Raw genomic sequence first — 57,671 nt, forward strand, 5'->3', positions numbered from 1 at the left:
ACTAGCATTATTGTATTAAATATTTAGCTAATACGTAATAAGTGATTAACGATCGCTTGTTTTTGACCAGACCTCACAAAATCGCATTGCTCCCTTCTCGGTTTGGCAGGGCAACAGTTGATGGATGCTGTAACTGTTTTGTTGGCATTTGAAGCGGGAATCAATTACTTTTTCTTTTACAATTTGGAATCTGAAAACTTTTTGGGTGGCTTAAAATCTCTATTGGTAACAAAGCGTGAGCAAGTCTTGGTGGCAACGGGAAGTGAAAATCGGGATATACAATCTTTACGCCTTTACCTCGACTCTGTGCGCCATTGTTTAAATATCGATCGGGTGGATGTATTTTTTATTGAATATGTTTCGCCTGTTGACGACATGGCCCAGATTCAGGTGTTGCTTGATGAACTTCGCTCGTGGAAGGATTCTGGACTTGTGCGTTATATGGGAGTTACCACACACAACCGAGCTATTGCTTTAGAAATGATAGAGCGTCATCAGTGTGATGTGTTGATGCACCGCTACAATATGGCACATCGCAAAGCTGAAAATGACGTTCTGCCCAGCGCTTTTGAGGCAGGCGTTCCGGTAGTAGCGTTTACCTGTACTCGTTGGGAAACCTTACTCAAAGGTCATCCTCATTGGGAAGATAAACCACCACTAGCAGCAGACTGTTATCGCTATGCGCTAAGTAATTCAGCAGTACATTTGGCACTTACTGCCCCAAAAACTAGGCAGCAATTACAAGAAAACCTTTCTGTCTTACACTCACCCCAACTTTCCAAGCAAGAAGTAGCCCATTGGCAGGAGTATGGTAACTTGATTTACGGTCATGGGCAAGACGCATTTGATACTCAATGGGTTTAACTGGTAATGAACCAGACACAACCACAGCAACAAGAAAAAAGCGTGACCATCTATGACCGAGCAATTTTAGATGTTAGATTTTGGATTAAAATAAAAATCTGAAATCTGAAAGGTGAGAAAATCCCAGATAGCCGTTGTTTGGATATGAGATCCAAACCGATCTGCGATATCCATGACGAGTTCAAAGGCGTAGACAGAATCGAGTCCAAAACTGGCAAAAGCTTGGCTGGGATATTAAATTTTTCTGCAATCCAATCAATCAACCAATCTTGAATGGCGATTGAGCTATAAGAAGCGATCGCATAAATGGGAGTTGCCCAATCGATTTGAGAGTATATTGCCAACTCTAGCGGTTCGTTCGTCATCAATGGGTCGTTCTGCAATTTCGGGAATCAGAAATTTAGGTGCAGAAAATAATACCAATTCGCAATGGGCTTCGCCCCGCTACGCTAACGCAATTCGCAATTAAGAAACTTAGATGCAGCAAGACTTTCCTGATTTACATCTGTTGCCTCATTTTGGAGAATTGGTATAAGAGTTTGAGAAATAAAATCTGGGAATTTCATACTCATATTCAGCAAGCCTGAGTTTTTGATTGAATTAGGTCGAGTTTAAAACTTAGTTCGGTATACAGTAGAACCGAAAAAATGCAACCTTATTTCAAAACTTTAACCATTGTGTTTGTGGTTGTGTTTTGTAATTCTTAAACTAGAGACAAAATTAGGATGGCAATTGGCAGAAATCACTCATTAATCACACTTGTCCTTAATTTTTACACACTAGCAAAATCTAGTTAAGCACACTTTTCCCACTATTAATTCAGCTACTAGGGAGAAAACACTAACCGCAAAATTAAGTAACATATCCAACGACAAATTCAAAGGAAAGACACATGAATTTGCAAAATAAAGTTGTTATTATCACTGGAGCTAGTGGTGGGATCGGCGAGGCAGTGGCCAAGGAGTTAGACGCAGCAGGTATGAGTCTAATACTCACAGCGCGATCGCAAGATAAACTCGAACGGCTGGCCTCTAAACTACAAAACGCCAAAGTAGTTCCTGGTGAGATTACAAATTCTGAATTGCCACAGAAATTGATAGATTTTGCTATCCAAACTTTTGGTCAACTTGACGTAGTTTTCAACAACGCAGGCGTGATGACTGTAGGCCCAATTGAAAGTGTTGATATCGAAGCAATTTGCCAGATGGTTCGAGTCAATGTTGAATCTGCTTATAGAATAGCTTACACAGCATTGAGACACTTTAAGCAATCCGGCAGTGGATTTTTAATCAATACTTCAAGTATTGCTGGGCTAAAAACAACCCCACAATTAGGCGCTTACTGCGGTACTAAATTTGCCATTGAGGCCTTTACGGATTCCCTGCGTGTAGAACTTGCAGGAACTGACATTCGTGTATCAAGCATTGCTCCAGGTACTGTAGATACTGGCTTATATGAGAAGTGGGATGAGGAGCAAAAGAGTTTTGTCTATTCCGGAGGTGTACTGCAATCAGCAGACATTGCTCGTTGTGTTCGTTTCATCTTAGAACAGCCAGGTAACGTTCTGATTCCCAGGCTCTTGGTAGTTCCAGCTGCTGAACCAGTATAAAGCTATGTGAGTAAGTTTTAATTTACACTCTCGAAAAATATACAAAGGATACAATCATGAGTACAGAAAAAAGAGTTGCAGTGATTACAGGAAGCTACAAAGGTCTTGGTTTTGAGATTGCTAAAAAATTGGCAAAGTTTGACAATATTCAAGTAATTATAACTGGTCGCGATAAAGCAAAAGGATTGGAAGCCAAAGAAAAATTAGCTTCACAAGGTCAGGAAGTAGACTATCTACCTCTTGATGTCACTGATGATAAAAGTGTTGAAGACTTTGCAGCTGCATTACGCAAACAGTATGGGCGAGTAGACATATTAGTCAATAATGCAGGAGTAAACCCTGCAAAAGAACCGGAGGAAAGCAGTCTTCTTACTGCCAAATTGGATACAGTTATCTCGACATTTACAGTCAATACGGTTGGTCCTTTGCGTGTGTCTCAAGCACTAATTCCCCTAATGAAAGAGCGTAATTATGGGCGCATTGTTAATGTATCTACTGAAATGGCAACCTTGAATTTTATCAGTAATGATTTTTATCCTCTGGCTCCCTCATATCGCCTGTCAAAAATTGCTTTAAATGGACTGGCTTCTCTATTAGCAAAGGAATTGAAGGGCACTAATATTTTAGTCAATAACTATTCTCCTGGATGGATGAAAACTGATATTGGAGGAGCAGATGCGCCCTTGACCGCAGAAGAAGGCGCAGAAACAGCTGTTTATTTAGCTACACTGCCAGATGGTGGTTCTCAAGGTGGCTTTTTTGCAGAGATGAGAAAGTTTGGCGGGCCATTTCCTTTGCCTTGGTAACAATTATTATCAGGATAATATGAGTTAATGGAGATAATATCAAGTCTGAATGAACACTTATAATTGAGACTAATGTCAAAAGTGTTGATGATAAGCAATCAACCAGACATGATACCAAATTTTAGAATTGCTCTAGCATCCTTACGTTTGGATATATGTAAACAAAGCCTGCCAAAAGTAGGCTTTGTTTACATTATGAATATTTCACAAAAAACTTGATAAAAATTTATTCGATCGCCAAAATCTGAATGTATCTAAACGATCGGTTTACAACCCCCTAGACAAAATATTAGTTAATAATTCAAATAGTTTAGAAATCGCTCTTATTTATGATGTGATTTGCGTAGACAGGGGGCAACAAGTAACGGGAAATAAAGCTTATTAGTCGTACTGAGCTTTTTCAGAAATAAAATATGATTCCTATATTTATTTATCTAGTCGAATAGGGCTAATTTAAAATTAAATTTAAAAATATAAAATGTATAACTTACAAAATAATAATTGTTCGAAAAATGAACCCTCAGTTATACAATGATTAAAGATTCAATTACTTCAAAAACATCTGCACAAAATTTATATACTCTAACCTGGGATAAATCTTCATCAGAAATAAACTCTTTAGAGTGGGAATCACAAATTGCAAGTTTGGTTGGCTTGGAAGAAGAATCTCCTATCATTGAAGTCCCGGCTTTAATAGATTCTACTGCTTTAGATCAGTCAGTTTCGCAACCACAAGAATTTGAGACTAAACAACTTCTCTCATTTAACCCGTTTGCCAAGTTAGGCTTCGTGGGGACTACTACCTTAGCTATAGTTTTGTTCGTGGCTGGGTTTTTATCCCAGCTGAAAAACACCAGCAGTGAAAAGCCAAAAAATAATATTGTTGTCTCACAAGTGCGATCGCAACTAACTACTGCATCCAGTTATCAAGGGCTAAAAGAAGAAATAGAAATTCTAAAAACGAAATTAGCCCTGACTGAACAAACAGAATCGATCAAAGCTACACAACAAAACCTTGAAAGTAAAAAATTAAAGCCTCGTCAGCTTGTAGTAACTTTAAATGTAGAACCGTCAGGTGATAAAAATAAACAGCCAATTCAACCGCAAAGAACACCAACACCTATAGTTTCTCGGTATAGGATAGCCACAGTTAAACGAGTAACTCAACCTTTACAGTTGTCATCTGTAAAGCCAGACACGCAATCAGTGGTTAATTTTACTCCACCACCCGCACCAAACCCAATCACAACATGGACAAGGTTAGCAAAAATAGGTAGCTATGGTCAGGTAAATTTTACTAGTAAACCAAATAGTAGAATTAATAATTATGCAAATAAACAAAATATACAGGTGGCGCGACAGATACCAAATTCTAATGCTAACCGAATCCAATCACGGACAACTTATATGGTGAGCCAAGTACAATCACCAAACTCAAAATTGGTAGCAGTGGGAACTACAGCTAAAGCTGTATTAGCAACAGCTGTATTTGGGGAAACTACTAAAGCAAAAAGTAACAAAAATCAAGACGGAAACAAAAACGTATTTGTTGTGCGTTTAAAACAACCATTAAAATCTGTCGATGGTGCGATCGCTTTACCTGCTAACACCGAGTTATTAACTGAAGTTAGTTCTATTTCCCAACAGGGTTTACTAAAGCTGGATGTAGTAAAAGTCATTGTGCAAAATAATCGCACCCTCACAGAAAAAAGCTTACCGCAAAATGCTATGACTATTCGCGCTCCCCAAGGTAAACCTTTAATAGCAAACCAATTTCCTAATCAAGGATCATCCATTACTGGGATGGATGTAGGATTATTTTTCTTAGGTGCTGCTGGTAAAGCAGGAGAGTTATATAATCGTACTGATTCCCAAATTACTATAACCAGCAACAGCACAGAATATACCAGTAATAACTCTAGAGGCAACATCTTAGCAGGTTTGGTAGAAGGCGGCATAAACACTATAGTTCCCAAAATTTCCCAGCGAAATCAACAGGCTATCTCTCAAATAAGGATGCAAGGTACTAATATTTGGTTTTTGCACGCAGGCAAAGATATTGAAATATATATCAATCAAGCTATGCGGTTTTAGATTTTAGTATCAGAATTTTTGTCTTATACAGCGACAACTCAAAAGCTCCTTTCAGATATTAACTGTTTAATCAATAGACTTGTCTTGAAATTGAAGAATTCAGCAGTCAGAATCAAGACACTCTCTACTAGACGCTACGCATAGCTTGCTTCATAGACTTGTCTTGAAATTGAAGAATTCAGCAGTCAGAATCAAGACACTCTCTACTAGACGCTACGCATAGCTTGCTTCTCCGTAGCCCGGATTTCTCACAAAGATTTATTTAAACACTAACCCAAAACGTTTATGCCACTTAGACTTGAGATAAAATACCCCGTTCAGATACTGTTGTAATTCGTGCAGTATCTAAAACAGTCCAAATCTAAGCTCAATAAAGGTTTGGGTAATAGCGATGCCTACGGCGGCAAGCTACGCACCGCTTGTGAGAAATGAAGGGGTAGGAGTACAGGAGTACGCGGACACGGTTTAGCTGCGCTATCTGCCAGTCGTACAAAATTACTTCTGAATTCTGTTTTAATAAGGCAGGTATAGTATTTAGGCGATGCAAGTAGAAATCAATAAATTTGAGATTCAAGCACAGTCTGCTTATTACCCAGAAAGCATGGCAACAATCTCTTTACGCCCATTTTTTTTGGCAATATCTAAAGGAGTGTTTCCGTTCTTACCTTTGATATCTAAGCGAGCACCTGCGTTTACCAAGAGCCTGACTCCTTCAATATTGTCCTGCCAAACTGCATCGTGTAGTGCAGTATATCCGTTATAAGGGCCTTGGGCATCTATATTAATCCCATATTCAATCAGAATTTTCATAACCTCTGGATGTCTCAAATAGGCAGAGGCGTGAAGTGCAGTGGCCTTCATATTGGAGTCAACCGCGTGAATATCAGCACCAGCGTCAAGGAGTAGTTTTACCATTTCTGATTGACCGTTAGCAGAACTGATGATCAGGAGGCTATTTCCACTGCTGTCTGTTTGGTCAACGTTTACGCCAGTTTCTATGAATTTTTTAGCATCTTTAAGGTTGTTATTAATTACCGCAGCAATTAAATTAGGATTCATATTTGTAGGATTAAAAACTTAAAGGGTGTTTTGCTGGTTAAGAGTTGACTGTTGACTGCTAATTGCTCTTAAGCTTTGATTAGTTAGGGACTCCATCTAACGATCGATAGACTTATTGCAGAACTTGAGGAAAGAAGCGAGATTAAAGATTATAGGGAAATTCAGTCTCTTTAACCGTTTTTTATTCTCCTGTTCCTAACTTTTGTAAAAGTAATTTTGCCAGAGGTCTAATAAGCCAATATAACATTGATGAATTCAAATATTAAATTCAAAATCTCAAAATTTTAACCTGTTTCATTTGCGTCTTTGCAAAAAAACTAAATTTATACTCGAAAATCAGCTATTTTGCTACAAAAATGCACAAAAACATATAGATTAGTTTTGTTCAAATTCAAAAGCATAAATCATTTTTGGATAATGATAATGTTTAATTACAAATCTCCCAAACTTAAATAAAAGTCAAAAATGATTTCAACACGATTCGCAAGTTGAAACTAAGGTTATGTGTATCAAACCATTGTCTATTTTTGCAACCGAACCATTTTCGCTTTTTAACATAAGTACTTCATTAGCAACAGTACTCTTATTAAAAATCGCAGCAATCTCTTGGATACAGGCTTGCAACCGTTGAGCTTCTGCAAAAGTTACAGTTGTGGGTTCTTGGTTGATTAATTCACTTGAGCTTGCCTCTTGCGGGACTCTTTGCCAACATGGGATGCTCTTACTCCGATGCGACCTTCGCCATGTTTGCGGGGTTGTCTTGTGGAGCCGGAGGAATTGGCGACCGAAATGGCGTCTATCTAGATAACCCACAGCTTCAGCAATCTGCTCTACCGATTGGTCTGTTTCTATAAGCAGACGGCGTGCCTCTACCATACGACGCTCAACAATCCAACAGAGTACGGTTTTTCCAGTCTCTCGCCGTACAAGGTCGGTGAGGTAGGCAGGGGATCGACTGACCGCCTCAGCCACCTCTCTAAGACTAATTGAATTATGATAATTTGTCTCAATAAATCGAAAAACCTGGCTTAACAAAGGTTGGGACTGAAACAAGAACTTTTCAAAACTTGTCAGTATCGCCGTATTAATAGCGATGTTAACATTATGAGAGTCGATGCCATTTAATAAATAATTGTAGTCCATCACTTTAGCCTCATTCATTGTATTAAATACACTTGGATGTTATCTCAACTTATCTGAACTACAGGCGAATCTAAATATTTTTCATTTCATATAAAGTCTCAGTTAACCCCAGAAAATAATTCACTGAATTTTATAAGTTTTATTCATTCATTCATTCATTCATTCATTCATTTATAAATTTACACTGATAACTAATTTAGTCAACGCCTGATCCAATACAGCAATTCATCAGAGGCATAAACGTCACGATAAAAACTAAGTTGCTCGCATTTTAAGTAGCACGCACCTCGATGTCCACGTCGAAGCAAAGTTTCGTTTCCCTTGGCGATGACTTCGTTCGTTTCATCATCGAAACAATTCCATTCAGAATAGATAACTTCACTATTGAACATAATAATTGGCCAAGCTATTGTTACGCTTGGTTGAGCAAGAATTGCCCACCTGCTTACTTCTCTATCTGTCGCTGCGGTTCTGCCATAAAAAGGTCCATCAGCACAGAAATATACAAGATTATTGGCATACTCATCTGCTAAAATATCTCCTCGTCCTTGTCGTAGCGCTTCACAGTGGGTTGGCCACCAATGTTTATTTTCCTGTTCTACTTGCTCTAAACTGTATTCTAGAGTTATTTCAGGTAAAGTATCATTACGTAGAGAAAGATATGTCTCTGAATCTCTAAGTAGTTTTATTGCTAGTTCATTAGAAACTAGCTCCGGCTTGGAGTAATCTACTAACAGATCGTTGTAGTAGTTGGTTCGCTTCGTCATTTCAAGCCTCTACAATCTTTTAGCAGCTAGCAAAATTAGAGGAGAAAGCCCCATGTATCAATCGGGGGATATAACTGAGTAAGTTAGTGGTAAAAGATATTGAGAGTGAGTATTTTTCCCAATATCTTTGCGTATAATTATCTATTTCAACATTTGTTTTAGCTAGTTAAGATAGAAAACTTAAGCGGAAAAGTTTGTGTTTTTCAAGTTAATTTTAGGCAAAGCTCCAACTGAAGAGGTTTTTAGCCAACGCTAAATGGAAATAACAGGTTTTGCTAACTTTGCTAAAATTTGCATCTTGTACCATTCTTAAGCAGTCGGTTATTTCAGTAAGCACACAGTTTTTGTACATCAACCAAAATAGGTCATTTCAGGCATTTATCAATCATCCTTCGATAAATAGCGTAGGCGTAGCCCGCCCTTCGGCTCCTTTCGACTTCTCTACGAGACGCTACGCGAACGCTCAAGGCAAGTCGCTCAGTGGCCACCGCAGGGCAGGCATCGCCTAAAAAGTGTCAAAAATCAAGGTTAAATGGCTAAAACTTCTACCATTATTTGGGTTTCCTGTCAATGCATAAGTCCTAGCACAGTCTTACCAAATTTAATTCGCTAAGAACTTATGCAAAGCTGCACTAAGATGTTATCTTTTGCCAAAGCAGTTTTTACAGATGTAGGTTTTTGTACGTTTTTGAAAAATAAAATCGCGCTATTGCTCGCGTATCAAGCTTTTTAGGCGAAATAGTACATTTGTCTGTGCAACTTTAAATTTGAAGGGGAGAATGTCACAGGAAAAAAAGAACTTATCTTTATCTTAAGTTTCTTATCTTGAGTTGCAAAAGTTTTGTAAAGTTAGCAAACTTAACTGCAACAGGCATCAGTCAACCAACCACATAAATGAAGGTGCGTAAGATGAGTATTAGCAATGCTGCGAAACTTTAGATTCGTATACATTGCCTCTGGATAAACTCCTTCGGTTGCAGATTGAGTCTGCTACCGAACGGTTTTGACTACCAGCAAGGCACTTTGGCAGGATACGAGATGCAGGAGTATTTACTTCTAATTCTCTCGCCACTAAGTGGAATACCTCTATGACGGAGGTTTGCAATAGGGAAGACAGATGACAATGCTCATGCTTTGCTTCTTTAACCAGCACTGCAACTAAAGGGCAGTTTGGACTTTGTTTGACACTATCCGATCGAAATAACCGTTGCTTCTAATTAAATGTGCAGGATGGTAATAAAACACATCCTGTATGCAATTGATTTAGTCATAACATAAAAGCTTCCTGTTAGTTTCCCTAAGCCTTATACACGAATGAAGCCGTTTGTCAATCAGGTTTCTGTCAATACATAAGTCCTAAGGATATGGGATTTTCTCGCCATCTAAGTCATCTTTAACTACCCCTTTTGTTGCGATGTCCAGCGAAACTCACAATTGGACATTGCGTTTATCAAAGAAAGTCGGCAAATTTCCATATCTTGGTAGCTAAGGCGGCGCTCAAGATGCTGGAAGACATAAAAATGCAATATGCATTTGGTATTTCGATAGGTGCGATGGCGTAACCGCCCACCGTAGGCGATCGCATTCCTCTAGCATTCCAATACCACAAGCTGTAAGACAGTTCAATTTACTTAAATGTAAGTTAGGAAACGAACTATGCGTAATGACTTGTTAATTAATACTGAATCAGCGTGTTTAGTGCCTGACGAAACAGCGATCGAGACTGCTAACTACACTCAAAGGCATCGAGCCAGTTCTGCAAAAGGTGGCGATCGCTCCGCCTTAAATATAATTGATGCACAGAGGTTAGCTCAAACTCAGAAGCTTTTAGATAGAGCGATCGCAGATGCTTGGTACACAGTCAAGAGCGATCGCAGACCACCAAAACTGACCCGTACACGCTGGGTATGGCGACTTACAGGGCTTTACCATCTGTGCCACTCCACCACTCGACTGATGGAGGAAGCTGCTCAAAGCTTTGCTTTTGCAAACCGTAAGAGTTTAGCACAATGGGCTACAGAAAAAGCGAGAGAGGAAGCGGGTCACGACCAACTTGCCTTGCTCGATATCCGGTCGATGGGATATAAAGCCGAGGCTGTTGTGGAAGCACTTGTTCCTCCCGCTGCAAAGGCTTTGATGGATCACTTTACCAGAAGCGTGCGGGACTCAGATCCAATCGGTTGCGTGGGGTATTCCTATACCGGGGAACGCCTAGCGATATGCAGAGGAGTGGAGTATATCCAGATGGTAGAGGCATTGCTACCACCGGATACCAATGCTACCCGCTGCCTGCGGGTACATAGTGCCGTTGGCAGTGATGTGAAGCATGTAGAGGACACGATTGAGATGATTGCAGAGCTTAGTGATGATGAGCGTGTTCGCGTTGCGAGAGCCTGTTACAAAGCAGCGTTGTTGCGCTTTAGCCCACCTAAGGAAAACTACATATCAGATGAGGAAATTGAGAATGTTTTAAAACCACTAGTGCTCGCTTAATTCCCGAACAACCAAAGACAACTCGTCTAAAACACCTTTAACAATATAACTCAAATAGCTACAAGGAGAAGAGAATGAAAACTACAACCGCTACAGTTATCGATCGGCAATCAATAGAAACTACACCAGCTACAGTTATCGATCGGCAATTTTTGAGTCCCGATTATTGCAGCCTCATTAAGAACAGCTTAGAGGTTTTGGATAACATGGAGATCGATTTGGAAAGCATTATGGTTAAGGAATTCGCGCGAGGATTGCCAAGCGATATTGACGGCAGCGATGTTTAATTGTTGCTTACCTGTGTATTTTAATAAATCAGGTTTGAGCTAACACATGATGTCCCTGATTGTCTAGTCACTATCAAGTGAGTGTTTAAAGAAGCTTTGAGGCTGGTTTAACCTAACTACTGTGACAAATAGACAGTCAGGGATTAACGCTTATTACCTGATATTTCAGTCATATTTTGTGGTGAGTTTCTCTAGGGAGTGTAGTCTCTTCAGGTTTGGTATAACTAATCTTTGTAAGTCTTTGGCTTTGTCCTGTTTATTATTACATCTTTTACTTTGTACAAAGCTTATAAAGCTTTCCAACTTGTGGTTAATAGTTAGAGATATCTGGAATAATTTAACTGTTAGATAAGCTATTTTCGGAAGTAACTGCTCCAAGAAGTTTCAACACAGAAATCGTTGCGCCAGTTATACCTGTAACCTCTTGAATATTTGTTCCCTCATACAATTTCTTAGGTTTCAAAATCTTTAAGCACTCACTCGCACTCACATTCCAAAGTCGAATTGTATCGTCAGTGCTGCTACTAGCCAAAGTTTGATTATCTGGGCTAAAAGCTACTGACCAGACGAAAGCCGAATGTCCGCACAATATTTTTTTGCACTCACCAGTACTGAGATCCCACAACTTTATTGTATGATCGGGACTGCTACTAGCTAGGGTTTGACCATCTTCACTAAAGGCGACTGTTTTAACGATAGAATTATTCTCACCAACCTTAAAAATCTTGAAACAAGTACTATTTTTGACACTCCACAACCGGATTGTTCCGTCATAACCACCGCTTGCCAGCAGTTCACCATCTGGACTAAAAGCAATTGACCAAACCCAATTTTTATGTCCTTTTAGGGTTTCTTTGCACTCACCAGTACTAACATCCCAGAACTTTATTGTGTGATCCCATCCACCACTCGCCACTGTCCTCCCATCTGGACTGAAGGCGACTGATGAAACCGCAGCATGATGTCCCAGGAACGTTTGCAAGGCTTGACCTGTATTTACATCCCATAGCTTCACAGTTTGATCGTCACTACCGCTTACCAACATTTGCCCACCTGGACTGAAGGCGACTGACGTAACCGCAGCACGATGTCCCAGGAAGGTTTGCAAGGCTTGACCCGTATTCACATTCCATAGCTTCATGGTTCGATCGTCACTGCCGCTTATCAACATTTGCCCATCTCGACTGAAGGCAACCGATCGAACTGCACCACAATGCCTCAGGAAAGTTTGCAAGGCTTTACCCGTATTGATATCCCATAGTCTCACTGCGCGGTCTTGACTGCCACTTGCCAGCGTTCTTCTATCTGAACTAAAGGCAACTGACCAGGAATGGCTAGTATACCCAACGAAAGTTTTAAGACATTGACCAGTGCTAACGTTCCATACTTTTATGGTTTGGTCATCACTGCTACTGGCAAGAAGATCGCTTTGCAAATTAAAGGCAACAGAAAGCACCCAACCAGAATGTCCTTCAAGAGTTCTCAGACATTCACCAGTGCTAATGTTCCATAGCCTCACTGTCTGGTCGAGACTACCACTAGCGATGAAATTGCCTTGAGGACTAATTGCAGATGACCAAACTGGGGCACGATGCCCATGTAGACTTTTGATACATTCACCAGTGTTTAAGTCCCACAATTTCACTGTGTGGTCATCGCTACTACTCACTAGTATTTGGCCGTCTGGACTGAAAGTGATTGACCGTACCCCATCATCATGTCCATGAAAAATTCTTTTGCATTCATCACTGTTAATATCCCACAACCTAACTGTGTTGTCATCACTACCGCTCGCTAGGGTCTTTCCGTCTGGACTAAAGGCTACTGATATTACCCAATTTGTATGCCCCGAAAAAGTTCTCAGGCATTCACCAGTCCTAACATCCCATAGCTTTATTGTGCGATCGTTACTGGCACTGACTAACGTGTTACCATCTGGACTAAAGGCTACTGACCAAATCTCATTACTATGTTTTTGAAAGGTTTGCAGACATCGCCCTCTGCCAATATCCCACAGGCGCACGGTATAGTCACTGCTCCCACTAGCAAGGATACTACCATCTGGACTAAAGGCTAGTGAAGGAATCCAGTTAGTATGTCCCTTACAAGTTAGAAAGTGCTTCCAATCCGAAACTTGGTAAAAGTGGATCTCGCCACCAGTATCACCCATTGCCAAAAGTTTTCCATCGGGGCTAAAGGCTACCGATGAAACTCCACCAAAAGTTTCAGCAAAAACAGACCGATCGAAATTGGCGTTTTGAAAATTGACATCGTGCAATTTCACATTTCGTAGGTCTGCTTGCCAAACACTCAGAAAAGAAAAATCATAACCGCTGAGGTCAGTTCCTAAATAACAAAGCAGATTGAGAACATTCCCAGCTGTATAACTATGTTCTAAGGGTGATGTTCTTCGTGACTTTGCTATAATTTCAGTCAGCTGATTTTCTAGGTTTCTTTTGCTTCTTAAGACAGCGACTAAGCCATCTATAACTGGCTTCAGGATGACGCGAATTTGAGTTTCCCTCACGTAGTCTTTTGCCGTCGCTTTCATCAAGGCATGACACCTGAACAAATCAAGATTCTGAGTTTTAATCTCCTGACAAACTATTTCTATCAATCGCTGAGTTACATACTCCATGACTACAGGTTGTAGTGTGAAGAGTGTTGTGTTTTTCTCAACTAGCGATCGCCTTGCCAGAGATTCCAGAGCCTCCAGTAAGTTTTGTGGTGGAATTGGTGATACAATATCCTCTCGTATTTCTGATAATGAAACTGGCTCGCGATTGATTGCTAGCCAGTACATAATATCCTTCTCTAAATTTGCCAAGCGCGAAAACTGCTGGTCTAGCAGATCGCGAATGCTGCCAAAAACAGCTGTGTAATGTTGCAGAAATTCAGCGACATTACCATCAAAAACATCTTGGATTGTTGTCGCTACTATCTTCAAAGCTAAGGCATTGCCTGCATAACGCTCGACTACTGCTGGTAATTCTGACTCTGAGCCAGAAAAACCTTTGGCTTCAAAGATTTTTTGCCCTGCTACAACCTCTAAACCACTGAGTTGCAATGAACGAACAGGTAGTGCTTGTCCTTCGTGTGATGCCACATCTTGAGGTTTTTCGCGAGAAGTCAGCAGCAAGGTACTTTGATGCATGACTTGTCCCAAGCGTTCGATCAGTAAGCCATAATCTTCATAGCCTTCTCGATAGCATCCAGCACAAGCGCCTGCTTGCAAAATAGTCTCAACATTATCTAATACGATTAAACAGCGCTGTTTCTGCAAATATTCAATTAGTTGTGATATTCTGCCATCTACACTTTTTGCTAAGTCTGTTTCTAATACTTGCTCGTGAGATAAAAATTGAATTAAATTTGCCAGCAGGTCAAAAAGTGGGGGAGCATTGTAGAGCGATCGCCAAATAATGTACTCAAACCATCCTTGAACCTTTTGTGATAACTTGGCAGCAAGGGAGGTTTTACCGATTCCTCCCATTCCTAACAGCGCCACTACTCGACAGCGTTCTTGGATTAGCCATTGCTCTAGTAGAGTCAGTTCATCTGTACGTCCATAGAAAACAGATACATCTACCATCTCTCCCCAATCAACACGCTTGGGGTTCTTCAAGTCTTCCTGCCCTTTTAAATTAGAATCTGGGCTTGTATAATCGCTTACATCCAATTCTAAATTAAACATCATAAACAAACGCACAAGTGTCCGTTTGTCAACCCCGGTTTCGCGAGTTACTACCTTTCTAAAGGTTACAGGAGTGATCCCAGCTTGTTCGCTTAATTCTTCTAAGGTACATTTGGAGCCATTATTTTCCCTAAATTCCCACTCAAGTTTGGCATTCTGAAGCTTTTGCCAGCCTTCACGAGTCAGTATAAGCCCACGATTACGTTTGGGTTTCTCCGGTTTCATAATTTCTTAGGAAGAATTGTATTTGGAGTAATAGGTTTCTATCGGTGGCGTGTAGAAAAGGGAATTATTAGTAAATTAGAGTTGTTATAACAAACCTAAATAATTGGGCAAGCCTACTGATAGCATAGATTTCAGAAATCTGATTTCAGATAGCTAAAACCGAAAGAGTAGAACAGCTTAATTATTTAGACGTTATTAATCGACAAATCTATTATTAGCCAACTAAGAGTTCATTTGTAAATTGATACCCAATAAACCATAATTTTCTTGATAAATATCCTCTGAATTAAGTTAAAAATTATTTACTTTAATAGAAGAATAGAAGCAAATTTTAATTTGCTTTTGATAACTTTAGTTAATTTTGATTACTAAGTAGTTTACTATATAACGGTACTTGAAAACTCATTAAAAGTCAATTACAATAGCTAGAAAAATGCTGCTAATTTAAAAATTCAATTTCCGGCAAACGAGAAAATAATTTTGGAGGAATATTGTGAGAAATGCAGCGAACAAAAAGCGATGTAACTTGAGAGATGGTACGCTCACTTAAAAAATATTTAGAGGGTAGCTAAAGTTGTTGGTAACTTTGGAAACTCATACTTAGAAGGTAAGCTATCGTATATCTAACTTTCCAGAACAAAGTCCAAGTCCCTAAAATAGGCAAAAATAGGCAGTTAAATCTCCAATTTATGCAAGCAAGTTAAATACGCAATAGGTTATGAGTTTTCAAATATCTGTAATTTTTTATATGCAACAAATAAATTCAAAAGCCGTGTCTTAGCCCCAGGCTCAACACAAAGTGAAGCGAAGTCAACCCAAGGAGAAAGTCAATTTTGAATTGCTCCTAAAACTTTCAGAGAAGCAATAGTTGCTTGAGTTAAACCTGTAACACCAGTAATGTTCATTCCCTCATAAGGTCTTTCGTTTCTTAAAGTTTTTAGGCATTCTCCTGTCAAAACATCCCATAATTTAACAGTTTCATCTTCGCTGCCACTTACCAGAGTTCGACCATCCGGACTAAAGGCAACCGATCTTATCCAGTGGGTATGACCATGCAAAGTTTTGATACATTGACCGGAATGGACATCCCACAACTTTACGGTTTGATCTACGCTCCCGCTAGCCAAAAGTTTACCTTCAGGACTAAAAGCAACTGATAATACCCAGCTTGTGTGTCCTAACAAAATTTTGAGACATTCACCTGTGCTAACATCCCAAAGCTTCACAGTTTTATCTTTACTGCTACTCGCTAAGGTCTTACCTTCAGGACTGAAAGCAACTGACAATACCCAACTTGTATGTCCCGACAAAATTTTGAAACATTCACTTGTGCTAATATCCCAGAGTTTCACTGTTTGGTCATCACTGCCACTGGCCAGAATTTTACCTTCAGGACTGAAAGCAACCGACCATACCCCATGACTATGTTCCAAAATCTTCAAAACTTGACCAGTATTGACATCCCAAAGCCTTACAGTTTTGTCATCACTGCCACTGGCCAGAATTTTACCTCCAGGAGCAAAGGCAACTGACTTTATCCACCCAGTATGTCCCTGTAAGATGTTGCAGCATTGGCAGGTTCTGCTATCCCACAATCTCACAAGTCGATCGTAACTGCCACTTGCCAAGATATTACCTTGAGGACTAAAGGCAACGGTTCGGACTCGATTAGGGTGTCCCTGCAAAGTTTTGTAGCACTTCCCATCCCCGACATCCCAGAGTTTTACGGTTTGGTCATTACTGCTACTAATTATGGTCTGACCACTAGGAGCAAAGGCAACAGACCACACCCCATTATTGTATCCCTGCAAGTTTCTTAAGGCTTGACCAGTGCTAACATCCCAAAACCTCACAGTTTGGTCATCACTACCACTGACCAAGGTTTGACCATCTGGACTGAAAACAACAGACCAGACAAAACTTGTGTGTCCCTGTAAAGTTTTGAGGCACTCTCCTGTGCGGAAATTCCATAGCTTTACAGTTTGGTCATCACTGCCGCTAGCCAGAATATTACCATTAGGAGCAAAGGCGACTGACCTAACTCTGTCACTATGTCCTTGGAAAGTTCTCAGGCACGTCCCATCGAAGATACTCCAGAGTTTCACAGTTTGGTCATCACCACCACTAACCAAGGTTTGACCATCCAGATTGAAAGCAACAGAGGAAACCGAACTGGTGTGTCCCTGCAAAGTTTTGAGGCATTCCCCTGTGCGGAAATTCCAGAGCTTCACGGTTTTATCGCTGCTAGCACTGGCGAGAATTTTACCTTGAGGATTAAAAACTACAGATAATACTGAATCAGTATGTTCCCATAAAGTTTTGTAACACTTACTATCCGGAATACTCCACAAACGCACTGCTCGATCGTCGCTGCCAGAAGCTAGAATTTCACCTTGAGGACTGAAGGCAACAGATTGTACCCGCTCAGGATGTCCTGTTAAAGTTTTCAAGCATTTACCTGTGTTAACATCCCACAATTTCAGATTGTGGTCAGTACCTCCACTGCAAAGAGTACTACCATTCGGACTGAAGGCGATCGCTCGAACCCAATCAATATGTCCTAAACAGGTCAAAAGTTGTTCGCCCTGAGCAAAGTCTCGCCACAAGCAAATCTTGCCATTTGCGTCACTCGCCGCTAAAATCTTTCCGTCGGGACTGAATGCTACTGCGGAAATTTTACTGAAATTTTTAGTAAAAACCGATTTAGATAAATTAGCGTTTTGGAAATTGACTTGAGGTAAACTTATACCCCGCATATCTACTTGCCAAACGCTTAGGTTAGAAAAATCATAACCTCTTAAATCTGTCTTTAACTGACGCAGTAAGTTGAGAATATTTCCGCTTGTATACCCAGGTTCCAGTGGAGATTCTCCTTGCAGCTTGACTAAGATTTCGTTTAAATGATTTTCTAGTCTTGTTTGGGTTTTAAAAATAGTGATAAGTTCATCTATAACGGGCTTAATAATTAAGCGTATTTGAGTTTCTCTAGTGTAGTCTTTGGACTGAGCTTTACTTAAAGCATAATACTTAAGAAGCACAATCTCTTGAGTTGTGATTTCTTGATAAGTCTGATCGATTAATTTACTAGTCACATACTCCATTACTACAGAGTGTAATGCGAAGAGTAAAGCACTTTTTCCATTTAGCGTTGGCTGAAATTTATCGATGAGACTTCGCCCGATCAAAGATTCTAGAGCTTCTAATAACTTGTGTGGTATTACTAATGAAGTTAAATCTTCTTGCAAATTGCAGAGTGAAATTGGCTCGCGATTAATTGCCAGCCAGTACATAACCACACGTTCTAAATTAGATAAACGCTCAAATTGTTGTTCTAAAACAGCACAGATATCGCCAAAAATAGCTGTCTTTTGCTTCAAAAACTCAGAAAGATCGCCATTGAAGACATCTTGAATAGTCGTTGCAACTATCTTCAAAGCCAATGGATTACCAGAATAAAGCTCAATCAGTGCTTTCTGTTGTGACTCTGCTCCAGAAAGACCTTTGAGGTAAAAAATTTTTTTTCCTTCTTCTTCTTTCAGACCCCTCACTTGTAATGAGCGAACAGCCAGTGTTTCTCCTGCGAGTGATGCTATATCTTTGGGTTTTTCACGTGAAGTCAGCAGCAAGGTACTTTGATGCATAACTTGTCCCAAGCGTTCGATTAGTAAGCCATAATCTTCATAGCCTTCTCGATAACATCCAGCATAAGCGCCTGTCTGCAAAATAGTCTCAACATTATCTAATACGATTAAACAGCGCTGTTTCTGCAAATATTCAATTAGTTGTGATATTCTGCTATCTACACTTTTTGCTAAGTTAGTTTCTAATACTTGCTGGTTAGATAAAAATTGAATTAAATTTGCCAGCAGGTCAAAAAGTGGGGGAGCATTATAGAGCGATCGCCAAATAATGTACTCAAACCATCCTTGAACCTTTTGTGATAACTTGGCAGCTAGAGAGGTTTTACCAATTCCTCCCATTCCTAGCAGCGCCACTACTCGACAGCGTTCCTGGATTAGCCATTGCTCTAGTAGAGTCAGTTCATCTGTGCGTCCATAGAAAACAGATACATCCACCATCTCTCCCCAATCAACACGTTTGGGGAATTTCGAGGCTTGAAGTCTCTCCAAATCAGTATTTAGCTTAAAATAATCTTGGCGATTTAGCTCTAAGTTAAACGCCATGAATAAATAAACTAGCGTTCGTTTGTCAACCCCTTCTTGGTTGGTAAGTATCTTTGCAACTGTATTTGAAGTTAATCCAGCGCGTTCACTTATTTCTTCCAAGGTGTACTTAGAGCCGGATTTTTCTCGAAGTTCCCCTTCAAGTTTCGCCTTTTGAAGCTTTTGCCAGCCTTCACGAGTGAGGATAACGCCACGATTTCGTTTTGGCTTGTGCCCATTCATAAATTATGAATACCTATTTGTTACAGCAAAAGTTCATGACCAGCCTTTTAAAGAGCCGATCTCTATTGTCACTTTTAGCTTAAAGCCTAGTCATACATGGAATCAGGACTAACATCTAAAAAATGGGAGGCAATGCTAATTTGCCAAACATGTCCCTTTGTGAATGGGCACTTATAAAGGGCGATCGCATACACTACTCACTGAGGAGTGAGTAAAGAAATAACTTAATAAAGGTTTATCACAGATAGTTTAAGCATTTATTATGTAAGTTCCAAAATAAGTTTTAAGTTTCAGCCATCATCTCTCACTTTCTTGAAGGCCTAACTCTAACGAAAATGGTAGGCAGCCAGGATTGGCAGCTACCCACTTCTTAGGTAAGACTAAAATTATACTTAAGCGCTGATGCCATCTCCCATATTTGATGCTTTTGTAGAAGCCAGCCCCGTCAGTATAATCGTGCGAGTCCTGATGGAAAAATTTTTTGGTTTACTTACTTTAGACGTATTTACTAAACAAGAATATGAACAGCAAATCTTAATAACTTTTAATAGAAAATAATCCGCAAGAAATAGATTTAACCTCAAAGCCACATGTTACATTTAACCTATTGTTAACCTATTGCTTGATTGAGCTATTGGGTAATCGAGGAAATGACTAAAAGTATCATTAATCACGAGAAATTAAGTCTGTCGAGTAAAATATCATCTGACTTAATCTCTACACAACAAATTAATAAAGTTAAACATAATACAACTAAAGCGATGGCAGAGCAGGGCAAACGCATCTAAATATTGACAAAGTAGTAAGTAGAGATGTGTATATTAGTATTCATGTACTACATAGAAAAGATAAAGACAGCGATCGCGTGGTATGGATGTAAGCAATGCAACGCCTGATGGTAAAGTCATTGTAAAAGCAGCAATATTGCCCCATAAAGCGTGAAACTCAAGCCCAAAATCACAATTGCTGACCATTTTGCACAGATGTCAGACCCACGAATAGATCGCACGAAGCGACACAATTTAATTGATATTTTGACTATCGCCATTTGTGCAGTGATATGTGGAGCGGATAGTTGGGTAGCGATAGAACTGTATGGCTGTACGAAGTATGAGTGGTTAAAAACGTTTTTGGATTTACCAAATGGGATACCATCACACGATACATTTGCACAAATAGATCCGCAGCAATTTCAAACATGTTTCTTAAATTGGATGAAATCAATACAGAAAACAACTGAAGGAGAAGTTGTTGCAATTGATGGTAAAACTTTACGTGGTTCTTATGATAAAAGTACTGACTCTTGTGCAATTCAAATGGTGAGTGCTTGGGCAACAACAAATAAATTAGTTTTAGGACAAGTAAAGGTAGACGGAGAATCGAATGAAATCACGGCAATTCCAGAATTATTAAAGTTATTAGAACTATCTGGATGTATCGTGACGATTGATGCAATCGGATGCCAAAAAGAAATTGTGAAGTTGATTACACAACAGAATGCAGATTACGTGATTACCCTAAAAAAGAATCAAGGTAATCTGTACGATCAAGTAGAAAAGCTATTGAAATCAGAGATAAAGACGGGTTTTCAAGAGTTTCAACATAGCACATATAAAAGAGAAGAATATGGGCATGGTCGTCATGAAATCCGCCACGTTGAATATTTTACATAAAAGTTTTATTCTCTAGATAAACATAATTTTATGTATTCAATAATTCAATTATTTTAGTATTAATGATTAATCATTCAGGTGAAATAAGCTAATTCAGATTTTGAAGAAAAGTTGATTTATTTGATTTATCTTTTATTCAATTTTTAGAATTATTTATGTCATGTTGAAATCTTCCTTAGTTTTTATTAGTAAATAAGATGCGTTTGCCCTGATTATTTGCCGCAATGGAATTATACAGCAGTGCCGCAGACCCCATAATTTATGGATCTTATTTTATCCTCATTCCTTAACGGCTGAGCTGCGCCAATACCAGCCAAAGTATCTGGTACAAAAAAGTTTTGGGATGCAAACCCAGCCATCTAGGATCGCAAAGTTTCTATCGACGATGTAGTGTCATTTGAATGCCATAGCGAGGTGTAAATGACTTCTGAGGACATGGTTCGAGTTGTTGGCCAGGTACTAATCGTGCTTGCCAGTGCTGTGCCAGAGTTGCTAAGATCAGTGCGTCTTTTGTCGGCGCGAAGTCTCGACCAGCGCACTGTCGAGGACCAGCGCTAAAGGGAAAATAGGAAAACTCTGGGCGAGCTGCTTGTGCCTCTTGAGTCCAGCGCAAAGGGTCAAAGTGATCGGGATTGGGAAAGTAGCGGCGATCGCGATGCAGCAAACGCTGGCTAAACAGCAAAATTGAGCCAGCTGGCACCAGATAATCACCAAATGATACATCATCCCGAACAAAACGTCCGACGATCCATACAGAAGGATACAGTCGTCGTACCTCTTTGAGTAGCATCTCTGTGTAGGGTAGGTTCGGCAAATCTTCAAAAGTTGGCGTACGTCCTGCTAACACGCTTGTAAGCTCGGCGTGTAACCGTGCCTCAACCTCAGGGTCTTGTGAGAGTAGATACCACGCCCAAGACAAGGTTGTCGCTGTCACTTCATGCATGGAAAACATTATTTTTAGTGCTTGGTCAGCGATCTGCTCATCACTAGTAAGTTGCCCATTCTCCTGTTGTTTTAACAACCAAAAAAACAGAGACCTCGAATCAGGTGGGGCAGCACGGTGAGCCTGTATCAAGCTTAACATCAAGTTCAGCATATAAGAACGGGCTGCCTCCGCTTCTGGTGTCAGAGACACGGGTGTAGAGGGTACCAAGTCATTTAACAATGCAGCGATCGGGTCAAAGCCATAGCCAACATCCATTGTGACAATTGCATCAGCAACTTTTCCAGCTTCTGCTTCCACATCTGCTTGAAACAGCGTCTTAAAAACAATCTCCAACGTAATACGCATCACTTCCTTGTAAATATCCACCCTCAGCAGGTCATGTTCCTGGTGGATAGCATCCCAACGACCATCTGCATGTAGAGCAGCATCGACCATTATTGGAGCATAAGTTGTACCTAATTGACCTTCAAACAGAGGTAAGATCCCGCTTATCTGGTGTAAGTAAGTTCCTTCTGAAGTTGTATCTTTGCGTTTAGCAAAGTAGCTAGACTTGTTAACGAATACGTCGCGGATAAAGTCAGGATGATTAAGTAAGTAAATGTCTTGAGTTCCAAAAGGTAGACGTACAATATCGCCGTAGGTCTGTACGAGATTAGCCACGAAAGAGACAGGATCGTAATTGCGTAACCCTTGCAAGGTATTATCAAAGGTCGCTTCCGTAGGACTTGGCACAGTTGTATATGTGGTTGGCATAGAATTATCCTAAAATTCTTAATTACATAGTCAAGCTAGTGGATTTAATCTCACCGAAGTCTTCCCACGGGGAGAGACTTCGGCTTAGGTTTTACCTTCAAACTTTATCAGCCAGAGCAATTACTCTTGACTCTTTTTCGAGTTGGGAATCTAGTCCCAGAGGCAAGGAAGAAGGAGACAGCTCATTACTGAAACGTTGTAACCTCGAATCCGATCCTTGGGAAATCATATCTGCTGCTTTTTCACCAATCATCAAACATGCAGCGTTCGTGTTCCCACTTACAACCGCAGGCATGATGGAAGCATCCGCCACTCGTAGCCCCTCAATTCCGTACACTCGCAATTGCGGATCTACTACCGCCATAGCATCACGTCCCATTTTGCAGGTGCATGAGGGATGCCACTCGGTTCTGCACAATTGACGGATGCTCTCACGTAATTGTTGTTTTGTTTTGACCTGCGATCCGGGTGATAATTCTTTAATGCCCATTTTCTCGAAGGGAGGCGTACTCATTATTTCACGGCTGAGTTCAATTCCCCTCATCAGCGTTTCCATATCAATGTCAAACTGCATGTAGTTTGTTCTAACAACTGCCAGATCCATTGGATTTTTAGAACGCAGGGTAACACTGCCCTTACTATGCGGCCGTAGAAGGGTTGGTACGCAGTTAAAATGTGTGCCCCCAATAAAAAGCTCTTGTTGGCCAAACATAAAGGGACTGAACTCGAATTGTAAATCAGGTGCGGTATCCTCCATCCCACTACGGCTATGAGTAAATAAACCAACTTCGGTGATTACAGGTGGTACAGGCTGTTCCTGTTTGCATTCATATCCGATATCGAGCAGTACATGATCTTGCAAGTTTTCTCCAACCCCTGGCAAATCTACTACAACAGCAATATCATGTGCCTTTAAGTGGTCAGCAGGACCAATCCCTGCTAACATCAATAACTTGGGTGAGACAAATGGCCCAGCACTCAAGATAACTTCACGCTCTACCACAACTGTATGCACAATGCCTTCTTGGAGATACTCGACTCCGACAACGCGTGTCCCTTCCAACAAAAGACGAGTTACATAGGCCTTTGTCTGGAGCGTTAAGTTCGGACGGTTTAAAGCCGGTTCCAAGTATGCAACAGAAGCACTGCATCGTTTGCCATCTTTAGTGTGGGCATATTGATACATGCCTACACCACCCACTTGTTCTGCACCGTTGAAATCCCAGGGTGGAGATTTAAATCCTAGTTCAACTGCTCCTTCTATGAAGGCCTGGGAAATAGGCGATGGGTTTGTATAATCAACAATGCGAATTGGACCGCCAACTCCATGATATTCAGATGCACCGCCCGCGTAGTCTTCCATTTTTTTGAAGTATGGTAAGACCTGACGATAGCTCCAGCCCTCGCAGCCAAGATAGTTCCAGTAATCATAATCGTGTCGGCTACCCCGTACATGAATCATGCCATTGATGGAACTGCCACCGCCTACAACCTTACCCTGTGAAATGGGCAACTTGCGTCTACCAATATACTTTTCCTCCTCAGTAACATACTGCCAATCAGCTTCCGTGTTCCACGCCTCTGTAAAAAAAGAGCGCAAGTCCGAATTACGGAAAGCAGGTTTGCGATCTGTGTCTCCTGCTTCCAGCAGCAGAACGTTAATAGCTGGATTTTCACTCAGACGGCTAGCAATAACACAGCCTGTTGTACCAGCCCCAACGATAATATAGTCAAACGTTTGATTGCTCATACTTTTCAACTCAAATTAAATGATTTGTTTGTTTAACTTTGAAGACTTCTCGGTTTTGGTAGCAAGCGAACAAAAATGTATACTAAGTCCATGAAGTATACAGGGAAAGCATTTTAGTACTTAACAAACTTTGTCGAGTTTCAACTCTTTTAAACTAACGGAGTCAAGATAATATACATTTCTGATCGATCGCTACTTGGACTTCTATTGAAAAACTGGTTTCAAGCGCAGGAATGCTAGTCACATCGATTACGCTAAACCCTAAGTATTATCTGACCTGGAGAGCTATCTTCCCCCGCACATGACCGCTTTGGCTCAAATCATGAGCCTGACGCACTTCAGAAAGGGGCAAAACTTTGTCAACTAAGGGTTTGAGCTTTCCAGTATCAATCAGAGTGGCGATCGCTCTCAATTGCTCTGCACTAGGTCGGACTCCAATTCCTTTTCCGTTGACGCCATAATTAGCACCGTCTTCGTCAGATGGGAAAGGTGGGACGGTGGAGACTAAAGTACCACCTTTTTTGATAACTTGCCAAGAGCGTTCTCGTGTTTCACCACCGATCAAGTCCAACACAAGATCCACATCTTCGATCGCATCTTCAAAGCGTGTTGTCTTGTAGTCAATCACTTTATCAGCACCAAGATCGCTGACAAACTTGTGGTTGTTCGCTGAGGCGGTACCAATAACGCGAGATCCTTTAGTCTTTGCTAGTTGGACAGCCATCGAGCCAACTCCACCGGCTGCTCCGTGGATGAGAACAGTTTGTGCCGGAGTTAAACTACCTACCTCGAACAACGACTGCCAAGCAGTCAGCGCGGCTACTGGTACTGAAGCTGCCTCAATGAAGTCTAAGGATCTGGGCTTTGCTGCCACATCAGACTCGCGTACCACTGCATATTCTGCATACATACCGATCTCTGCTTGGGGCATGCCATAAATAGCATCGCCAACTTTAAAGTCTGTAACGCCTGTCCCGACAGACTCGACAATGCCGGCTAGGTCGCATCCCAAAGTTATCGGCATGGGAAAGTCCATTATGGAGCGCATATATCCGGCACGGACTTTCCAATCTAACGGATTGACAGTTGTAGCATACACACGAATCAGCATCTCACCTGCATTGGGTCTAGGAAGCGGTACATCTTCATAAAGAAGTACGTCCGACTCCCCATAAGAATGTATGCGGACTGCCTTCATTGTTGTTACCATGATTTGTATCCTTATTTGATCGAGGTCTTCAAAGAACTTAATTGTGCGGATTTAATTACCTATTTTTCCGCTAACTATAAAGCCATCTGTACTAAGTACTGATGCACCTATATGGAATCTCATTAATAAAAGATGAAATTCTTTTCAGAACTGGGTGTAGGGGTGTAGAGAAAATCTAGCCTATGTTGATTCGCTCGTGTCTTGATTTCAAAACTACTTCTTTGCCTGACCCCTTTAACTCAAAAGTCGGTCATGTTCGGGTTTGCGCTTATCTTAGTACCATTCATATCTGTGTGGTTAAAGTACTTTTCCTTGAACCATCTCAATAAGTTCACCGTCAATGCCTCGGCAATAAGCAAGTCGGACGCTAAGAGTTGCTTGGCCGCTTGGGTCGCCACTGAGAACGAAATCAGCAGGCTCCCCGTTCCAAGTCTTGTCATTAAACACGAAACTGTAGGGTTGTGCACCAGCCTTTATGGCACGCTCATAATAAAAGTCGGTGTTGTCGGCTCGCAGCGCTATATGATTCCATACATCATATCCCACTCGCTCGCTAGCGGGTGTACCTCCTGCAACGATTTCTACATAGTTACCATCGCCCATATCCATAAGTTGAACGCGCCTGACCACATCGAAAAATTGCCCTGTCGGAAGAATTGTTTGGGCTGAGTTCCAGCCATACCTCTTACGCGCACCAAAACCTTGCTCATAAAAGCGGATTGTTGCGTCGATATCGTAGGAAAGTAGGGCAGAATGATGCAGCCCCGGACCTTGTATCCGATGTATTTTCTTTTTTTTCCATGTCCCTAAATATTCTCCTGATTCTTGCGGGTCTTGCGACAATGCGGGCTTGGAGCTTAATGTAGATAACCCTACAGTGCTTGCAACTAAACTTGTTAAAAACGAGCTCCCAATCAGCAATTGCCGACGCGTGAATGGATTCTTTGGGCTTCTTTGCATTGTTTTATCTGTGTCTTTCATGTAAGTTAATTTTTATTCCTAAACTATCGTGTAGAAAAGAGCGAAAAAAAGAAGAAGTTCCAAGAATCAAGGAGCAAGGGATAGAAAAGTCCCTCTACCTTTTTGTCCCAATTTCTCCCTTAAACGACCAACTCTTAGGCTTAATAAGCCTGCCATTTCTTTCATAACCTAGACCTGGCTCGCGTTTAAGTCAATCACACTAAGTATTAATGCACCTGTGTAGTTAAAGCAGGTTGCCTTGAAGCAGCTCAATTAGCTCGCCGTCAATGCCTCGACAATAGGCAAGGCGGACATTAATCATTGGTTCCCCGTAGAAACTACCAGTCACCTCAAAGTCAGCAGGCCGCCCATCCCAAATCTGGTCTTTGTACACAAAATTGTAAGGTTTTGCTCCAGCGTTTATGGCACGTTCGTAATAACGGTCTACACTGTCGCAACGCAAGGCTATGTGATTCCATACATCATATCCAACTCGGTCGCTGGCAGGTTTACCTCCTGAAATAAGTTCTACATAATTACCGTCGCCCATATCCATAAGTTGAAGGCGTCCAATGACGTTGAAAACTTCGCCTGTTGGAAGAATTGTTTTTGCAGAGTTCCAATCATACCTTTTACGAGCACCAAAACCTTGTTCATAAAAGCGGATTGTTGCTTCGATATCGTAAGAAAGCAGTGCAAAGTGATGCAATCCTGGACCTTCTATTCGATGTATTTTCTTTTTTTTCCACCCCTTTAAATATTCTCCTGATTCTTGCGGGTCTTTCGACAATGCGGGTTTACTACCAAAGTTGAGTAAGGTTGTGCTGCTTGCAACTAAACCTGTTAAAAACGAACTCCCAATCAGCAAATGCCTACGCGTGAGAGATTTATTTTTAATTATTTCCATTGTTTTATCGATATATTCCATGTAAGTTAATTTTTACTTTTAGATTGATGTTTATAATTGAGTATAAACAGTATTAAAAAAAATGCAATGGTTTATATTTTGGAGTAAGGTTATTTTTTTTGTCTTTTAATGCCTCGATATTTACATCAAATGATATTTGCTATTTTCAACGTAATATTTTCTAGAGTAAAGCTATCTAAATTAATATTAGCCAATACTAAACGAAACAATCAGTATTTACCATTTAACTTATTTTCTAATGTTGATTAAAAATAGAATGCTTTTGTTGATATGATATGACCGCCTTGGATGTCAAAAACAATAGACCTCTTGGCATTTGTGCTTTTTGCACTCTTGGGGAAAAGGGTAAAGGTTAAAGGGAAAAGGGACAATACAGAACCTTTTCCCCTTCCCCTTTCCCCTTATCCCCAGAGGGGACCCCACCTTCCCCTTTTTCCGACTTATGCAAGAAGTCTAATTATTTTTTTCGTGCCCAGGTTAGACCAAATCTAACAATTTATCTTGTTCTAATCAACTTCAGAAGGAGGTGTAATCGTTGCCCAACGCTCAACAATTTTACCGTTAGCTAATCTCCAAAGTACAAAACCTGCGAACTGGATTTTTTTGCCCGTGGAAGAATCTATTCCACGCCAGACGTTACGCACCATTACTTTGTCACCCTCAGCAATAATGTCCTCAACAGTGACGTGTAAATCTGGATATTTCACGTATGCTTCTTCAATCATATCTTTAGCAGGTTCAAAACCAACCGATTCTCCATAAGGCTCATTATGATCTAAATAATCTGGTGCAAAGTTTTGGTAAGCAATAGCAGAGTTCTTCCGATTAACGAACTCCTCAAAATGATTTCGGATAAATGCTTTGTTGTGTTCTAAAGTTTCCTCAGTAGTCATAGAAATATTTCCTCAATCAAAAGATAATTTTGGATCGGACTCTTTAGTTTTGTGAAAAATCCAGTAGTTTTCAAGAATGCCTTCGGTATTTTATTTACCATTCAGGGGGTTTTTGTGGACTAGGATGAACAATCAGAGGTTCTTAAATTCTTAAGTAACTTTCAAAATAAGCCGAAACTTCATGAAGTAATAAAGCTTTTGGTAGCATATTAGTCGGCTTTAACCAACAATTGTGACAAACTAATACCTTTTTTATGGAGTACAAATCTTGACTTTAGGCATACTACTTTCGTTTTCTTTTGTGAAAAGGCGCACCAAAGACCAAAGCTATTCCTAAACCAAGAATAGTAGCGGATTCGGGAACGTAAGTTACAACTTCCCTAGAGCCGAAATTTCCTTCAAAATTATCAATAATATAGCGCCCAAAATCACTGCTAAAGTTCAATGTCCCATAAGCCGCTACTCCGGAGAAGTTAAGCTGTATTTTTCCTTCTGGAAAGTCGCTAGTTCCCAGAAGACCCAACTCTTGGTTAAAAGCCAACAAGTTGCCATTTGAATCAAAAAGGTTGAAAGCTGCAAAGGTATTTGAATCTTCAAAGCTATCCAGAGCAAAACCAAAGCTGAGGAAATCTTTAGCACCTTTCAAAAAATCAACTTTTAAATCAGGATTGAGTAATGATGTTCCTTCCAGTCCTGGTTCATTGATAAAAACTTGATTAAATCCAGGTCCACTAATGTTAAATCCAAGCGGATTAGTTGTAGTAAAAATGACATCATCGATTTTGTCACTATCACTGTCAAAACCAAAAGATGTTTGACCAGATGCTAGGTCATCGAACGTAATTAGGCTAGCTTTTGCTGGTTGAACAATAAATAAAGAAACTGTGCTAAAAAATGCTGTAATGCAAAGACTTTTTAATAAATACATCTATACCTCTCAAGAATTAATACGAAGGGTTGAATCCATTCAAAATTGAACTGTTTGTCTATTTTGCCTCATCAATCTTTAGAAGAAAAAGTTTCCAAACATTATTCTCAGAAATTGCCGTTTTCAGTCCAAAAAAATATCTTAATCTAAGTGTAAATTATTGCTATTTAACAACTTAAATAGGGAGAAAAATGGTGCATATAAATGCACCATTCAACCGATCAAAGTTGGTGTGGTGTACTACGATTACTCGACCAATCCAAAATTGCTTGATAGAGTAGACTGGGCGAACGTAGGGTACTGGAGGAGAAATTACTTCTCCAGCCTCCCCACCTTGCCACAATGCGAAGTTGCCTTGGCAGACCACTAAGCAGTGTAAATATTTGACTGGCTAGTTTTGTCCCCACTCGGTCTTGACTGAGCAGAAACCAAGATAGCTCCAAACAAATCAGTGCCAACCCTGCTAAGGTAACTGTTAGTTTCAGTAAAAATGGTTGTTCAATACTGCTAAATTGACTGCTCTGCTGTGAATGTATGGGATTATACGCTACTAAAGTTGAAATGGTGACAATTACAAGCAATAAACTCAAGCCGATGAGTTGACTGCGAATCTTTTTTCTTTGTAATCTTTGCATATTGGTAGTTCAGTTTTTTGTAGAGACACAATTAGAGGCTGGCTTTGGGCTGGAAGGAACGCAGGCGTAAGGCATTAGTGACAACAGAAACCGAGCTAAAAGCCATCGCGGCACCGGCGATAATTGGGTTAAGTAACCAGCCATAAAAGGGAAAGAGAACCCCAGCGGCAATGGGAATTCCGGTGAGATTGTAAATTAAAGCAAAGAAGAGATTTTGACGGATGTTACGAATGGTGGCACGACTTAGCTGAATTGCAGTGATGATTCCTTGCAAATCTCCAGAAATTAAAGTGATATCACTGGCTGCGATCGCTACATCTGTTCCTGTTCCAATTGCCATACCCACATCTGCCTGAGCCAATGCTGGAGCGTCATTGATCCCATCACCCACCATTGCCACAATTTTAGATTTTGGATTGGGAATTTTTTCTATCTTTCCTTGCAAGGATTTAATAATGGCGACTTTTTCCTCTGGTCGGACTTCTGCAAATACTTTCCTGATACCGACTTTTTGAGCGATCGCTTGTGCAGAAGAGTGATTATCGCCGGTTAGCATTACAACTTCTAAACCTAACCGACTTAGCATTGAAACAGCTGCTGCTGAAGAGGGTTTAAGACTATCTGACATTGCCATTAAGCCTTGAATTTCCCCGTCAACTGCAATCCAAACCACAGTTTTACCTGCTGCTTCCAAAGCAGCTTTGTTTTCGGTCAAGACACGAGTTTTAATTCCCAATTCCTCAAACCATCGTTGCGTTCCAATCTGTACCAAGCAATCTAAAACGACACCTTGAACGCCTCTACCCGCCAACGCCTGAAAATTCTTAACTTCTAATAGACTTACATTCTGAGATTGAGCATACTTGACTATAGCGATCGCCAAAGGATGCTCAGAATTCTTTTCTACAGAAGTTGCTAATTGCAAGAGTTTTAGCTCATTGCTATTTTTTGTACCGTTGACAGTTACAAAGTTTGTGACAGTAGGCTTTCCTTCAGTCAAAGTTCCAGTTTTATCCAGCACAATGGTCTGAATTTTGTGTGCTAATTCTAAACTTTGGGCACCCTTAATTAAAATGCCATTTTCAGCACCTTTGCCCGTTCCCACCATCACAGACATCGGAGTAGCTAAACCCAAAGCACAGGGACAAGCAATAATCAGTACCTCCACTGCGGTGATTGTTGCCAAACTCAGGTTGCCCGTAACATTAAACCAGATTACGAAAGTGGCGATCGCGATCGCAATAACTGCTGGCACAAACCATCCCGTTACTCGATCTGCCAAACGCTGAATTGATGTCTTGCTTCCTTGAGCTTGTTGCACCAACTTGACAATTTGAGACAAAACCGTATCGCGTCCTATTCGTATCGCTCGGAATTTTAAAGCACCTGTCCCATTAATTGTGGCTCCAATTACTTCATCTCCAGATTGCTTAAAGACTGGTTGACTTTCGCCTGTCACCATTGCTTCATCTACAGTGGAAGAGCCGTCAATCACTTCTCCATCTACAGGAATTTTTTCGCCAGGACGCACTAACACGATATCGCCGATCTGAACTTCCTGAATTGGAATACTAGTTTTCTTGCCATTGCGGATGACACGGGCATTTTTTGGTTGCAAACTAATGAGTTTAGTAATAGCTTCTTTAGTTTGACTCTTAGCGTGATTTTCTAACAGCCGACCTAGCAAAATTAACGTGATGACAATTGTTGCGGCTTCATAGTACAAATCAGGCATTAAGCCACCAGAGCTAAAGAAAACAGTAACAAACACCGAATAAAAATAAGCGGCACTAATGCCCAAAGCAACTAGTGTGTCCATAGTCGCTGTATGACATTTGAAGGCTTTCCAGCTGTTCTGATAAAAAGATAGACCACACCAGAACTGTACTGGAGTGGCCAGCACTAACTGTACCCAAGGATTGTAGAACCACGATGGAATCAAGGGCAGGCTTAACCCTGTCATCGCTGGTAGTGACCCTACTACAATTAAAGTACTGAAAGTACTTCCAAGTACAACTTTGCGCGTGAGGTCGCGTAACTTTGCCAGACGGGCTACTTTATCAGCACGATCTTCTACCGTATGCATTTCTGCATCAGATTGGGAATAGGATGAGTACCCGGCAGTATCGACAGCAGCCTGGATTTTTTCTATAGCGGTTTGCTTTTGGTCGTACTGAATAGTAGCTAATTCCGCACCAAAGTTAACGTTGCAGCTAATCACCCCAGAAACGGAGCGAATTGCTTCTTCAACGCCGCAGGCACAGGCAGCACAACTCATACCTCTGAGTTTTAGCGTGAGAGTATCCATATGAAAGAAATTGCTTGAATGTAGGGATATGAATGATTAGGCAGATAGATAGCCAATTGCTGCTAGCGCATCCTTAATTGCTGTTTCTGATACTTGAGTTTCTACACTGACCAGCTTTGTTTTTGCATTGGTCTGAACTGAGGCGTTGTTATCGATGGCTTTAATTGCTTTGGTAACTCTGTTTGCACAGGCAGAACAAGCCATATTTGTGATTTTGAATTTGAGTGTCATAAGTAGTTAAACAAAATTCAATTCATTGGTCTAGATAGTCAATAGAAAAACAGGCTGTGTGATTAATCTTGTAGAGGTATTGATACCTTGCTTGATGATTAATATAGAATATTTAAATCAGATTGAAAATCGTTGGCTTTGAGTTTGTAAAAATACTTTACTAATGGATAGTTTGAGCGAAAATAAAAATAGGTTTAACTTTTGCCAAAACAGTTTAAGATAAGCTCGTTCTATGAAGTTTATGAGACATAAATTCAAAGCTATCCATACTGTGAATAAGGTAGAAGGCAGGAAGCAGAAAGAGGACAAAAAGTGTGTAATGCAGTGAGGACACATCATATTCATTTACTCTGTCAAATGCATTAAGTATTTTCAGAATCGATAATGTAAGTTTAGGAAGTAACAAACATAGTAACAATGGTCAATTTTTATAAGCAAGGTTGTATTTTTTAGTTAATAGTTTATTTTCTTATATAAAAGAAGATTCTGTTATCAGAATTAGCACATCCAAGCATTTAATTATATTCTGAAAATCTTAATATTTTTACGTTGCACTTACCCTAGTCCAAAATGTAAAAATTATACTTTTCGGTACTTTTAAAACCTCCTTTTATAGCTAAAGAATACAAAATTATTACTAAAAAATTACTTTATAAATTTGTATTTTATGCCTTGTAATCTTAAAGCTTGGCTCAAAAAGTAATTTTTTAGAAAAATAAGCTCGTCCGCAGAGTACCCGTGACAATCGTACCGTTGCTTTCCTGATTTCCGGGATTAGTGATTACCTGTATTACAGGTGAGATCCGAATGTTGTCGTTAAGTGGTAAATTGTAGAATGCTTCAAAATTCGTCTGTGTAGCGTTACCTACTGTACTCTCAATAAACGGCTGAGCTGCGGCAATACCTGCTAAAGCACCTGGCACCAAAAAATCTCTGAAGGAAAACCCAGCCATCCAGTAGTTGGGGTTAATGTCACCAAAACTAGTATTATCGTAGCTCCCATATCCGTAACGACCAAAAATTCCTAGTTGCTGGGAGAGAGCTAGTTCAAAGTTGACTCCGAAGACATCAAACCGATTACCGAATACACTGCCGCCACTGTACTGGAGGCGTACACCAAAGGTATTAGAGGGTGAATAATCCAGTTCAACTGTGGTTTGATTAGGATTTCCGAACAAGCCATTATTACTATTGCCAGTTGGATACAATAGCCTCACAAGGGGCGATCCGCCAGCAGTAGGGCTGCTGTTGGGATTATCTGCGCCTGGAGCTATATACTCTGCACGCACTGTAAATGGCCCTGAATCTGGGTTCCACTCAATTACTGCTCCTGCTCCTAAATCTTCAAAAGGGAAAAGGATGTAATTATTGGTTAATCCCAGAGTCAAGAAATCTAAAAAGCTGAGGTTGGCATAGCTATTCTGATCAAGATAGTCTGTAGGAGATAACACTGGGCCCAAAGTTGCTGTAAAATCCTTAAATGGCGTAAAGGTGTATTGTAGCCGAGCTATTTGAAGTCTTTCGTTGATAGCTGAACGTAAAGAAAAGTCTACAGCACTACCAAAGCTTGGTTCTAGAAATCCGGCAGCGTTATCTTCACCGCCAGGACTGCCTGTCTCTAAACGAACTAACAGCCTATCTGTTCCGCTAAAGGTAGTATTTAGATTTAAGGAAGCTCGAAAGATGACGGTGGTATTTGGATTTTGATTCGCAATTTCTCTACCTGTAGGATCGATGATGCGATCGCCACTGAAGCTTCCTCCAGTAACAGCAGCTACAACTAGCCCTGTAAGCTTGGTGGTTGTGGAAAACTGATTGGCTTCTACTTTTGCTGTATCAGCTTCCAGATTGTCTACACGGCTTTGCAAAGTTGCCAGTTCGATCGCAAACTCTTTTTGCAGTTGTTGTAATGTAAACAAGTCTTCGCGGGTTACTTGTGTTTCTAGTCCAGATGCCATCAACTTTTCTACTCGCTCAAGTACTGCTTTGATTCCAGCAGCAAACTCATAACGGGTCATAGTTGAATGGCCTCGGTAAGTCCAATCAGGATAGCCTGCAATTACTCCATAGCGCTCAATCAAAGATTGGAGTGCTTGGAAAGCCCAATCAGTAAGCTGCACATCCGCAAGTTGGCTCACAGAGGTAACTTGGGCTTTAGAAGAAATTGCCCAGGCACTTTCTTCTTTAGGAACGGCTTGAGCCGCAGTCTGAGTCATCAGGGTAAGTATTCCTGAACTAGGTTCTAATGGTTCAATGATGCTGGTTTGTACTTCCAAAACGATAGGGTTTACAACTGGCTCAGAATTGTTAGTAGATTGTGATGTTTCAGCCAGCACAGAAGCGCTTTGTAAAGTCAGACAAAGGATGCTTACACCTTGAGCAAGGGATAAATAACTATTTCTCATTGCTTGTAGATTTAGATGTGCTAGCTTCTAACGAATCAAAATAGTTGGTTTTTTTTACCTAAAAATCAGGAAATTGTTTTACGATCAAAATTATGAAAGCGGAGTCATTTTTAGGAGAAGCGTTTTTCCTAGAAAACAAAAACCTACCTGGATGAAATTTAACCTAAGCATGAAAGAATTTATCAAATATACAACATAACTGCAATGGTTAAAATTTTGGTTAAAGGTTGGATTTTTTGGATTTACTTGTTTTTATCCATACATCATTCTCTGTTGTCAAAGTTTAAGAATTAGTGAGGAGGTTGAACAATCCTATTTGGATAATGATATAGCGTTCAATTTTGGTTGAGAAATTTTAAAAATTTTAGTAAGTAATAAGACTAATTATCTTCAAAAAATAACTAATATCAAAAAATATAACCAAATAATACAAACTTTATACAAAAAATTAACCTTTGCATCTATGTTTTATGCTTCTTAATCTTAAGATGTTAGAGCAAGAATTTATGCGTAGAAATAGTCATGAGGATTTTAACTCCGTTAGTTTTTGCACTTGAGATAGTTTTAGATAGACTCGTAATCGTCTGTCGATCTTTTCTATTAATTCTTTGACTCCTATTTCTTAAAATAGAGGTTTATTATGCTTTTCGCAGAACTAGCAGGATTTTAATACATCCTACTTCTATCTATTTTTCGAAGTTGATTATTTTTGAATATTAAAATTTTAGTAATTTTAAATTAATCCTTACAGTATAAAAGCTATTTTCAAGATTTATCGAGCTGTAATTACCAAAATAATACAACCTAAGAGCGAAAAATTAACCATTGTAATTTCATTTTATGTTTTTTAAATCTATATAAAATTCATTCACTAAAAAAAGTAAACTTTCTACAAAACATTCACCATTGTATTTATATTTTCATCTCTCTAAACTCTTGGCTAAAGACTTAAAAATAAGTCGCGTACATTCCAAATTAAGAATCTAGTGACCCTAAGAATATCGAACCAATATGATACCTAGATCCCTTGGTGGGAAAAAAATCGCAATTCTTTTAGAAAGTGAGTTTATCCCTGAAGAAATTGAAGCATATCAAAAGCGCTTCTCAGAACTTCAAGCAACGGTACATCTGATGTCTAGGCTTTGGAATCAGCCAAGCGTTCGTTTTTTCAGTGATGAAGATACAGGCAATACACCTCGAACTATAGATGTAAACATTGATTTTCAAAACGTAGATATTAACGACTATGCAGCTGTGATTATGACCGCTAATTATACTAGCGTCCGTCTGCGTTACTTTGAGCCACCAGTCGGTCAGCCAATTAGTGCTGAACAAGTTCGCACTTCACCGGCTGTACAGTTTTATGCCAAAGCAATGGCAAATCCCAGGATTATTAAAGGCGCACTTTGCCACGGTCTTTGGATACTGACACCAATGCCTGAATTACTCAAAGATCGACAAGTTATCTGCCATGAGGTTGTCCTTGCAGATATCATCAATGCTGGCGCAGTTTACACAACATCACCTACAGGTGTTGTGGTGGATGGCGACCTTGTTACTGGTCGTTCAAAACATGAGGTTGAACCATTCATTGATGCAATTACCGAACAAATTCAACAGTTATCTGTTGCCACTAATCGTTTCTCAAGTAGAAGGCCTACCACCTCTGTTTCAAGACTGAGAGTTGCAAGCTGATTATTTGAAAACAAATTCATCACTAGGAGACAATCTTGTGAAAAAAATTCTCATAATTTTATCGGAATATGGTTATTGGGGTGAAGAACTGGTAGGGCCCCTAGAAACTTTCGATGCTGCGGGTTATCAGGTTGACTTTGCAACTCCAACAGGAAAAAGGCCAGTAGCCCTTCCTCCCAGTATGGACCCTACTTATATCGACCCACCTTTAGGTCGGACTGTAGTTTCTCAAGAGATGGCGGAAAAAGTCAAGCAGTTGGAAGATCCTAAAAACCCCCGACTGGACAATCCAATCATCCTGTCACAATGGTTGCCCGATCGCCCTTACTGGAGTGCTGAAAAATTCCTTCGGGAAATGGAAGCATACAACAACGCACTTGACGAAGTGCAGAAGGATTTAGAACAATACGATGCTCTACTGATAGTCGGTGGTAGTGGTCCTATTGTTGATTTAGTCAATAACCATCGGGTTCACGACCTAATTCTGAGTTTCTATAGAAAGGGTAAAGCGATCGCAGCAGAATGCTACGGTGTAACTTGTTTCGCCTTTGCTCGTGACTTAGCAGACCGCAAGAGCATTATTTGGGGTAAGCACGTTACAGGTCATTGCAAGGAATATGATTACAAGGATGGCACTGGATTTGTTGGCGCAGACATTAACATGGGGCCACCTCCCTATCCTCTAGAGTATATTCTCCAAGATGCCACAGGCCCAGATGGAGCATATCACGGTAATTTTGGGAAAGAAATCTCCGTAATTGTTGATTATCCCTTTATCACAGGTCGCTCTACCGCAGACTCTTATACAACTGGTCAGAAGTTAGTGGAAGTTCTCGATAAAGGACTGAGGCGGTACGGATGGTAAGCTTGACCAAACAGAGCAACGAGAAGCCTTTGAAGGCTAACAGAAATGGTCGCTTTGCAATCATCGAACAACTTCTGGCAGATGGTATAAACTATATGTTTGGCAACCCTGGCACTGTTGAGCAGGGGTTTCTAGATGCGTTAAAAGACTATTATCCAGAATTTGAATATATCTTTGCATTACAAGAAACGATCGCAGTCGGTGCAGGCGATGGCTATGCCCGCGCCACGAAAAAGCCTACTATTGTGCAACTCCATAGCGGAGTCGGTTTGGGCAATGGCATCGGGATGATTTATCAGGCCATGCGCGGTCATGCACCATTAGTAGTGCTAGCTGGCGAAGCTGGTATCTGCTACGATGCGATGGATGCCCAAATGGCAGCAGATTTGGTCAGCATGGCCAAACCTGTAACAAAATGGTCAACTAGGGTAGTCGATCCTTCTTCTTTGTTACGCGTGCTGCGCCGAGCTATCAAAATAGCCGCTACACCGCCTATGGGGCCGGTGTTCGTCTCTCTCCCGATGGATATCCTTGATGCTCCTAATTATGAAGAAGTTGTTCCGACTTCTTTTCCTGTGACACGAGTTGCACCCGAACCCGACCAGCTGGCAACAGCAGCAACTTTATTAGCTGCCGCCAAACATCCCCTAATTATTATGGGCGATGGTGTCGCTTTTTCCGATGCCCAGGCTGAGTTGACAGATGTAGCCGAACTCATCGGCGCACAAGTTTGGGGAGCAGATTCATCGGAAGCGAACATGAGTGCCACACATCCTCTATTCGGGGGGTTGTTAGGTCACATGTTTGGGGATGATAGCCGTCGGATTACATCACAAGCAGACGTGATATTGATTACTGGAACTTACGTTTTTCCAGAGGTATTTCCGGCGCTGTCTGGGGTTTTTGCTCCATCAGCAAAAATAATCCACATTGATTTGAATACCTACGAAATAGCGAAGAACTTTCCGGTGGATCTGGGGCTGCTTGGCGATCCGAAAACTAGTCTGAGCAAATTAAGCACCGTTCTAGAGTCAACTCTGACATCCGAACAGAAGCAAGAGGCTTCTCTTAGGGCTAGCCGGATAGCTGAGGACAAGAAGCGGGAATCGGCGGCTCGACTTGAAGCTGACAAGGTGGTTCGGGATTCAGTACCTCTGCACATGACTCGTTTTGCAGAAGAATTAGCTGCCCATTTGCCAGCAGATGCAATTATTTTCGATGAAGCCATTACCAATTCTCCCGAACTTTGTCGGTATATACCACCAACAAAACTAGGACAATATTTCCAAACACGAGGTGGTTCGCTAGGTGTTGGAATTCCCGGAGCGATCGGTATTAAGCTGGCTAATCCAGATAAAACTGTATTTGCGTTCACGGGTGATGGCGGCAGTATGTATACTATCCAAGCCCTCTGGACTGCTGCCCACCACAATATAGATGCCAAATTTGTCATCTGTAATAATCACAGCTATCAAATCTTGAAGCTCAATATTTTGCACTATTGGGGCGAACAAGAAATACCAGAACACGACTACCCAGCTTCTTTTAACTTGTGCAACCCAAGTATCGATTTCGCTGAATTAGCAAAATCTTTAGGGGTTCAAGCTGTTCGGGTAGAAAATCCAGATCAGATTGCTCCAGCTATCCAAAAAGCATTGGAACACAATGGCCCATTTTTGATTGATTTGGTACTAACAAATGAAATTGTCGGTACAAAGATTGGCGTTAAGTGTGGTCAATAACCAACTGAAATTTTTACTTATCAGCAAGGAGAAAAATCATGACAGTAACTAACGTAGCACCTTTAACAACTTCGGAAATTAAGCAACTGGCAACAGATTGGTATTTAAAATTAGATGTTCACGCTCCGCTAGAAGAATATATTCCTTTTCTAGCCGAAGAAGGTCTAGAAATGCGCTTTCCTGAAGCTACAGTTTATGGTTTTGAAGGATTTAAAGGTTGGTACGAGCGCGTTATCGGCATTTTCTTTGATGAAGTCCATACATTAAAGCAAGTCAACGTTAAGCCTTCAGGAGACGAGGCAAGTGTTCAAGTCATCGTCAAATGGGAAGCTAGCGTGTGGAATCCACCAGCAGCCACAAGTCAACGCATTGTTTTAGATGCTTATCAAACTTGGATAGTCAAGCGATCGCTTCAAACTGGTAAGCCAGTGATTGCAACCTACATTGTTGATTCACTTAGTTACTATGAAGGGTCTGCTCAACTTTAAGATTGCAGACATCCACAAGAAAATGAAGTTTTGGAGCGCACATGACAATAAAATGCGTAGTTAATGGCGCTTCATACTTATAATTCCATCACAATTACAGGAGATATCAAAATGACAGTTTCAACAATTTCGCCCGGTCGGCAATTTTTTGACAAACATATCGAAACTATTTCTGCCGGAAAAATCGATGAAATGGTGGATAGGGATTATGCAGAAGATGCTGTGTTAATCACCTTCTTTAATGGTTTTGAGAACACACCTGCACCAATCACAATTAATGGACGTGAAAATATCAAAACATTCTTTCACGACTACCTAAAAACAATTGAATATATAGATATCAAATCCCTAGATTTCACAGAAGCAGAAAACGCTATTTTTTTCCAAGCAAAATTCAACTGCAAACTTGGGCAAGTATCAGTTGGCGATGCCTGGACTATCCGGAATGGACAAATTGCTTATCACTTTGGTTTTTGGGTTTAAGGTTCTTTTTTAACGCAAAGTTACGCCAAGTAAATGCAAAGGTAAGCAGAGTATTAGAAATTTAGTTTACTAGAAATTAATGAAATCCTGTACTTAGTGTAACTCGCGTTTACTCCTATCACATAACTTCGTTCACTCTGAATACACCACATAGAGGATTAGTATGAGTACACCAATAGAACAATTGATTGTTTCTCCCATCAGCAAGCTCTATAAAGAACATATCGGTTTCATTAAAGCTAAGAATGTTGATGGTTTACTCAATCAGTATGCCGATGATGCTCTGCTCATTAGCACCTTAACTGAAGACCGCCAACCCCTTTATGTACAAGGTCGTCAAGCACTCAAAGAATTCTTTGAAAGTCGTATTTTTGGTTTAGAAGATTTTGAAATCAGGCTTAACCAGTGGGCTGAAACTGAAAATACGTTGATGATGGTAGAGGAGCTAAAAACCACAAGTAAGACCGGTGAAGTCGGTAGTGTGGAGTTCTACGATAACTGGTTTTTGCAAAATGGAAAAATTGCTATCCACTTTGCTGGCGTAATTCAGTATCCAGATAAAACTTATGTAAATGCAGGAACAGTTAAAACAGAAGTACCTACATCTCCATTAGGCAAGTTCTATAAAGAGCATATCGGTTTCATTAAAGCGAAAAATGTTGATGGTTTACTCAACCAATATGCTGAAGATGTCCTGCTTATTAGCACTTTAACTGAAAACCGTAAACCGATTTACGTGCGTGGTCGTCAAGCACTCAAAGAGTTCTTTGAAAGTCGCATCTTCAGTCTAGAAGATTTGGAGGTCAAGCTTGACCAGTGGGCTGAAACCGAGAACACGCTGATGATAGTCGAAAGCTTAAAAACCAAAAGTGTGAATGGCGATGTTGGTGAAGTGAGTTTCTATGATAACTGGGTACTGCGCGATCGCAAAATCGCTGTTCACTTTGCTGGTGTAATTCAATACCCCGATGGATCATACGCGTAACTAAGTTCACTTTTTTGTGTCAGTAAGGACTGAAGTAATGACTTTGTTAAAAGTTTCACAAATGGCAATCAGTTGCAAAGATCCGATTGCAACTGAAAAATTCTACACAAAATATTTCGGCTTTAAGCGAGCAAGGGTTGCACCAATTGGCAATAATGAGCAAATTGTCTTTCTGAAATTGGGTGATATGTACCTTGAACTCTTCCAAGCCAAGGGAGAAACCCCTGTTCCTTTAGCCAGCCAAGATGGGCCTACCTATCCAGCTTGGCGTCATTTTGGGTTCCAGGTTGATGATGTTGATGCTAAACTCGCTGAAATCGGCAAAGATGCAAAAGTAACCCTTGGGCCACTTAACTTTGATAGCTTTATTCCTGGGTGGCGCACGGTTTGGGTATCCGATCCAGATGGTAATATTGTTGAAATTAGCCAAGGATACGTCGATCAGGATAATCCACCACCATTGCAACTTAATTGAGGTAATTTCAATTTAACTATATACAGCATTCCTCGATAGGAGATGAACAAGTTGAGAATAACAATTTTTCTCAAGTAGCTAATCTTTGTTCAAAACCTTAACGGAATTGCTGTATAAAGCTTAATTGTCGATTGCCAGAAAGAAACTTATGAATACTTTTGCAAATTGGAAAACTCTAAATTGGTCTGAATATGGTGCAGAGTTGTTAGGAACTGCTTTCAATCTCTTAGTTGGATTCAGCATAATCACCTTCAATTTTGGCAAAGGTTTGCCTATGGAGCATCTTATCCCGGCAGTGAGTCCTCGTTTATTAATTAATGGTCTCATTTTTGCTGGAAGTGGTGCATTATTTAGCATTTCCCCTTTAGGTAAACTGAGTGGTTCGCACCTAAACCCCTGCTTATCATTAGCATTCTGGATGCAAGGCAAAATGCATAAACAGGACTTAATTGGATATATTTTTGGTCAATTTCTGGGCGCAATCCTTGGCACATGTTTAGCATTAGCTTTGTGGGGAAATTACCTGATTAGCGTCAATTATTGTATTACTTCACCTGGAATCGGCTATCCCTTGTGGTATGTATTTCTAGCTGAAGTTTTGATGACATTTATGTTAGTGTTGTCTATCTTTATTTTCTTGAGTCATCATCAGTTATTGCGCTGGACACCTTTAATGGTGTGGCTTCTAGTAGCAACTATGGTTTGGTTGGGAGCGCCAATTTCTGGCACTAGTTTGAATACAGCACGCAGTATGGGACCTGCTTTCTTAGCATGGTATTGGCAAAATCAATGGCTTTATTGTATTGCATCTCCACTAGGTGCATTAACTGCTGTGGGAGTTTTTCAACTGATATCTATGGGTGAACGCGAAGTTTTGACAGGCAAACTTTTTCATGTTCCCAATTATCGTTGTATTTTTAAAAATGTTAAAGTTGCACATCTGCAAAAGCATCAATAGATTTCAATAAAAATCCAGAATTCTGACTCCTTTTTTATGAAACCTGAAAATATCAAAAAACTCTAGAAGGAGAAAGCTAATGAAGAAACTAGAAGGTAAGGTAGCTTTAGTAACAGGTAGTAGTGGAGGAATTGGCCAAGCTATTGCTGTACATCTTGCTGAACAAGGTGCAGATGTTGTGATTGACTACCGCTCTCATCCCGAAGGCGCTGAAGAAACTCTGTCTAAAGTAGAAGCTGCTGGCAGCAAAGGCTTAACTATTAAGGCTGACTTGAGTGTAATTAGTGACATCCGTCAACTTATAGACCAGGGTATTCAATACTTTGGCAAGTTAGATATTTTAGTAAACAACGCTGGCATTGACGGTCGAAATGCTGATTTCTGGGACATCACCGAAGCTGACTATGATGCAGTGATTAATCTCAACCTCAAAGGGACATTTTTCGCCACTCAAGCGATAGTGCAACACTTCATCGAAACCAAGCGAACTGGCAAAATCATCAATATTAGCTCTACCCATGAGGAAATAGCATTCCCCCACTTCACTGCCTACTGTGCCAGCAAGGGCGGTGTCAAGATGATGATGCGTAACCTAGCAGTTGAGCTTGGGCCTTTAGGAATTACAATTAACAACGTGGCTCCTGGAGCAATTGAGACACCAATCAACAGTAAGTTGTTAAATGACCCTGAAAAATTAGCAGCCTTATTAAAAAATATTCCCTTGGGTCGCTTAGGCAAGCCAGAAGATATCGCACCCATCGTTGCTTTCTTAGCCTCAGCCGATGCTGATTACATCACAGGCGGAACTTTCTATGTAGATGGAGGATTGAGCCGGAACTATCATGAGCAATAGGTAGTTTGTCTTAGCTCCACCCTTCTTTCTAGAATTCTTGCAATCTGAGTACAGAACGTACTCAGATTGCAAATATCAACTTTATCCTTCTTTCAAGAAACAAGGCAGAAGGAAAGAGGATTTAACTTGTTTTTTCCATCCATAACGGAAGCCACCGCGTCCGTAAACAGCTTTTGTCGCTTTGGTAGAATCCAATCGCTCAAACGGTTATGGGACTAAAATTTATATTTTTGTGTATAAATTTTAGTTTCTGTTAGAAAATAAAGCCTCAAACCTGGATTAAATGAAAGTCTTAGAATTTGGCTGAGATTATTGTTTTTTGAGAGTGACAAAAGAAGGATAACTAAGTCGGCACAACAAAAGCAAACAGTGCTAAAAATTTTTAATCCAAAATCCAAAAGTGTTCGACTGAGCGCTCACGCCGAAGTCCTAAATCCAAAATCGCTATGACTCAAGAAGAAGCAAGATTAATAGCAGATCGCGATCGCACAGCCTACTGGAAACGATGGGGTTCCTACCTGAGCGAACGCCAGTGGGGAACAGTGCGGGAAGACTATAGCCCTGATGGTACTGCCTGGGAATTCTTCCCTCACGATCATGCGCGCTCCCGTGCTTATCGCTGGGGAGAAGATGGAATTGGGGGAATTTCTGATAATCATCAGCGACTATGTTTTGCGATCGCTCTCTGGAATGGTGAAGATGCAATTCTCAAAGAGAGGCTTTTCGGCCTCACCGGGAATGAGGGAAATCACGGGGAAGATGTTAAAGAATACTACTTCTACCTAGATAACACCCCGACTCATTCCTACATGAAATATCTTTATAAATATCCCCAAGCTGCTTTTCCTTACAGTCAACTGGTAGAAGAAAATCGCCGCAGAGGTCGCCAAAAATCAGAATTTGAATTAATCGACACAGGTATATTTGACCAAGACCGCTATTTTGATGTCTTCGTTGAGTATGCTAAGGCTTCACCCGACGATATTTTAATTGAAATTAGTGTGATTAACCGAGGCCCAGAAGCAAAAACGCTGCATTTGTTACCAACGCTTTGGTTTCGCAACACCTGGTCTTGGACTGGTAATCAAGAAGAAAAACCGTGGTTAAAAATTAGCCAATCTAACTCTGACCTCAGCACCATCGAAGCTTATCACCCTTCTTTAGCAACTCGATGGCTGTATTGTAATGAAACTCCAGAACTACTATTTACAGAAAATGAGACTAATAATCAAAGATTGTTTGGGGTCAGCAATGCTTCGCCATACGTTAAAGATGGCATAAATAACTATGTAGTAAATGGGCAAAAAACGGCTGTCAATCCGAATCGAATTGGTACTAAGTTTGCGGCTCGTTACGAATTACACGTCGGTGCGGGCGAAACCAAAACAGTGCGATTGCGGTTAAGTGACGTGCAAAATTTAACTGCACCATTCGGGACTGAGTTTGATACTGTTTGGCAACAGCGCCAGCGTGAGGCGGATGAATTTTATCAGCGAATCTGCCCGTTACCGATGTTAGAAGACAGGCGTAATGTGCAGCGGCAAGCATTTGCTGGGATGCTATGGAGTAAACAATTTTACTACTATGTAGCCGACCAATGGCTAAAAGGCGATCCGGCAGGCCCCCGCCCGCCAGCATCACGCCTCAATGGCAGAAACCATGAATGGTTTCATTTATTTAACGATGATGTAATCTCCATGCCCGATAAATGGGAATACCCTTGGTTTGCGGCTTGGGATTTAGCTTTTCATGTAATTCCGCTCGCCATGATTGACCCGGATTTTGCCAAGCTGCAACTGAGCCGCTTGACGCGAGAGTGGTATATGCATCCTAACGGTCAATTACCTGCTTATGAATGGGCTTTTGGTGATGTGAATCCACCAGTTCATGCTTGGGCAGCATGGCAAGTTTATCAGATTGAGCAAAAAATCTATGGTCGTGCAGATAAAAAATTTCTGGAGAGCGTCTTTCAAAAATTACTGCTGAACTTTACTTGGTGGGTTAACCGGAAAGATTTTGAGGGCAAAAATATCTTTCAGGGTGGCTTTCTGGGTATGGATAATATTGGTGTCTTCGATCGCAGCGTTCAACTACCAACTGGTGGATATCTGCAACAAGCAGATGGTACAAGTTGGATGGCGATGTATTCTCTGAATATGCTGACGATTGCCCTAGAGTTAGCCAAAGAAAATTCTACCTACGAAGACATCGCCAGCAAGTTCTTTGAGCATTTCTTATACATTGCTGATGCCATGAACGGCGTTGGTGATGCCGAAATCGCGCTATGGGATGAAAATGATGGCTTTTACTACGATGCTCTACATTTACCTGATAGTCATCAATTCCCGATGAAAGTGCGATCGCTGGTGGGGCTAATTCCATTATGCGCCGTGAGCATTCTAGAACCAGAGACTTTAGAGAAGCTCCCAGGTTTTAGAGAGCGGACGCAATGGTTTTTGAATAATCGCCACGATCTGACTCGAAATATTGCTTGTATGCAGAAACAAGGAATTGGTGAGCGCCGACTGCTAGCGATCGCTTATCCAGATAAACTCCGTCGCATCCTAGAAAAAATGTTAGATGCAACAGAATTTTTCAGCCCTTATGGTATTCGCTCTGTTTCTAAAGTTCATGCATCTCATCCTTACGCTTTGACCGTAGATGGTCGGGAGTATCGAGTGGATTACGAACCTGCTGAATCTAGTACAGGGATGTTTGGCGGTAATTCCAACTGGCGCGGGCCAATTTGGTTTCCGATTAATTATCTACTGCTAGAATCGCTACAAAAATTCTATCGCTACTTCGGCGACGATTTCAAAGTAGAGTGTCCTACCGGATCGGGTCAGATGATGACGCTCAAAGAAGTATCAATTGAATTAGCTCAAAGGCTGATCCAAATTTTTCTAACAGATGATTCTGGTAGACGACCTTTTTATGGTGGAACGGAAAAATTCCAAACTGACCCGAATTGGAGCGACCTGATTTTATTCAATGAATACTTTCATGGAGATAATGGCGCTGGTATTGGTGCTAGTCATCAAACTGGTTGGACAGGTTTAATCGCCAAATTAATCCAGCAATGTGCAGAACAAGCGTTGTCAGATTAATTTCCTAATTTTAGGAAATCACTAATTTTCAAAATCTGTGAACTTTCCTAATTCATCAATATTGTATACCAACCCAAAGTGAGCTTTTACAGATTAATTCATGATAAACTAGTCGGAGAAACGAATTAACACAACACTGATGTGTTTAGGTAGTAATAAGCATCCTCAAAAGTGATATTTTTGATTCTGGTTTTAATACTGCCATAGGCTCACAGATTACATCAAATTCCTTCTCGTTCTTCTTCTACGTTGTATATAAAATAAAGGATGCGTTAGCCTGAACTAACGCATCCTCTATTTTAAGTATTTTTAATAGTTGCAAGTTTTCTTATATAAGACTAGTATTTGATTTTTGAAAAACCTGAGTTCAACTATGAAGCTTTCTTTCCTCTTGCCTATTATCTACCTTTCACACTTGCGCTATACTTTGCGCACCAAGCAAATCAGTATGCCTACGCCAAGCTACGCGAACAGAAATCAAATTAAATTCCTATACTAATTTGAAAAAAAAATTGACAGATGGATTCCCATAGCCGAGGCATAGAAAGTAATTTCCAAACTAAAATTTCAACTTGTATTACTTATTTATTCGTTATCAAAATAATACAAACATCACCCAAAAATTCAACCCTTGTAACTATATTAAACAATTATTACAATCATATTATAGAACTGGCTAAACTAGGCAATTCAATTAGCGACATGAATAGATTTAAGCTTTTTAAATGTTTGTAAAACTTTCAGTTAGAATTTTTTTAAATTACTAACTAGATATATGAGTAGAACTGATACAAGACAGGTTTTTATCAGGTCAGTGTTGTAGTCAAAGAATAATTGCTATAAGGACAGAGTGAAAAAATGACTTTAACTACAGATAAACATCAGGTTAAACCAGCAGTACCTAATTACCAATTAGAATCAGGATGTTCGCATCCTTTCGGTGCAATTCCAAACAAAGATGGAGTAAACTTTTCTATCTTTTCAGAACATGCTACTTCGGTCGAACTTTTGTTGTTTGACGCGGATGATTCTCTCCTGCCTACACATACGATTCAGTTAGATCCAAAAACTAATAAAACCTTTCACTTTTGGCATATTTTTGTGAGAGGTTTAAAACCTGGTGCTCACTACGCTTATCGAGTTAATGGTAATCCTGATTTACACCGAGCAGGACACCGCTTTAATAAAAATAAGGTATTGCTTGACCCTTATGCTAGAGGAAATACCAACACTCTTTGGCAACGCAACGATGCTTTAGGGTCAAAAGACAATCTGGCTACTTCAATGCGTAGTGTAGTTATAGATATATCCGATTATGATTGGGAAGGCGATCGCCCGCTCAACCGATCGATGAGTGACACCATCATTTATGAGGTACACGTTGGCGGATTTACCAGATCCCCCTCTTCCGGCTGCAAATACCCCGGCACTTTTTCTGGAATTATCGAAAAAATTCCTTACTTGAAAGAGTTAGGAATCACAGCTGTTGAACTACTGCCAATATTTGACTTTGACGAAAAGAACCTTCTTGGAGAAGTCAACGGTAAGGAATTAAAAGACTACTGGGGATACAACCCCCACAGTTACTTTGCTCCAGAAGCTTCATATTGTGCTTTTCCTGATGTCGGAAATCATATCAGAGAGTTTCGAGATTTGGTTAAGGCTTTACACAAAGAAGGGATTGAAGTCATTCTAGACGTAGTCTTTAACCACACCGACGAAGGCAACCATGAAGGCCCAACCATCAGCTTCAAAGGTCTTTTTAATGATATCTTTTATCATCTAGTGCCTTGGGATAAGCAGTACTACATGGACTATTCTGGGTGTGGCAATACCGTCAATTGCAACCATCCTATAGTAGAAAAGTTAATTGTAGATTGCCTAGAATTTTGGGTAAAAGAGATGCATGTTGATGGTTTCCGCTTTGATGAAGCCTCCATCCTATCTCGTAGCCAAGACGGAGTACCAATGATCCATCCGCCAGTGATTTGGCACATTGAAACATCCGAAACACTAGCTGACACCAAAATCATTGCCGAGGCTTGGGATGCTGGTGGGCTTTATCAAATTGGTGACTTCCCTGGATATCGTTGGGCAGAATGGAACGGACGTTTTCGAGACGACATCCGGCGCTTTGTCAAAGGAGATGCAGGAATAGTTGGAGCAGTTGCTTGGCGTATTGCTGGAAGTTCCGATCTTTACCAATCGAGCAGACATTTACCGATTAACAGCATCAACTTCATTAGCTGTCATGATGGATTTACCCTCAATGATTTGGTTTCGTACAACCACAAGCATAATGAAGCCAATGGTGAAAACAATCGCGATGGCATCAATGACAATTTAAGTTGGAATTGTGGGGTTGAAGGAGAAACTGATAACCCAGAAATTGATGCATTACGTCGGCGACAGATTAAGAATTTTGCAGCCATTCTCATGCTCTCTCAAGGTGTGCCCATGCTTGTGGCTGGTGATGAAATCAGACGTACCCAAAAGGGTAATAACAACGCTTACTGTCAAGATAACGAAATTAGTTGGTTAGATTGGAATCTTGCCCAGAAGAATGCTGATATTTTCAGATTCTTCAAACTGATGATTAATTTCCGCAAGTGCTACTGCCATTCTGCTTTACGCCGTAGTAATTTCTTCACTGGTGAAGTTAACGAACGCGGTTTAGCAGACATTGCTTGGCATGGTTGCAAGTTGTTCAAACCAGGCTGGCACGACTCTCATGCGAGAGTCTTGGCATTTACTCTCGGCGGCTTTGAAGGAGAAGCAGATATTCATGTCATGCTCAACATGTACTGGGAGGATCTCGACTTTGAAATTCCTTCTATTAAAGATAGAAAATGGTACAGAGTTGTAGATACTGCTCTTCCTTCTCCGATTGATATTGCAGAGCCAGGGGAAGAAACTGTAGTTTCAGATAATACCTATCCTGTTAAAGAGCGTAGCGTCGTTGTGCTGATTTCTAAATAGTTTCCAGTTAACGAATTTCCAATTTGGAGTTAATTTAATGAGTAATATAGGCTTTTCTTTTTCGGATTTGATCGCTGGGTATGTTACCGCTTTTGATTCAAGTAAAGGAGATTCTGGTACTTTTGATCTCAAAACCTCAGATGGCAGGAACTTTGAAGTAGCATTGACTTCAATGACTTATGCTGAACTAGTACGCAATTTAGATGAGCCTTTCTTTGATTGCACTAGCCAAATAAGTTCAATGCTCGTTCCAAATTGCTATCTTTTTGTGTATGGCATTTTTTATCCTGAAGCAGGTGAGCATAAGTTTGAAGCTAAACACATAGTTTTTCTGGGTAGAACAGAAAACGAGTATCTTTTTGAAAGACCAGATTGGTGGGTCAAGCAGATACGAAGCCTTGGCGATTTTTACCTCAAAGCCCAGTTTGAAGATGGCGAAATTGATTATCGGAAATATCGTACTGGTATCGGTTTAGTCGGTTCTAAGGAAGACAGTACTCGTCAGGAAACTGACACCATTTCTCGTCTAGTTTACGGTTTTGCCACCGCCTATATGATGACTGGAGACGATCGCTATCTTGAGGCTGCGGAAAAAGGCACTGAATACCTCCGCCAACACATGCGTTTTCTTGATGAAGGCGAAGGAATTTGCTATTGGTATCATGCTGTTGATGTCAAACCAGGTGGCAGCGAACAGAAAATATTCTCCTCAGAATTTGGGGATGATTATGACGCTATTCCAGCTTATGAACAAATTTATGCGCTGGCTGGCCCCACTCAAACCTATCGGATAACGGGCGATCCACTCATCATCAAAGATATCGAGTTGACGATTAATCTGTTTGACAAGTATTTCTTGGACAAGACCGAGAAAGGAGGATTTTTCTCCCACATCGATCCGATTACTCTTAGCCCCCACTCTCAGACTCTAGGCCACAATCGCGCCAAGAAGAATTGGAACTCCGTAGGCGATCATGCCCCAGCTTATTTGATCAATCTTTGGCTAGCGACTGGCAAAGAAGAATACGCAAATTTCCTGGAGTACACCTTCGACACCATTGAAAAGCGGTTCCCAGATTATGACCATAGCCCATTTGTTCAAGAACGTTTTTATGAGGACTGGACTCACGATACAACTTGGGGATGGCAGCAGAATCGAGCAGTTGTAGGTCATAACCTGAAAATTGCTTGGAACTTAATGCGGATGAACCACCTCAAACCAAAAGAAAACTATGTGGCTCTGGCAGAAAAGATTGCAGAAATCATGCCAGAAGTCGGTAGCGACCAACAGCGTGGGGGGTGGTACGATGTCGTGGAACGCACCTTAAAACCAGGGCAAGAGGTACACCGCTTTGTCTGGCATAACCGGAAAGCTTGGTGGCAACAAGAACAAGCTATCTTAGCCTACTTGATCTTGAATGGCTCGCTTGATAAACCTGAGTATCAACGCCAAGCCCGTGAAGCAGCAGCTTTCTATAATGCTTGGTTCCTCGATTACGTGGCTGGAGGTATCTACTTCAATGTTCTCTCAAATGGAATTCCCTACTTGTTAGGAACGGAACGAGGCAAGGGGAGCCACTCAATGAGCGGTTATCACTCCTTTGAATTGGCCTACTTAGCTTGCGTTTATACGAATTTGCTGATTAATAAACAGCCAATGGATTTGTACTTCAAACCAAAACCGGGTGGCTTTAAAGACAACATTCTGCGAGTTGCACCAGATATCCTACCACCAGGTAGTGTGCGGATTGGGGATGTATGGATCAATGGGCAAAGGTATGCGGATTTTGATGCTGCCAACCTAACAGTCAAACTGCCAGTTACTCAAGACGATCTCAAAGTTAGAGTCAGGCTTCTCCCAACTCAAGTATCTTTTGACGCAACCCTGTTAGAAGTCAGTAATGGTATTGCCAAAATCTCCTTAACTGGGTTATTGGATGCTAATGGTGTGGTACATTTTCAGGAAGCGATCGCGAAAGCTACAGCACAGCCAATCAATCGTTTAGTCTTACTACTAGAAGACTTAGAATGTATTACTACTGCTGGTCTACGGTCTCTGATTTTCGCTAAACAAAAACTGGGTTCTGATGTTGAACTCTACATAGTCGGCGCACCGGAGAACGTGAAACAATTCCTGATGATGAGTGCATTTTGCGACAGTGTAACCGTTTTGGATGAGTATGAAACTGTACAGATGGCAAGTGTGTAAGTTGGGTTAAAACACATTTTAATAGTCCTAATTAGATAAAAGATACCTAGTTCAAAAAAAGAACCTGTGGTTTCTCCAAAGCTATTAGGACTATGCTTAATACACTTTAGTTAATAGTCATATACTTTTACCAAAATAAAAGCCTAAAAAAAATTTTGCAAAACTGGCAAAATATCCCATATATGAGCATTATCAATCCTAAAATATTTTTATTAAGTTATGTAACAATTTAAATAATTCATGTTGCTAGCCATGAAAAGAAACTAGAGATTCACAAATTACTTCACTTAAAAGTGAGTCTTTGTTGACAATAAACGAGACTGAAATCATGGACTCTAATTGCTTATTAAATGGCACTGACTCTCATAAAGTTAACATCGCTATTAATACGGGGATACTAACAAATTTTGAGCATTTCTTGCTTCAGTCCCAACCATTGCTAAACCATGTTTTTCGATTTATTGAGACAAATTATCATAATTCAATTAGTCTTAGAGAGGTGGCTGAGGCGGTCAATCGGTCTCCTGCCTACCTCACCGACCTTGTACGGCGAGAGACTGGAAAAACGGTGCTCTGTTGGATTGTTGAGCGTCGTATGCTAGAAGCACGCCGTCTACTTCTAGAAACAGACCAGTCAGTCGAGCAGATTGCCGAAGCAGTAGGATATTTAGACAGACGCCATTTCGGTCGCCAGTTTCTCCGGCTCCACAATACAACCCCGCAAACATGGCGAAGGTCGCATCGGGGTAAGAACATCCCATGTTGGCAAAGAGTCTCACAAAAAGCAAGCTTAAGCGAATTAATCAATCAGGAATCCACAACTGTGACTTTTGCAGAAGCTCAACGTTTGCAAGTCTGTATCCAAGAGATTGCTGCAATTTTTAATAAGAGTACTATTCCCGATCAAGTACTTGTATTAAAAAGCGAAAATGGTTCTCTTGCAAAAATAGACAATGGTTCGATACAAATAACCTTAGTATCAACTTGCGAGTAGTGTTTTATATACTAGACTTCTTCCATAAATACTTGAATTGTCATCTTGAGCGGAGCGAAACATCTCGTGAAATTCCTCTCTCCCCTGCGTTCCGCTCAAAATGACATTCCTGATTTTTTGACTTTTGCAAGAGACTTTATGAGCTGCGCTCACAAGGAACAATGAAAATGTTTTTTCCTCCTGCCTCCTGCCTTCTCCCTTGGCGCTAGCCTCTCCCTTTGGGAGAAGGGGAAACGCTAAAAGCGATCTGCCTCCTGCCTTATTTTCAAGGCAGGTCTACTGATAAAAACTCAATATGACTAGCTAAATAATTACAAACATCATTCTTAGAAAGGAGCTATTTTGGTTAATCCTGTACTACTTACTGTTGACGATGACCCCGGAGTTCTACGAGTAATAGAGCGAGATCTCCGACATGAGTATGGCGATCGCTTTCGGGTACTAAGAGCTGACTCTGGTGCAAATGCTTTGAGAGTATTGCAACAAGTAAAATTACGTAATGAGACAGTTGCACTCTGTGTGGTAGACCAACGGATGCCACAAATGTCAGGTGTGCAGTTCCTTGAACAGGCTATGCAAATTTTTCCGTCTGCAAAACGAGTTTTACTAACAGCTTATGCGGACACCGATGCTGCGATCTCTGCGATCAATACAGCAAAGATTGATTACTATCTTCTTAAACCCTGGGAGCCGCCACAAGACCTTTTATATCCAGTTCTTAGCGATTTATTAGACGATTGGATTTCGTCATACCGCCCACCCTTTGAAGGTATTCGCGTTATTGGCTCTCGTTGGTCGCCTAAGAGTCATCATATAAAAGACTTCTTGGCCCGCAACTATATGCCCTATCAGTGGTTGGACATTGAGATAGAGGAAGAAGCGCGCCAGTGGGTTAGTTATGCTCAATGTAGTACCGCACATTTACCATTAGTAGTTTGCCCTGATGGTTCGTATCTGACACAGCCAACGCACGCTGAAATTGCTGAAAAAATCGGGTTGAAGATGCAGGCCCAAATGCCCTTTTACGACTTGGCGATCGTCGGGGCTGGGCCTGCTGGTTTGGCAGCAGCAGTCTACGGAGCTTCTGAAGGTCTACGCACAGTATTGATTGAAAAAGAGGCTCCAGGGGGTCAAGCGGGAACGAGTTCCCGTATCGAGAACTATTTAGGCTTTCCTCAAGGAATTGCAGGCTCGGAATTAGCTCGCCGCGCCGTTACTCAAGCGAAACGATTTGGGGTAGAGATTCTCTCACCTCAAGAGGTAATTGATATTCGCTTGCAAGATTCTTATCGTATTATCAAGCTGAAAGATGGGACAGAATTAAGCTGTTACGCATTACTGATTGCCACAGGTGTCTCATATCGCAAGCTTGATGTACCGGGTATCGATCGTTTGACTGGGGCTGGTGTGTACTATGGTGCGGCAATGACCGAAGCACTCTCCTGCCAAAATGAAGATGTTTATGTAGTTGGCGGAGCTAATTCAGCTGGACAGGCTGCGGTTTACATTTCTAAGTACGCTCGCCATGTGACTATATTGGTACGTGGCAACTCACTGGCTACAAGTATGTCAAAGTACTTGATAGACCGAATTTTAGCAACAGACAATATTACAGTACGGTTTCATTCCCACGTCGTCGAGGTTCATGGCCAGACTAGCTTAGAGGCAATTACACTCGCAAACACTAAAACCCATGAAAAGGAAACCATTCCCACAAAGTTGCTGTTCATTTTAATCGGTGCAAAGCCACACACTGATTGGCTGGGTGGGATTGTCGACAGAGACGAACAAGGGTTTATCTTAACCGGGCCCAGCCTGATACCGAATAAACGATGTTCAAAGCAATGGCAACTCGATCGCGAACCCTTCCTGCTGGAATCCAGTGTACCAGGCATCTTTGTCGCTGGAGATGTGCGTAATGGATCTGTGAAGCGAGTTGCTTCTGGCGTTGGAGAGGGTGCGATCGCTATTCAGTTCATCCATCAATATCTAAGTAAGGTGTAATTATGTTAGATGCTTTGCGTCAAGTGTCACTTTTTGCAAAATTGACAGATGAGCAATTGCAATGGCTATCTGAACATGGCCGCGAACTATGTCTGATTTCGGGGGAATACATAGCCATTGAAGGAGAACCACTAGACTATTTCTACGTGCTGATCGAAGGCGAAATCGAGTTTACCAAAAAGGTCGGCAATGCAGAAAAACACGTTATGAGTTTTGGTGCTGGAACATATACAGGTCATGAGTTGATTTTATTAGATGCTCCTCACCATCTCGTCAACGTGCGTGCCGTGAAACCGAGTTATATGTTGAAATGGCACACAGATACTTTCTGGGAAATGCTAACAACCTGTCCGTCGATTACACGCGATCTTTTAATCATCACGGCGCAACGGGTGCAAATGTTAGAGTCGATGTCACAACATCACCAAAAGCTAATTGCACTCGGTACTTTAGCAGCAGGTTTAGCCCACGAGTTAAACAACCCAGCAACAGCTACGATCCGAGGTGCAAAGCATTTGCACAACATCTTTCAACAATTGCCATACCTTGGACTCAAACTCAATCACAGGCAGATGACAAAACCACAGCTGCTGTTTCTTGACAACTTGCTGCACACAGTAATTGAACGTGCCGAAACACCCTGTGACTTAGAAGATTTACTCGCGCAGAGCGATCGCGAGCAAGAGGTGACAGACTGGCTGGATTTACACAACGTACCTGATGGCTGGAAAATTGTTTCTTCCTTGGTCCGGGGAGGACTGGATACTGAATCCCTGGATAACATTGTGGAGCATTTATCCCTAGAATCACTTCCTGAAGTTCTAGCTTGGCTCGATGCCACACTCACAGGAATTGAGTTGTTGGACGAAATTAACCAAAGTTCGGGGCGCATTTCCGAACTGGTCAAGGCTATTAAAGAGTACTCGTATATGGATCAAGCTCCGATGCAGGAGGTGGACATACACCAGGGAGTTGAAAGTACGCTGACTATTCTCGGTCATAAGCTTAAAGGCGGCATTAGTTTAACGCGCAATTATGACCAGAGCCTACCGTTAATTTCTGTGTATGGTAGCGAACTCAATCAAGTATGGACGAACCTGATTGATAATGCGATCGATGCAATGAATGGACAAGGAGAAATCAGGATTCGCACAGCGCGAGAAAATAACTGTGTGTTAGTAGAAATTGCTAATAACGGCCCAGCTATTCCGCCAGAGATCCAAGACCGCATATTCGAGCCGTTTTTTACCACTAAAGGGGTGGGTCAAGGAACAGGCTTAGGTCTAGTCATTAGTTACCGAATTATTGAAAAGCATAAAGGCGAGATCCGCTTGTTTTCCGAACCAGGAAACACTCGCTTTCAGGTTATTCTGCCCATATCTTTGGCCGAAGAAACTTCTGAATGCCATCAATGCAAATTTATACCACCTGAGAATACAACTATGCAATTTATACACAATTAATTGAGGAGTGTATGGGATGAATAAATGGTTAAAATCTCCTGAGTTACGTATTAGTGAAGATAAGGAAGAAGAACGGCACGCGACCTGGTTAGAACTTTTTTTTGATTTATTTTTCGTGGTTGCGATTTCGGAGCTTGCTCACAATCTCAATCGGGATATCTCACTATCAGGCTTCCTTGGTTTTCTGCTGCTCTTTGTGCCAATTTGGTGGTCTTGGATTGGCGCTACGTTCTACGCCAATCTCTTTGATACTGATGATTTGGGACATCGACTCCTGACCGCCTTACAAATGCTTGCAGTGGCAGCACTAGCAGTGAACGTACACGATGGGTTGGGTAAAAGTTCAGTTGGTTTTGCCCTTTCTTACGCTATTGTTCGAGTGTTGCTTGTCGTCGAGTTCTTACGTGCTGGAAGGCATATAGTTACAGCACGACCACTAACAACCCGAATTGCCAGTAGTTCTGGACTAGGGGCTTTACTTTGGCTAGCATCGGTATTTGTACCAATACCGCTGCGATTTGGGTTTTGGATTTTAGCGCTGACAGTAGAATTTGGAATAGTATTGACAGCGGGAAAGTCTGTCCATGTGGAACTGGCTCCCCACGCTTCACACTTGCCTGAGCGTTTTGGCTTATTTACCTTAATTGTGCTAGGTGAAACGGTCTTAGCGGTAGTTAATGGAGTTGCAAAGCAGGAGTGGAGTTTCTCATCAGCATATACTGCGGTATTTGGCTTAAGTATTGCTTTTAGTTTGTGGTGGCTGTATTTTGACAACCTTGGTGGTTCAGCAATCCAGGCTGCTCGTGCTTGCCGCCACATCAGAGCTTATCAAACTTGGGTCTATATGCACTTACCTTTGGTGATTGGTATTGCCGCTACCGGAGTTGGGGTGGAGCACGCCCTAGCAAGTGATACAGGTCTGGTACTGGCGTCTGCTGAACGCTGGCTGATTTGCGCTAGCTTGGCGATGTGCTTTTTTACTCTTGGAATCATCTATCTTACTGGTGTAAGCACTGACACCAGACTGCGCTGCAAAGTTCGGGCGGGGTATCGCTTTGTGGCAGCAGCTGTTATTCTGATTCTCGCTGTAGCTGGCGCGGGTTTGTCTGCTATAGAATTGATTGGGCTTATAGCTGTGGTTGGTGCTGTTCAAATTATCCTCGATCTGCGTCAGGTTACTAGTTTTTTATAAGCGTTGCATAAATGCGGGATAAATTCAGTAGACCGAAAACTTTTGCATTATTCAAGCCTTAATTGAGGTTATGGAAAATAGAAAAAACGTAAGATTTCTATAGCTTCAAAAC

General features: G+C 41.0%; 41 protein-coding genes and 1 pseudogene. 24 read left to right on the plus strand and 18 right to left on the minus strand.

All coding sequences use genetic code 11. The features are described 5' to 3' along the window. The first annotated feature begins 120 nt into the window (after positions 1 to 120). Positions 121 to 864 (plus strand): aldo/keto reductase, encoded by a 744-nt coding sequence (locus V7K45_RS08405; RefSeq protein ID WP_335002258.1) that lies wholly within the window; start codon positions 121 to 123, stop codon positions 862 to 864. Between the two features lie 50 nt (positions 865 to 914). Here V7K45_RS08405 and V7K45_RS08410 read toward each other — a convergent pair whose 3' ends face one another. Then, positions 915 to 1,229, minus strand: a complete 315-nt coding sequence (locus V7K45_RS08410; RefSeq protein ID WP_335002260.1) for a hypothetical protein — start codon at positions 1,227 to 1,229, stop codon at positions 915 to 917. Between the two features lie 527 nt (positions 1,230 to 1,756). Here V7K45_RS08410 and V7K45_RS08415 point away from each other — a divergent pair. From V7K45_RS08415 to V7K45_RS08425, 3 genes are all read left to right on the plus strand, one after another. Then, the gene (locus V7K45_RS08415; protein ID WP_335002262.1) at positions 1,757 to 2,473 is read left to right on the plus strand and encodes an SDR family oxidoreductase; all 717 of its coding nucleotides are present in this window, start codon (positions 1,757 to 1,759) and stop codon (positions 2,471 to 2,473) included. Between the two features lie 56 nt (positions 2,474 to 2,529). Beyond that, the gene (locus tag V7K45_RS08420) at positions 2,530 to 3,279 is read left to right on the plus strand and encodes an SDR family oxidoreductase (protein WP_335002264.1); all 750 of its coding nucleotides are present in this window, start codon (positions 2,530 to 2,532) and stop codon (positions 3,277 to 3,279) included. Positions 3,280 to 3,810: 531 nt separating this feature from the next. After that, the gene (locus tag V7K45_RS08425) at positions 3,811 to 5,373 is read left to right on the plus strand and encodes a TrbI/VirB10 family protein (RefSeq protein ID WP_335002266.1); all 1,563 of its coding nucleotides are present in this window, start codon (positions 3,811 to 3,813) and stop codon (positions 5,371 to 5,373) included. 588 nt (positions 5,374 to 5,961) lie between these two features. Here the strand turns inward: V7K45_RS08425 and V7K45_RS08430 are convergent. From V7K45_RS08430 to V7K45_RS08445, 4 genes are all read right to left on the minus strand, one after another. Next, positions 5,962 to 6,432, minus strand: a complete 471-nt coding sequence (locus V7K45_RS08430) for an ankyrin repeat domain-containing protein (protein WP_335002268.1) — start codon at positions 6,430 to 6,432, stop codon at positions 5,962 to 5,964. Positions 6,433 to 6,903: 471 nt separating this feature from the next. After that, complete coding sequence (locus tag V7K45_RS08435; RefSeq protein ID WP_335002270.1) at positions 6,904 to 7,593, minus strand: AraC family transcriptional regulator; 690 nt, start codon at positions 7,591 to 7,593, stop codon at positions 6,904 to 6,906. Between the two features lie 182 nt (positions 7,594 to 7,775). Further along, positions 7,776 to 8,342: a hypothetical protein gene (locus tag V7K45_RS08440; RefSeq protein WP_335002272.1), complete on the minus strand. Its 567-nt coding sequence runs from the start codon at positions 8,340 to 8,342 to the stop codon at positions 7,776 to 7,778. A 1,450-nt stretch (positions 8,343 to 9,792) separates the two neighbouring features. Then, entirely contained in the window at positions 9,793 to 9,951 is a 159-nt protein-coding gene (locus V7K45_RS08445) for a hypothetical protein (RefSeq protein WP_335002274.1), read from the minus strand. A gap of 47 nt (positions 9,952 to 9,998) precedes the next feature. On the opposite strand from V7K45_RS08445, the gene V7K45_RS08450 reads away from it, so the two are divergent. Further along, positions 9,999 to 10,835, plus strand: a complete 837-nt coding sequence (locus V7K45_RS08450) for a hypothetical protein (protein WP_335002276.1) — start codon at positions 9,999 to 10,001, stop codon at positions 10,833 to 10,835. Positions 10,836 to 10,909: 74 nt separating this feature from the next. Beyond that, positions 10,910 to 11,122, plus strand: coding sequence for a hypothetical protein (locus V7K45_RS08455; RefSeq protein ID WP_335002278.1), 213 nt, complete (start codon positions 10,910 to 10,912; stop codon positions 11,120 to 11,122). 337 nt (positions 11,123 to 11,459) lie between these two features. Here V7K45_RS08455 and V7K45_RS08460 read toward each other — a convergent pair whose 3' ends face one another. Together V7K45_RS08460 and V7K45_RS08465 are read right to left on the minus strand one after the other, a co-directional pair. Then, entirely contained in the window at positions 11,460 to 15,041 is a 3,582-nt protein-coding gene (locus V7K45_RS08460; RefSeq protein ID WP_335002280.1) for an NB-ARC domain-containing protein, read from the minus strand. Positions 15,042 to 15,868: 827 nt separating this feature from the next. Beyond that, positions 15,869 to 19,447, minus strand: coding sequence for an NB-ARC domain-containing protein (locus tag V7K45_RS08465; RefSeq protein ID WP_335002283.1), 3,579 nt, complete (start codon positions 19,445 to 19,447; stop codon positions 15,869 to 15,871). 650 nt (positions 19,448 to 20,097) lie between these two features. Here V7K45_RS08465 and V7K45_RS08470 point away from each other — a divergent pair. Together V7K45_RS08470 and V7K45_RS08475 are read left to right on the plus strand one after the other, a co-directional pair. Continuing rightward, positions 20,098 to 20,235, plus strand: a complete 138-nt coding sequence (locus V7K45_RS08470; protein ID WP_335002285.1) for a hypothetical protein — start codon at positions 20,098 to 20,100, stop codon at positions 20,233 to 20,235. A 150-nt stretch (positions 20,236 to 20,385) separates the two neighbouring features. Further along, positions 20,386 to 21,102, plus strand: a pseudogene (locus V7K45_RS08475) (ISAs1 family transposase); the annotation flags it as partial. Between the two features lie 394 nt (positions 21,103 to 21,496). On the opposite strand, the gene V7K45_RS08480 reads toward V7K45_RS08475, so the two are convergent. The 11 genes from V7K45_RS08480 to V7K45_RS08530 all read right to left on the minus strand — a co-directional run bounded on the left by V7K45_RS08480 (position 21,497) and on the right by V7K45_RS08530 (position 35,067). Next, positions 21,497 to 22,819 carry a cytochrome P450 gene (locus V7K45_RS08480; RefSeq protein WP_335002287.1) on the minus strand — a complete coding sequence of 441 codons (1,323 nt, stop codon included), beginning with the start codon at positions 22,817 to 22,819 and terminating at the stop codon, positions 21,497 to 21,499. A 97-nt stretch (positions 22,820 to 22,916) separates the two neighbouring features. Then, on the minus strand, positions 22,917 to 24,569 hold the full coding sequence (locus tag V7K45_RS08485) for a GMC family oxidoreductase (RefSeq protein WP_335002289.1): 1,653 nt from the start codon (positions 24,567 to 24,569) through the stop codon (positions 22,917 to 22,919). A 268-nt stretch (positions 24,570 to 24,837) separates the two neighbouring features. Further along, positions 24,838 to 25,779: an NADP-dependent oxidoreductase gene (locus V7K45_RS08490; protein WP_335002291.1), complete on the minus strand. Its 942-nt coding sequence runs from the start codon at positions 25,777 to 25,779 to the stop codon at positions 24,838 to 24,840. Positions 25,780 to 26,076: 297 nt separating this feature from the next. Next, complete coding sequence (locus tag V7K45_RS08495) at positions 26,077 to 26,760, minus strand: VOC family protein (RefSeq protein WP_335002293.1); 684 nt, start codon at positions 26,758 to 26,760, stop codon at positions 26,077 to 26,079. Between the two features lie 223 nt (positions 26,761 to 26,983). Continuing rightward, a complete protein-coding gene (locus V7K45_RS08500; RefSeq protein WP_335002295.1) occupies positions 26,984 to 27,667 on the minus strand; it encodes a VOC family protein in 684 nt (227 codons plus the stop codon). 506 nt (positions 27,668 to 28,173) lie between these two features. After that, positions 28,174 to 28,560: an ester cyclase gene (locus V7K45_RS08505; RefSeq protein ID WP_335002297.1), complete on the minus strand. Its 387-nt coding sequence runs from the start codon at positions 28,558 to 28,560 to the stop codon at positions 28,174 to 28,176. 283 nt (positions 28,561 to 28,843) lie between these two features. Further along, positions 28,844 to 29,488, minus strand: coding sequence for a PEP-CTERM sorting domain-containing protein (locus V7K45_RS08510; RefSeq protein WP_335002299.1), 645 nt, complete (start codon positions 29,486 to 29,488; stop codon positions 28,844 to 28,846). Positions 29,489 to 29,709: 221 nt separating this feature from the next. Further along, a complete protein-coding gene (locus V7K45_RS08515) occupies positions 29,710 to 30,123 on the minus strand; it encodes a hypothetical protein (RefSeq protein ID WP_335002301.1) in 414 nt (137 codons plus the stop codon). 31 nt (positions 30,124 to 30,154) lie between these two features. Further along, a complete protein-coding gene (locus tag V7K45_RS08520) occupies positions 30,155 to 32,431 on the minus strand; it encodes a heavy metal translocating P-type ATPase (protein WP_335002303.1) in 2,277 nt (758 codons plus the stop codon). Positions 32,432 to 32,467: 36 nt separating this feature from the next. Further along, entirely contained in the window at positions 32,468 to 32,662 is a 195-nt protein-coding gene (locus tag V7K45_RS08525) for a heavy-metal-associated domain-containing protein (RefSeq protein ID WP_335002305.1), read from the minus strand. A 707-nt stretch (positions 32,663 to 33,369) separates the two neighbouring features. Beyond that, positions 33,370 to 35,067 carry an iron uptake porin gene (locus tag V7K45_RS08530; RefSeq protein WP_335002307.1) on the minus strand — a complete coding sequence of 566 codons (1,698 nt, stop codon included), beginning with the start codon at positions 35,065 to 35,067 and terminating at the stop codon, positions 33,370 to 33,372. Positions 35,068 to 36,078: 1,011 nt separating this feature from the next. On the opposite strand from V7K45_RS08530, the gene V7K45_RS08535 reads away from it, so the two are divergent. The 16 genes from V7K45_RS08535 (at position 36,079) to V7K45_RS08610 (ending at position 57,559) form a co-directional block, all read left to right on the plus strand. Continuing rightward, positions 36,079 to 36,762, plus strand: coding sequence for a DJ-1/PfpI family protein (locus tag V7K45_RS08535; protein WP_335002309.1), 684 nt, complete (start codon positions 36,079 to 36,081; stop codon positions 36,760 to 36,762). 37 nt (positions 36,763 to 36,799) lie between these two features. After that, positions 36,800 to 37,627: a type 1 glutamine amidotransferase domain-containing protein gene (locus tag V7K45_RS08540; protein ID WP_335002311.1), complete on the plus strand. Its 828-nt coding sequence runs from the start codon at positions 36,800 to 36,802 to the stop codon at positions 37,625 to 37,627. Then, on the plus strand, positions 37,621 to 39,369 hold the full coding sequence (locus tag V7K45_RS08545; protein WP_335002313.1) for a thiamine pyrophosphate-binding protein: 1,749 nt from the start codon (positions 37,621 to 37,623) through the stop codon (positions 39,367 to 39,369). Before V7K45_RS08540 ends, V7K45_RS08545 begins: the two co-directional genes overlap by 7 nt. A 38-nt stretch (positions 39,370 to 39,407) precedes the next feature. Then, the gene (locus V7K45_RS08550; protein ID WP_335002315.1) at positions 39,408 to 39,857 is read left to right on the plus strand and encodes a hypothetical protein; all 450 of its coding nucleotides are present in this window, start codon (positions 39,408 to 39,410) and stop codon (positions 39,855 to 39,857) included. 111 nt (positions 39,858 to 39,968) lie between these two features. Beyond that, positions 39,969 to 40,340 (plus strand): nuclear transport factor 2 family protein, encoded by a 372-nt coding sequence (locus tag V7K45_RS08555; protein ID WP_190943666.1) that lies wholly within the window; start codon positions 39,969 to 39,971, stop codon positions 40,338 to 40,340. A 163-nt stretch (positions 40,341 to 40,503) separates the two neighbouring features. Then, positions 40,504 to 41,325: a nuclear transport factor 2 family protein gene (locus tag V7K45_RS08560; RefSeq protein ID WP_335002320.1), complete on the plus strand. Its 822-nt coding sequence runs from the start codon at positions 40,504 to 40,506 to the stop codon at positions 41,323 to 41,325. Positions 41,326 to 41,362: 37 nt separating this feature from the next. Further along, entirely contained in the window at positions 41,363 to 41,800 is a 438-nt protein-coding gene (locus tag V7K45_RS08565) for a VOC family protein (protein WP_335002322.1), read from the plus strand. Positions 41,801 to 41,948: 148 nt separating this feature from the next. Beyond that, positions 41,949 to 42,758, plus strand: coding sequence for an MIP/aquaporin family protein (locus tag V7K45_RS08570; RefSeq protein WP_335002324.1), 810 nt, complete (start codon positions 41,949 to 41,951; stop codon positions 42,756 to 42,758). A 79-nt stretch (positions 42,759 to 42,837) separates the two neighbouring features. Beyond that, on the plus strand, positions 42,838 to 43,611 hold the full coding sequence (locus V7K45_RS08575; RefSeq protein WP_335002327.1) for a glucose 1-dehydrogenase: 774 nt from the start codon (positions 42,838 to 42,840) through the stop codon (positions 43,609 to 43,611). Between the two features lie 446 nt (positions 43,612 to 44,057). Then, on the plus strand, positions 44,058 to 46,718 hold the full coding sequence (locus tag V7K45_RS08580) for an MGH1-like glycoside hydrolase domain-containing protein (RefSeq protein WP_335002329.1): 2,661 nt from the start codon (positions 44,058 to 44,060) through the stop codon (positions 46,716 to 46,718). 858 nt (positions 46,719 to 47,576) lie between these two features. Further along, entirely contained in the window at positions 47,577 to 49,697 is a 2,121-nt protein-coding gene (glgX, locus tag V7K45_RS08585; protein ID WP_335002331.1) for a glycogen debranching protein GlgX, read from the plus strand. Positions 49,698 to 49,734: 37 nt separating this feature from the next. Next, positions 49,735 to 51,906 carry an AGE family epimerase/isomerase gene (locus tag V7K45_RS08590; RefSeq protein WP_335002334.1) on the plus strand — a complete coding sequence of 724 codons (2,172 nt, stop codon included), beginning with the start codon at positions 49,735 to 49,737 and terminating at the stop codon, positions 51,904 to 51,906. A 328-nt stretch (positions 51,907 to 52,234) separates the two neighbouring features. Then, positions 52,235 to 52,900, plus strand: coding sequence for an AraC family transcriptional regulator (locus tag V7K45_RS08595; RefSeq protein WP_335002336.1), 666 nt, complete (start codon positions 52,235 to 52,237; stop codon positions 52,898 to 52,900). Between the two features lie 342 nt (positions 52,901 to 53,242). Then, the gene (locus V7K45_RS08600) at positions 53,243 to 54,904 is read left to right on the plus strand and encodes an FAD-dependent oxidoreductase (RefSeq protein WP_335002338.1); all 1,662 of its coding nucleotides are present in this window, start codon (positions 53,243 to 53,245) and stop codon (positions 54,902 to 54,904) included. Positions 54,905 to 54,906: 2 nt separating this feature from the next. Beyond that, positions 54,907 to 56,367: an ATP-binding protein gene (locus V7K45_RS08605; RefSeq protein ID WP_335002339.1), complete on the plus strand. Its 1,461-nt coding sequence runs from the start codon at positions 54,907 to 54,909 to the stop codon at positions 56,365 to 56,367. Between the two features lie 16 nt (positions 56,368 to 56,383). Further along, the gene (locus tag V7K45_RS08610) at positions 56,384 to 57,559 is read left to right on the plus strand and encodes a low temperature requirement protein A (protein WP_335002341.1); all 1,176 of its coding nucleotides are present in this window, start codon (positions 56,384 to 56,386) and stop codon (positions 57,557 to 57,559) included. Positions 57,560 to 57,671: the final 112 nt, after the last annotated feature.

This window comes from Nostoc sp. (assembly GCF_036917375.1).
Taxonomy (GTDB): domain Bacteria; phylum Cyanobacteriota; class Cyanobacteriia; order Cyanobacteriales; family Nostocaceae; genus Nostoc.

Bases quoted from the DNA above. Each gene is read 5' to 3' on its own strand.
- V7K45_RS08405 (WP_335002258.1), top strand. From the start codon at position 121: ATGGATGCTGTAACTGTTTTGTTGGCATTTGAAGCGGGAATCAATTAC.
- V7K45_RS08410 (WP_335002260.1), bottom strand. From the start codon at position 1,229: ATGACGAACGAACCGCTAGAGTTGGCAATATACTCTCAAATCGATTGG.
- V7K45_RS08415 (WP_335002262.1), top strand. From the start codon at position 1,757: ATGAATTTGCAAAATAAAGTTGTTATTATCACTGGAGCTAGTGGTGGG.
- V7K45_RS08420 (WP_335002264.1), top strand. From the start codon at position 2,530: ATGAGTACAGAAAAAAGAGTTGCAGTGATTACAGGAAGCTACAAAGGT.
- V7K45_RS08425 (WP_335002266.1), top strand. From the start codon at position 3,811: ATGATTAAAGATTCAATTACTTCAAAAACATCTGCACAAAATTTATAT.
- V7K45_RS08430 (WP_335002268.1), bottom strand. From the start codon at position 6,432: ATGAATCCTAATTTAATTGCTGCGGTAATTAATAACAACCTTAAAGAT.
- V7K45_RS08435 (WP_335002270.1), bottom strand. From the start codon at position 7,593: ATGAATGAGGCTAAAGTGATGGACTACAATTATTTATTAAATGGCATC.
- V7K45_RS08440 (WP_335002272.1), bottom strand. From the start codon at position 8,342: ATGACGAAGCGAACCAACTACTACAACGATCTGTTAGTAGATTACTCC.
- V7K45_RS08450 (WP_335002276.1), top strand. From the start codon at position 9,999: ATGCGTAATGACTTGTTAATTAATACTGAATCAGCGTGTTTAGTGCCT.
- V7K45_RS08455 (WP_335002278.1), top strand. From the start codon at position 10,910: ATGAAAACTACAACCGCTACAGTTATCGATCGGCAATCAATAGAAACT.
- V7K45_RS08460 (WP_335002280.1), bottom strand. From the start codon at position 15,041: ATGAAACCGGAGAAACCCAAACGTAATCGTGGGCTTATACTGACTCGT.
- V7K45_RS08465 (WP_335002283.1), bottom strand. From the start codon at position 19,447: ATGAATGGGCACAAGCCAAAACGAAATCGTGGCGTTATCCTCACTCGT.
- V7K45_RS08470 (WP_335002285.1), top strand. From the start codon at position 20,098: ATGACTAAAAGTATCATTAATCACGAGAAATTAAGTCTGTCGAGTAAA.
- V7K45_RS08480 (WP_335002287.1), bottom strand. From the start codon at position 22,819: ATGCCAACCACATATACAACTGTGCCAAGTCCTACGGAAGCGACCTTT.
- V7K45_RS08485 (WP_335002289.1), bottom strand. From the start codon at position 24,569: ATGAGCAATCAAACGTTTGACTATATTATCGTTGGGGCTGGTACAACA.
- V7K45_RS08490 (WP_335002291.1), bottom strand. From the start codon at position 25,779: ATGGTAACAACAATGAAGGCAGTCCGCATACATTCTTATGGGGAGTCG.
- V7K45_RS08495 (WP_335002293.1), bottom strand. From the start codon at position 26,760: ATGAAAGACACAGATAAAACAATGCAAAGAAGCCCAAAGAATCCATTC.
- V7K45_RS08500 (WP_335002295.1), bottom strand. From the start codon at position 27,667: ATGGAATATATCGATAAAACAATGGAAATAATTAAAAATAAATCTCTC.
- V7K45_RS08505 (WP_335002297.1), bottom strand. From the start codon at position 28,560: ATGACTACTGAGGAAACTTTAGAACACAACAAAGCATTTATCCGAAAT.
- V7K45_RS08510 (WP_335002299.1), bottom strand. From the start codon at position 29,488: ATGTATTTATTAAAAAGTCTTTGCATTACAGCATTTTTTAGCACAGTT.
- V7K45_RS08515 (WP_335002301.1), bottom strand. From the start codon at position 30,123: ATGCAAAGATTACAAAGAAAAAAGATTCGCAGTCAACTCATCGGCTTG.
- V7K45_RS08520 (WP_335002303.1), bottom strand. From the start codon at position 32,431: ATGGATACTCTCACGCTAAAACTCAGAGGTATGAGTTGTGCTGCCTGT.
- V7K45_RS08525 (WP_335002305.1), bottom strand. From the start codon at position 32,662: ATGACACTCAAATTCAAAATCACAAATATGGCTTGTTCTGCCTGTGCA.
- V7K45_RS08530 (WP_335002307.1), bottom strand. From the start codon at position 35,067: ATGAGAAATAGTTATTTATCCCTTGCTCAAGGTGTAAGCATCCTTTGT.
- V7K45_RS08535 (WP_335002309.1), top strand. From the start codon at position 36,079: ATGATACCTAGATCCCTTGGTGGGAAAAAAATCGCAATTCTTTTAGAA.
- V7K45_RS08545 (WP_335002313.1), top strand. From the start codon at position 37,621: ATGGTAAGCTTGACCAAACAGAGCAACGAGAAGCCTTTGAAGGCTAAC.
- V7K45_RS08550 (WP_335002315.1), top strand. From the start codon at position 39,408: ATGACAGTAACTAACGTAGCACCTTTAACAACTTCGGAAATTAAGCAA.
- V7K45_RS08555 (WP_190943666.1), top strand. From the start codon at position 39,969: ATGACAGTTTCAACAATTTCGCCCGGTCGGCAATTTTTTGACAAACAT.
- V7K45_RS08560 (WP_335002320.1), top strand. From the start codon at position 40,504: ATGAGTACACCAATAGAACAATTGATTGTTTCTCCCATCAGCAAGCTC.
- V7K45_RS08565 (WP_335002322.1), top strand. From the start codon at position 41,363: ATGACTTTGTTAAAAGTTTCACAAATGGCAATCAGTTGCAAAGATCCG.
- V7K45_RS08570 (WP_335002324.1), top strand. From the start codon at position 41,949: ATGAATACTTTTGCAAATTGGAAAACTCTAAATTGGTCTGAATATGGT.
- V7K45_RS08575 (WP_335002327.1), top strand. From the start codon at position 42,838: ATGAAGAAACTAGAAGGTAAGGTAGCTTTAGTAACAGGTAGTAGTGGA.
- V7K45_RS08580 (WP_335002329.1), top strand. From the start codon at position 44,058: ATGACTCAAGAAGAAGCAAGATTAATAGCAGATCGCGATCGCACAGCC.
- glgX (WP_335002331.1), top strand. From the start codon at position 47,577: ATGACTTTAACTACAGATAAACATCAGGTTAAACCAGCAGTACCTAAT.
- V7K45_RS08590 (WP_335002334.1), top strand. From the start codon at position 49,735: ATGAGTAATATAGGCTTTTCTTTTTCGGATTTGATCGCTGGGTATGTT.
- V7K45_RS08595 (WP_335002336.1), top strand. From the start codon at position 52,235: ATGGACTCTAATTGCTTATTAAATGGCACTGACTCTCATAAAGTTAAC.
- V7K45_RS08605 (WP_335002339.1), top strand. From the start codon at position 54,907: ATGTTAGATGCTTTGCGTCAAGTGTCACTTTTTGCAAAATTGACAGAT.
- V7K45_RS08610 (WP_335002341.1), top strand. From the start codon at position 56,384: ATGAATAAATGGTTAAAATCTCCTGAGTTACGTATTAGTGAAGATAAG.